50 protein-coding genes, 1 tRNA gene and 1 pseudogene (2 of these 52 only partly in view) are annotated in these 56,949 nt (G+C 63.1%); 26 read left to right on the forward strand and 26 right to left on the reverse strand.

What is annotated here, in order from left to right:
* The 3 genes from SFA35_RS17725 to SFA35_RS17735 all read left to right on the forward strand — a co-directional run.
* Positions 1 to 148 carry the end of an isochorismatase family protein gene (locus tag SFA35_RS17725; protein WP_320571834.1) on the forward strand. It extends 488 nt beyond the left edge of the window, so only the last 148 of its 636 coding nucleotides appear in the window; its start codon lies beyond the left edge, outside the window; the stop codon is at positions 146 to 148.
* A 257-nt stretch (positions 149 to 405) separates the two neighbouring features.
* The gene (locus SFA35_RS17730; protein WP_320571835.1) at positions 406 to 1,095 is read left to right on the forward strand and encodes a response regulator transcription factor; all 690 of its coding nucleotides are present in this window, start codon (positions 406 to 408) and stop codon (positions 1,093 to 1,095) included.
* Positions 1,088 to 2,992, forward strand: coding sequence for an ATP-binding protein (locus SFA35_RS17735; protein WP_320571836.1), 1,905 nt, complete (start codon positions 1,088 to 1,090; stop codon positions 2,990 to 2,992). Before SFA35_RS17730 ends, SFA35_RS17735 begins: the two co-directional genes overlap by 8 nt.
* A 33-nt stretch (positions 2,993 to 3,025) precedes the next feature.
* On the opposite strand, the gene SFA35_RS17740 is transcribed toward SFA35_RS17735, so the two are convergent.
* Together SFA35_RS17740 and SFA35_RS17745 are read right to left on the reverse strand one after the other, a co-directional pair.
* Positions 3,026 to 4,186 (reverse strand): acyltransferase, encoded by a 1,161-nt coding sequence (locus SFA35_RS17740; RefSeq protein WP_320571837.1) that lies wholly within the window; start codon positions 4,184 to 4,186, stop codon positions 3,026 to 3,028.
* Between the two features lie 328 nt (positions 4,187 to 4,514).
* Positions 4,515 to 4,643, reverse strand: a pseudogene (locus SFA35_RS17745) (site-specific integrase); the annotation flags it as partial.
* Between the two features lie 103 nt (positions 4,644 to 4,746).
* On the opposite strand from SFA35_RS17745, the gene dusA reads away from it, so the two are divergent.
* Both dusA and tal read left to right on the forward strand, forming a co-directional pair.
* A complete protein-coding gene (gene dusA, locus SFA35_RS17750) occupies positions 4,747 to 5,760 on the forward strand; it encodes a tRNA dihydrouridine(20/20a) synthase DusA (RefSeq protein ID WP_320571838.1) in 1,014 nt (337 codons plus the stop codon).
* A gap of 189 nt (positions 5,761 to 5,949) precedes the next feature.
* On the forward strand, positions 5,950 to 6,879 hold the full coding sequence (gene tal, locus SFA35_RS17755; RefSeq protein ID WP_320571839.1) for a transaldolase: 930 nt from the start codon (positions 5,950 to 5,952) through the stop codon (positions 6,877 to 6,879).
* Between the two features lie 81 nt (positions 6,880 to 6,960).
* Here tal and rssC read toward each other — a convergent pair whose 3' ends face one another.
* Positions 6,961 to 7,443, reverse strand: a complete 483-nt coding sequence (rssC, locus tag SFA35_RS17760; protein ID WP_320571840.1) for an anti-sigma factor antagonist RssC — start codon at positions 7,441 to 7,443, stop codon at positions 6,961 to 6,963.
* Entirely contained in the window at positions 7,440 to 8,627 is a 1,188-nt protein-coding gene (gene rssB / locus SFA35_RS17765; RefSeq protein ID WP_320579095.1) for a two-component system response regulator RssB, read from the reverse strand. The genes rssC and rssB overlap by 4 nt, the downstream gene beginning before the upstream one ends.
* 263 nt (positions 8,628 to 8,890) lie before the next feature.
* On the opposite strand from rssB, the gene SFA35_RS17770 reads away from it, so the two are divergent.
* Entirely contained in the window at positions 8,891 to 9,181 is a 291-nt protein-coding gene (locus tag SFA35_RS17770; RefSeq protein ID WP_320571841.1) for a PilZ domain-containing protein, read from the forward strand.
* A 70-nt stretch (positions 9,182 to 9,251) separates the two neighbouring features.
* On the opposite strand, the gene SFA35_RS17775 is transcribed toward SFA35_RS17770, so the two are convergent.
* Positions 9,252 to 9,953 carry a VacJ family lipoprotein gene (locus SFA35_RS17775; protein WP_320571842.1) on the reverse strand — a complete coding sequence of 234 codons (702 nt, stop codon included), beginning with the start codon at positions 9,951 to 9,953 and terminating at the stop codon, positions 9,252 to 9,254.
* Between the two features lie 212 nt (positions 9,954 to 10,165).
* Here SFA35_RS17775 and SFA35_RS17780 point away from each other — a divergent pair, with 212 nt between their 5' ends.
* Together SFA35_RS17780 and SFA35_RS17785 are read left to right on the forward strand one after the other, a co-directional pair.
* Complete coding sequence (locus tag SFA35_RS17780) at positions 10,166 to 10,735, forward strand: hypothetical protein (protein ID WP_320571843.1); 570 nt, start codon at positions 10,166 to 10,168, stop codon at positions 10,733 to 10,735.
* A 122-nt stretch (positions 10,736 to 10,857) separates the two neighbouring features.
* The gene (locus SFA35_RS17785; RefSeq protein WP_320571844.1) at positions 10,858 to 11,121 is read left to right on the forward strand and encodes a DUF4404 family protein; all 264 of its coding nucleotides are present in this window, start codon (positions 10,858 to 10,860) and stop codon (positions 11,119 to 11,121) included.
* Positions 11,122 to 11,134: 13 nt separating this feature from the next.
* Here the strand turns inward: SFA35_RS17785 and queF are convergent, their stop codons facing one another.
* From queF to SFA35_RS17805, 4 genes are all read right to left on the reverse strand, one after another.
* The gene (gene queF, locus SFA35_RS17790) at positions 11,135 to 11,965 is read right to left on the reverse strand and encodes an NADPH-dependent 7-cyano-7-deazaguanine reductase QueF (protein WP_320571845.1); all 831 of its coding nucleotides are present in this window, start codon (positions 11,963 to 11,965) and stop codon (positions 11,135 to 11,137) included.
* A 122-nt stretch (positions 11,966 to 12,087) separates the two neighbouring features.
* Positions 12,088 to 13,332 carry a lipoprotein-releasing ABC transporter permease subunit gene (locus SFA35_RS17795; protein WP_320571846.1) on the reverse strand — a complete coding sequence of 415 codons (1,245 nt, stop codon included), beginning with the start codon at positions 13,330 to 13,332 and terminating at the stop codon, positions 12,088 to 12,090.
* Complete coding sequence (gene lolD / locus SFA35_RS17800; protein ID WP_320571847.1) at positions 13,332 to 14,015, reverse strand: lipoprotein-releasing ABC transporter ATP-binding protein LolD; 684 nt, start codon at positions 14,013 to 14,015, stop codon at positions 13,332 to 13,334. The genes SFA35_RS17795 and lolD overlap by 1 nt, the downstream gene beginning before the upstream one ends.
* A gap of 7 nt (positions 14,016 to 14,022) precedes the next feature.
* Positions 14,023 to 15,273 (reverse strand): lipoprotein-releasing ABC transporter permease subunit, encoded by a 1,251-nt coding sequence (locus SFA35_RS17805; protein ID WP_320571848.1) that lies wholly within the window; start codon positions 15,271 to 15,273, stop codon positions 14,023 to 14,025.
* A gap of 95 nt (positions 15,274 to 15,368) precedes the next feature.
* On the opposite strand from SFA35_RS17805, the gene SFA35_RS17810 reads away from it, so the two are divergent.
* Complete coding sequence (locus SFA35_RS17810; RefSeq protein WP_320571849.1) at positions 15,369 to 15,953, forward strand: PilZ domain-containing protein; 585 nt, start codon at positions 15,369 to 15,371, stop codon at positions 15,951 to 15,953.
* Positions 15,954 to 16,008: 55 nt separating this feature from the next.
* Positions 16,009 to 16,731: a glycerophosphodiester phosphodiesterase gene (locus tag SFA35_RS17815; protein WP_320571850.1), complete on the forward strand. Its 723-nt coding sequence runs from the start codon at positions 16,009 to 16,011 to the stop codon at positions 16,729 to 16,731.
* A gap of 42 nt (positions 16,732 to 16,773) precedes the next feature.
* Here the strand turns inward: SFA35_RS17815 and sthA are convergent, their stop codons facing one another.
* Complete coding sequence (sthA, locus tag SFA35_RS17820) at positions 16,774 to 18,168, reverse strand: Si-specific NAD(P)(+) transhydrogenase (protein WP_320571851.1); 1,395 nt, start codon at positions 18,166 to 18,168, stop codon at positions 16,774 to 16,776.
* A gap of 415 nt (positions 18,169 to 18,583) precedes the next feature.
* Between sthA and SFA35_RS17825 the strand changes: the two genes are divergently transcribed.
* The gene (locus tag SFA35_RS17825; protein WP_320571852.1) at positions 18,584 to 19,873 is read left to right on the forward strand and encodes an MFS transporter; all 1,290 of its coding nucleotides are present in this window, start codon (positions 18,584 to 18,586) and stop codon (positions 19,871 to 19,873) included.
* Positions 19,874 to 19,950: 77 nt separating this feature from the next.
* On the opposite strand, the gene SFA35_RS17830 is transcribed toward SFA35_RS17825, so the two are convergent.
* On the reverse strand, positions 19,951 to 21,399 hold the full coding sequence (locus SFA35_RS17830) for a glyceraldehyde-3-phosphate dehydrogenase (RefSeq protein ID WP_320571853.1): 1,449 nt from the start codon (positions 21,397 to 21,399) through the stop codon (positions 19,951 to 19,953).
* Positions 21,400 to 21,612: 213 nt separating this feature from the next.
* Between SFA35_RS17830 and mfd the strand changes: the two genes are divergently transcribed.
* Together mfd and SFA35_RS17840 are read left to right on the forward strand one after the other, a co-directional pair.
* Positions 21,613 to 25,065 carry a transcription-repair coupling factor gene (gene mfd / locus SFA35_RS17835; protein WP_320571854.1) on the forward strand — a complete coding sequence of 1,151 codons (3,453 nt, stop codon included), beginning with the start codon at positions 21,613 to 21,615 and terminating at the stop codon, positions 25,063 to 25,065.
* Positions 25,066 to 27,378, forward strand: coding sequence for a DEAD/DEAH box helicase (locus SFA35_RS17840; RefSeq protein ID WP_320571855.1), 2,313 nt, complete (start codon positions 25,066 to 25,068; stop codon positions 27,376 to 27,378).
* A gap of 35 nt (positions 27,379 to 27,413) precedes the next feature.
* Here the strand turns inward: SFA35_RS17840 and nagZ are convergent, their stop codons facing one another.
* Complete coding sequence (gene nagZ / locus SFA35_RS17845; protein ID WP_320579097.1) at positions 27,414 to 28,412, reverse strand: beta-N-acetylhexosaminidase; 999 nt, start codon at positions 28,410 to 28,412, stop codon at positions 27,414 to 27,416.
* A 25-nt stretch (positions 28,413 to 28,437) separates the two neighbouring features.
* On the reverse strand, positions 28,438 to 29,148 hold the full coding sequence (locus SFA35_RS17850) for a TetR/AcrR family transcriptional regulator (RefSeq protein ID WP_320571856.1): 711 nt from the start codon (positions 29,146 to 29,148) through the stop codon (positions 28,438 to 28,440).
* 262 nt (positions 29,149 to 29,410) lie between these two features.
* Here SFA35_RS17850 and lexA point away from each other — a divergent pair, with 262 nt between their 5' ends.
* The gene (gene lexA, locus SFA35_RS17855) at positions 29,411 to 30,025 is read left to right on the forward strand and encodes a transcriptional repressor LexA (RefSeq protein WP_320571857.1); all 615 of its coding nucleotides are present in this window, start codon (positions 29,411 to 29,413) and stop codon (positions 30,023 to 30,025) included.
* An 11-nt stretch (positions 30,026 to 30,036) separates the two neighbouring features.
* Entirely contained in the window at positions 30,037 to 30,537 is a 501-nt protein-coding gene (gene sulA, locus SFA35_RS17860; RefSeq protein WP_320571858.1) for an SOS-induced cell division inhibitor SulA, read from the forward strand.
* Positions 30,538 to 30,546: 9 nt separating this feature from the next.
* On the opposite strand, the gene SFA35_RS17865 is transcribed toward sulA, so the two are convergent.
* The 7 genes from SFA35_RS17865 to SFA35_RS17895 form a co-directional block, all read right to left on the reverse strand.
* Positions 30,547 to 30,786 carry a hypothetical protein gene (locus SFA35_RS17865; protein WP_320571859.1) on the reverse strand — a complete coding sequence of 80 codons (240 nt, stop codon included), beginning with the start codon at positions 30,784 to 30,786 and terminating at the stop codon, positions 30,547 to 30,549.
* 51 nt (positions 30,787 to 30,837) lie between these two features.
* Positions 30,838 to 31,362 (reverse strand): DUF6586 family protein, encoded by a 525-nt coding sequence (locus SFA35_RS17870; protein WP_320571860.1) that lies wholly within the window; start codon positions 31,360 to 31,362, stop codon positions 30,838 to 30,840.
* Positions 31,363 to 31,471: 109 nt separating this feature from the next.
* Positions 31,472 to 34,081, reverse strand: a complete 2,610-nt coding sequence (gene topA / locus SFA35_RS17875) for a type I DNA topoisomerase (RefSeq protein WP_320571861.1) — start codon at positions 34,079 to 34,081, stop codon at positions 31,472 to 31,474.
* Positions 34,082 to 34,178: 97 nt separating this feature from the next.
* Positions 34,179 to 34,433: a DUF1653 domain-containing protein gene (locus SFA35_RS17880; protein WP_320571862.1), complete on the reverse strand. Its 255-nt coding sequence runs from the start codon at positions 34,431 to 34,433 to the stop codon at positions 34,179 to 34,181.
* A 77-nt stretch (positions 34,434 to 34,510) separates the two neighbouring features.
* On the reverse strand, positions 34,511 to 35,686 hold the full coding sequence (fadA, locus tag SFA35_RS17885; RefSeq protein ID WP_320571863.1) for an acetyl-CoA C-acyltransferase FadA: 1,176 nt from the start codon (positions 35,684 to 35,686) through the stop codon (positions 34,511 to 34,513).
* Between the two features lie 30 nt (positions 35,687 to 35,716).
* A complete protein-coding gene (gene fadB, locus SFA35_RS17890; protein WP_320571864.1) occupies positions 35,717 to 37,864 on the reverse strand; it encodes a fatty acid oxidation complex subunit alpha FadB in 2,148 nt (715 codons plus the stop codon).
* Between the two features lie 572 nt (positions 37,865 to 38,436).
* Positions 38,437 to 38,874: a hypothetical protein gene (locus SFA35_RS17895; protein ID WP_320571865.1), complete on the reverse strand. Its 438-nt coding sequence runs from the start codon at positions 38,872 to 38,874 to the stop codon at positions 38,437 to 38,439.
* 109 nt (positions 38,875 to 38,983) lie between these two features.
* Here SFA35_RS17895 and SFA35_RS17900 point away from each other — a divergent pair, with 109 nt between their 5' ends.
* A complete protein-coding gene (locus SFA35_RS17900) occupies positions 38,984 to 39,424 on the forward strand; it encodes a universal stress protein (protein WP_320571866.1) in 441 nt (146 codons plus the stop codon).
* Positions 39,425 to 39,469: 45 nt separating this feature from the next.
* On the opposite strand, the gene SFA35_RS17905 is transcribed toward SFA35_RS17900, so the two are convergent.
* Positions 39,470 to 41,386 carry an ATP-binding cassette domain-containing protein gene (locus SFA35_RS17905; protein WP_320571867.1) on the reverse strand — a complete coding sequence of 639 codons (1,917 nt, stop codon included), beginning with the start codon at positions 41,384 to 41,386 and terminating at the stop codon, positions 39,470 to 39,472.
* Positions 41,387 to 41,608: 222 nt separating this feature from the next.
* Between SFA35_RS17905 and SFA35_RS17910 the strand changes: the two genes are divergently transcribed.
* Positions 41,609 to 43,537 carry a transglycosylase SLT domain-containing protein gene (locus SFA35_RS17910; protein ID WP_320571868.1) on the forward strand — a complete coding sequence of 643 codons (1,929 nt, stop codon included), beginning with the start codon at positions 41,609 to 41,611 and terminating at the stop codon, positions 43,535 to 43,537.
* Positions 43,538 to 43,552: 15 nt separating this feature from the next.
* On the opposite strand, the gene SFA35_RS17915 is transcribed toward SFA35_RS17910, so the two are convergent.
* The 3 genes from SFA35_RS17915 to yegS all read right to left on the reverse strand — a co-directional run bounded on the left by SFA35_RS17915 (position 43,553) and on the right by yegS (position 46,395).
* On the reverse strand, positions 43,553 to 44,353 hold the full coding sequence (locus SFA35_RS17915) for an MOSC domain-containing protein (RefSeq protein ID WP_320571869.1): 801 nt from the start codon (positions 44,351 to 44,353) through the stop codon (positions 43,553 to 43,555).
* 83 nt (positions 44,354 to 44,436) lie between these two features.
* Positions 44,437 to 45,363 carry a chemotaxis protein gene (locus SFA35_RS17920; RefSeq protein WP_320571870.1) on the reverse strand — a complete coding sequence of 309 codons (927 nt, stop codon included), beginning with the start codon at positions 45,361 to 45,363 and terminating at the stop codon, positions 44,437 to 44,439.
* Positions 45,364 to 45,483: 120 nt separating this feature from the next.
* Entirely contained in the window at positions 45,484 to 46,395 is a 912-nt protein-coding gene (gene yegS, locus SFA35_RS17925) for a lipid kinase YegS (RefSeq protein ID WP_320571871.1), read from the reverse strand.
* A 417-nt stretch (positions 46,396 to 46,812) separates the two neighbouring features.
* Between yegS and SFA35_RS17930 the strand changes: the two genes are divergently transcribed.
* Complete coding sequence (locus SFA35_RS17930; RefSeq protein WP_320571872.1) at positions 46,813 to 48,309, forward strand: mannose-1-phosphate guanylyltransferase/mannose-6-phosphate isomerase; 1,497 nt, start codon at positions 46,813 to 46,815, stop codon at positions 48,307 to 48,309.
* A 122-nt stretch (positions 48,310 to 48,431) separates the two neighbouring features.
* Here the strand turns inward: SFA35_RS17930 and glp are convergent, their stop codons facing one another.
* Positions 48,432 to 49,619, reverse strand: coding sequence for a gephyrin-like molybdotransferase Glp (gene glp / locus SFA35_RS17935; RefSeq protein ID WP_320579099.1), 1,188 nt, complete (start codon positions 49,617 to 49,619; stop codon positions 48,432 to 48,434).
* A 22-nt stretch (positions 49,620 to 49,641) separates the two neighbouring features.
* Positions 49,642 to 50,181, reverse strand: coding sequence for a molybdenum cofactor biosynthesis protein B (moaB, locus tag SFA35_RS17940; protein ID WP_320571873.1), 540 nt, complete (start codon positions 50,179 to 50,181; stop codon positions 49,642 to 49,644).
* A 107-nt stretch (positions 50,182 to 50,288) separates the two neighbouring features.
* On the opposite strand from moaB, the gene mobA reads away from it, so the two are divergent.
* The 8 genes from mobA to SFA35_RS17980 all read left to right on the forward strand — a co-directional run.
* On the forward strand, positions 50,289 to 50,891 hold the full coding sequence (mobA, locus tag SFA35_RS17945; protein ID WP_320571874.1) for a molybdenum cofactor guanylyltransferase MobA: 603 nt from the start codon (positions 50,289 to 50,291) through the stop codon (positions 50,889 to 50,891).
* 81 nt (positions 50,892 to 50,972) lie between these two features.
* Positions 50,973 to 51,194, forward strand: coding sequence for a YgdI/YgdR family lipoprotein (locus SFA35_RS17950; protein WP_320571875.1), 222 nt, complete (start codon positions 50,973 to 50,975; stop codon positions 51,192 to 51,194).
* An 82-nt stretch (positions 51,195 to 51,276) separates the two neighbouring features.
* Positions 51,277 to 51,353: transfer RNA gene (locus SFA35_RS17955), tRNA-Pro, on the forward strand.
* A 117-nt stretch (positions 51,354 to 51,470) separates the two neighbouring features.
* Positions 51,471 to 52,067, forward strand: coding sequence for a chemotaxis protein CheB (locus SFA35_RS17960; protein WP_320571876.1), 597 nt, complete (start codon positions 51,471 to 51,473; stop codon positions 52,065 to 52,067).
* 30 nt (positions 52,068 to 52,097) lie between these two features.
* The gene (locus tag SFA35_RS17965; RefSeq protein WP_320571877.1) at positions 52,098 to 52,949 is read left to right on the forward strand and encodes an alpha/beta hydrolase; all 852 of its coding nucleotides are present in this window, start codon (positions 52,098 to 52,100) and stop codon (positions 52,947 to 52,949) included.
* Positions 52,933 to 54,135: a PAS domain-containing sensor histidine kinase gene (locus SFA35_RS17970; protein WP_320579101.1), complete on the forward strand. Its 1,203-nt coding sequence runs from the start codon at positions 52,933 to 52,935 to the stop codon at positions 54,133 to 54,135. The genes SFA35_RS17965 and SFA35_RS17970 overlap by 17 nt, the downstream gene beginning before the upstream one ends.
* A 116-nt stretch (positions 54,136 to 54,251) precedes the next feature.
* Positions 54,252 to 55,277 carry a transporter gene (locus SFA35_RS17975; RefSeq protein WP_320571878.1) on the forward strand — a complete coding sequence of 342 codons (1,026 nt, stop codon included), beginning with the start codon at positions 54,252 to 54,254 and terminating at the stop codon, positions 55,275 to 55,277.
* A 97-nt stretch (positions 55,278 to 55,374) separates the two neighbouring features.
* Positions 55,375 to 56,949: the 5' portion of an inorganic phosphate transporter gene (locus tag SFA35_RS17980; protein WP_320571879.1), read on the forward strand. It continues 33 nt past the right edge of the window; 1,575 of the gene's 1,608 nt are visible here — the first part of the coding sequence; the start codon lies at positions 55,375 to 55,377; its stop codon lies off the right edge, out of view.

Consider the following 56,949-nt stretch of genomic DNA (forward strand, 5'->3'; position numbering starts at 1 on the left):
GGCCAAGGCGGGGTTCGAGGTGATAGTGGTGAGAGAAGCCTGCAAGGCGATTTCGCAGCCCACGGCGGCGGCGGCCACCCAGGCGATGAGCGCGGCCGGTGTGCGGATCGTCGAGACGCTCGAGCAACTGGTGCCGGCGGCGCACTGACGTAGTCGGTCATGGACGTCGCCCGCCACGCGCGCGCCATGGCTTAGTGCCTTCATTCAGGCTAAGATTTCCCCGCGCTTGCCAAGGCTCTTCACCCGGCCGGGGCCCTCTGCAGTTCCGGTGCACTCCCCCCTCTTGCGGTAAGACCATGAATCAGTCCCCTGGCGCGGATACCGACCACGCTGTACTCCTCGACCTGCTGGCCGAGCCTTTGCGGGCCCCCGGCGAATGCACCCGCCTGCGCAGCGAGACAAATGATGCCTGACGCACCGATCCGCATCGCCCTGGTGGAAGACGACGTGGCTTTTCAGGAGGCCCTGCGTGACTCGGTCGCGGCCGAAGCCGATATGCAACTGGTCGACATCGCAAGCACTCGAGCGCAGGGCCTGCGGATGCTCGAACAACCTGCAGCTGACGTACTGCTGGTGGACCTTGGGCTGCCGGATGGCTCGGGCATCGACGTCATCGTGGCCGCCCAGCAGCGCTGGCCGACCTGCGCCGTGATGGTCAGTACCGCCTTTGGTGACGAGATGCACGTGATGTGCTCGCTGGAGGCGGGTGCCTTGGGCTACCTGCTCAAGGACAGCAGCGCAGCCAGCATCGCCGCCGAAATCCGCAGCCTGCATCGCGGCGGCAGCCCTATCAGCCCGCTGATTGCCCGGCAGATCCTGGTACGGTTCCGCGCCGTGGACCGCCCCTGCACGCCGACGCCAGCATCTTGCGCCCAGACCCTTTCGAGTACCCCGCGAGCAAGCTTGTCAGCCCGCGAACAGGAAGTGCTCGAGTACATCACCAAGGGCTTCACTGCCGAGGAGATCGCCGGGCTGATGGCGGTGTCGCGCCACACTGTGCTGACCTTCGTGCGCCGGGTGTACAAGAAGCTTGAAGTGCACTCCAAGACCGAGGCCATCTTCGAAGCGCGCAACCAGGGCCTACTGGGTGCCTAGGCGCTGGCGGCTGGCGTTGCTGCTGGTCCTGCAGCTCTGCTGCATGCTCGCCCACGCCGCCCCATCGCTGCACCTGACCAGCGCCGAAGTATCGAGTACGCCCACCCAGGGCTACGATGCGCCGCCCTATGAGATCAGCGACGCGCAATTGCCCGAGCACTGGCAATCGGTGACCCTGCCGCACGCCCTGACCCGCTCACTGGTGCGCGGGATCGACGACGGCGACCCTGCCCGCCCACCCACCACTCTCAGTTGGTACCGGGTGCGAGTGCCTGAACAACCCGGCACACGCCAGCTGCACTACCTGTACATCCCGCGCTGGAAAACCGACGGCGAACTGGCGGTATACGGCGACGGCAGGCTGCTGTACCTGTCCCAGGGCGGGGTGAACTGGAACGGCTGGAACATCCCGCTATGGATACCGCTGGACGCCACCCGCAACGCCCACACGCCCAGCGAAATCGTCCTGCGCATCCAGCGCCCACGCGACTCGGGCGGCGGCATCTCCTCTTTATGGCTGCAAACCAGTGAGAGCGCCAACTGGCGCTACCGGGTGCGCAACCTGTTGCAGGTACAGCTACCGTACACCAGCAGCGCGGCCTTTCTGGCGGTCGGCCTGTTTGCCCTGTTCGTATGGGCTCGTTTGCGCCAGGACCGCGCCTATCTGCTGTTTTTCATCATCTCGGTTGCCTCGTTCCTGCGCACCCTGCACTACCACGTCGGCCAGATCAAACTGCCGATACCGGAAGACTGCTTCACCTGGCTGACCATCAACTCGCTGTTCTGGACCGCGCTGGCCACGCACTTCTTTCTCAACTACCTGCACCGGCGCCCGCGAGCCTGGCTGAACCATTGTGTCAGCCTGATCACTGTCGCCGTGGGGGTGTTGACCGCGCCAGGTATCAATGGCTTGCTCGACGCCTATGCCCTGGCGCCGCTGGTGTATATCGCGCTGATACTCATGGGCTCGGTGATCGCCGCTTTCGGCTGGGTGCAATCGCGCCGGGTACGGTCGCGCGATGGCCTGCTGGTCAGCGGCTGGGCCGTGGTCGGCATGCTGCTGGGTGTCCACGACTGGCTGCTGCAGAACAATTACGTGAGCATCGAAAGTATCTACCTGGGTCCTTACAGCAATATCGGCGCCTTCCTGATCTTCATGCACATCCTCTACCGGCGCTACGTGCGCGCCAACGAAAGCGTGCGCGAGATCAACGCCCAGCTGGTGACCCGCCTGAAGGAGCGTGAAGAGGAACTGGAAATCAGCTATCAACGCCTGCGCGAGATCGAGCACCGGCAGACCTTGAGCAATGAACGCCAGCGCATGATGCAGGACATGCACGACGGCATGGGCTCGTCGCTGTTGACCGCCCTGCTGCAGGCGGAAAAAGGCCAGATGAACAGTGCGATGCTGGCAGACGTGCTCAAGACCTGCATCGATGACTTGAAGCTGACCATCGACTCCCTGGAGCCGGTGCAAGCGGACCTGTTGCTGCTGCTGGCGACTTTGCGCTTTCGCCTGGCGCCGCGCCTGGAGAGCGCCGGGATTCGCCTGCACTGGGAGATAAAGAACATTCCGGCGCTGGAGTGGCTGGACCCCCGCAACGGGCTGCACATCCTGCGGATTCTGCAGGAGGCCTTCGCCAACATCATCAAGCATACCCAGGCCACGCAGATCCGCGTGACCACCACCCATGACCAGACCCATGTCCGGGTCGAGGTCACCGACGATGGCCATGGGTTTGCGGTGCAGGACGTGACCGCCGGCAAAGGCAAAGGCCTGGCCAATCAGCTTCGCCGGGCAGCCTCCATCGGCGCCCGGATACACTGGGCATCTACCGGCGAAGGCACCTGCCTGACGCTCATCCTGCCAATCAAGCCTGAAGGCGTGACAGGCTGACTCCCAGCCACCTTTTCAAGCGGCGCAGAGAGACTACCCGAGGCTCGCGCCCCCCGGCATGACAGGCGCCAGGCGTGCCTTGCGCAGCCGCTTGCCCAAGGCGATCCCGGGCATCTCGATGTAGCGGTATGACAGGTTCGCCAGCGCGATCGTCAGCAGCATCGGCACCAGCACCAGCACCGTATTGATCAGCACACTGCCCGTGTCGATGTAGCGGAACTGAGTACCGGTGGCCGCCTCGACCTGGTCGGTCAGCAGTTGAATGCCGCTGTGACTGCTGTAGATGCCCAATGCCAGTGGTGTCACGAACAGGACGGCGGCGTGCACCATGTAGATTGAAAATGACAGGGTGCCCAGCCTGGTGAACAGCGGCTTGCACATCAGCGCCGAGACCTCGCCTGCCTCGAACGAAAACAGTACGACCGTCAGGCAGAACAGCCCTACCAGGATCGCCTCGCGGTGCTCGGTGGCGTAACTCATCACACAGAAAATGGTAACCAGGGCCAACACCTCGAGCGCGGTCGCCAGGGGCCTGTCCAGCTGCACATCCTTGATCTTTTCATAAAGGGTGTAGACCAGCTGGCCGGCGAAGAAGCAGCTCAGGCCCCGCAGCGAATATTCGGTCATCTGCCACTGCGACTGATTCTGCAGGGCGGCAAAGGCGATCAGCGCGATGGCGGCGCCGATGAGCCTGGCCTGGCCTGGCAACCAGAAGGTGATCGCCGCGAACAGCAGGTAAAGGTAGAACTCGACGCTGATCGACCACGACGGATAGTTGAAAGACATCGGGTTGAAACCCGCCCACCAGGATTGCAGCAGGAACAGGTTGGGAACGATTTCGGACGGTGCACGCGCCCCGCTGAACGCTGCACTGGTAAAGGCGATCCCGTGGCGCTCGGCCATCAGCTTCATGAACTCCAGGCCGATGAACACCGCCAGCATCACCAGATGCAGCGGATACAGGCGAAAGATTCGGCTGACGATGAAACCGTGCAACTGCTCGACGGACTTGAGACGGTTGGCGTACGTCAGCGCCAGCACGAAACCGCTGAGGATGAAGAAGAACTCCACGAACCGATCGGCCGCTCGAAAAAAATGGGCCTCAGTGAAGGTGCAGAGCGCGTGGGAGTGGTAGACCATTAAGGCGATGGCGCAGAGGCCACGAAAGCTGTCGAGCACGCGAAGTCGTTGCATGATTGGCATCCTTGTCAATGTTCGGGAGGGTTCAACGGCAGGAGATGAGGCTTTGCCCGCGACGCAGGCTGGCTGGCTGTGAATGCCGCCAGCTCCCTGGCCCCGAAGTCTTCAAGAACGCTCCTTGCGGCCTGGCAATGGCGCATATTAGCGGGGCGACTGCTGGTTTCCAATAAAGTTCAAAAATATTTTTTCAACAGGCGTGTTGGCTGGGAAGATTATGCCGTGTGGAAGGCACAGCTTTTGCGCGTAGCTAGGCGGGCAGGACGAAAAGGGTTGTTTTGCAGGATGGCGAAGAAACTACGGTCTCACGCTTCTTCACTCATTCTTGGGCGGCTCGTTTGCGTACGAACGACTGACTCTCTTGGTAGACTTGCACGCTATCCCGCTTGATGCGGATCTGGGCCATGTAGCGGACTGTGCCGTCACCACGTTTTCTTGTTCGAATAGTAGCCATGCGATGGTGGTGAATCTCGATTCCGAAGTGGTTAAATTTACCACCTGCTCCGAGAAAACAGCCCAAAAACTCCGAAAAAACCGCCGTAAACGCGTAGAGTAAAATGGTACAGAATATTGCCTCAAACCCGCATTCCATAAGGCCTGAGCCGTCCCGGCGCTTCAGTGTTGCGCCCATGATGGACTGGACCGATCGTCATTGCCGCTTCTTCCTGCGCATCCTCTCGCGCCATGCCCTGCTCTACACCGAGATGGTCACCACCGGCGCGCTGATCCACGGCGACAACAGCCAGCGCTTCCTGCGTTACGACGAAGCGGAGCACCCGATCGCCCTGCAACTGGGCGGCAGTACGCCGGCCGATCTGGCGGTCTGCGCGCGCATGGCCCAGCAGCATGGTTACGATGAGGTCAACCTCAACGTCGGTTGCCCCAGCGACCGGGTGCAGAACAACATGATCGGCGCTTGCCTGATGGCGCACCCGGCGCTGGTGGCCGACTGCGTCAAGGCCATGCGCGACGCCGTGTCGATTCCGGTCACGGTCAAGCATCGTATCGGCATCAACGGCCGCGACAGCTACGCCCAGCTGTGTGACTTCGTCGGCCAGGTGGCCGAGGCCGGCTGCCGCAGCTTCACCGTGCATGCGCGCATCGCCATTCTCGAAGGGCTGTCGCCCAAGGAGAATCGCGATATTCCGCCACTGCGCTATGACGTGGCCGCGCAGTTGAAGAAGCATTTCGCGCAGCTGGAGATCAACCTCAATGGCGGCATCAAGACGCTCGAAGAGTGTCACGACCACCTGCAGACCTTTGACGGCGTGATGCTCGGCCGCGAGGCGTACCACAACCCCTATGTGCTGGCCGAAGTCGACACCCAGCTGTTCGGCGCCAGCACTCCGGTGATCAGCCGCAGCGAGGCGCTGGCGCGGATGCGACCCTACATCGCCGCGCACATTGCCGAGGGCGGCAACATGCACCATGTCACCCGGCACATGCTCGGGCTGGGCAGCGGTTTCCCGGGGGCGCGCAGGTTCCGCCAGCTACTCTCGGTGGACATCCACAAGCATCCCGAACCGCTGGCCCTGCTGGACCAGGCAGGCGCCCTGCTCGAAGGCCGCTGAGGCCCGCCTCGCCTTGTGCTGAAAGGATGAAGCTTGCGCCTGCCGGGGAACCTGCGGGCGCACCACCACTCGAATGGTTAGCCCAATCCATTCCCCCGGCAGTTCCCCGGCAATTGTGCGCCATGTCTCACTTGAGCGGCGTGCACGGCTGGAGTAATGTCATCCATCCGCACAGGACAGAGCACGCTCATGACTTCGAAGCTGGAACAACTCAAGCAATTCACCACGGTGGTGGCCGACACTGGCGACCTCGAAGCAATCACCAGGCTCAAACCCTACGACGCGACCACCAACCCTTCCCTGCTGCTCAAGGCCTCGTCCATCGAAAGCTACGCCTCGCACCTGAACGACTCGGTGCTGGACGTCAAAGGCGATCTGGGTCTGGCCGCCGACCGTTTCGCGGTCGCCGTCGGTGGTGGCATCCTCAAGGTGATCCCGGGGCGCATCTCCACCGAAGTGGACGCCCGCCTGTCGTTCGACGAAAACGCTTTGCTGGGCAAGGCCCACCAGATAATCGACCTGTACGACAAGGCCGGCATCAGCCGTGACCGCGTCCTCATCAAGCTGGCCTCGACCTGGGAAGGCATCCGCGCCGCCGAAAAGCTGGAGAAGGAAGGCATCCAGTGCAACCTGACCCTGCTGTTCTCCTTTGCCCAGGCCCAGGCCTGCGCTGATGCCGGGGTGTTCCTTATTTCGCCGTTCGTAGGCCGCATCTACGACTGGTACAAGAAGTCCACCGGCCAGGAATACACCGGCGCCGAAGACCCGGGCGTGCAGTCGGTCACCCGCATCTACAATTACTACAAGGCCAACGACTACAAGACCGTGGTCATGGGCGCCAGCTTCCGCAACATCAGCCAGATTGAAGAGCTGGCCGGTTGCGACCGCCTGACCATCAGCCCTGAGCTGCTGCAAAAGCTCTCGGACGACCAGGGCGAGCTGCCGCAGAAGCTCAAGCCAGGCAACCCGGGCGAGCCGCGACAGACCCTCAACGAAGCGCAGTTCCGCTGGGCTTCGAACGAAGACGCCATGGCCACCGACAAACTGGCCGAGGGTATTCGCCAGTTCGCGCGCGACCAGGAAAAGCTCGAAGCGGTGCTGGCCGCGAAGGTCAAGTAAGCTTCGCCAGCCACTAAAAAGGGCGGCTCCCATTACGGGAGCCGCCCTTTTTTTATCGCCTGGCGCAAGCCTGTGGCCGGCTCAGCTGCGCTCCAGCGCGTTGACCAGGTCGTGGAAAGCGTCACGGTTGGAGTCGTTCAGCCCCATGAGGATCTTGTGCGCCTCCAGCACCTTGGCCTTGACGATGTCTTCGTTCTGATCCTGCGATGGCAGGTCGGTCAGGCACTCGGGGCACGGAATCGGCCGGTCGACGATATTGAATACCTGGTCGAAGCCCATCGAAGACAGCAGGCGTGTGATGTCCTCGTGAGTGGTCACGACGGTAGGCAGCAGTCCAACCTTTTGCCGCGACAGGATCGACAACTTGGCCAGCAGGCCCAGTGTGGTGCTGTCGATGCTGCGCGTTTCAGTGAGATCGATCACGATCGCCGAAAAATTCAGGGCAGTGAAGATCTTTTCAATCGTTGCATCCAACGCCGAACACAGGGTCAGGCGAACTTCGCCGACGAACTTCAGAACGAAGGTACCGCTCTGTTCGGCGAACTGGATTCTACCAGTACTCATTCAAGGTTCCTGCTCAGCACCATGAGGGCGATATCATCCGGCATCTCCCCTAGCGTGGCCAATCCAAACTTGCGGCGCAAGCCATCCAGGCTGCCACCGGCAGCATCGACTATTTCAGGCAATGCTGCTTCTTTGTCTTTCAACGTTTCGCCTGGGAGAAGGTCCAGGATGCCATCGGAAAACAACGTCAGGCTGAAGGCTTCAGGCAAGTCGATCACCAGGTCAGTATAGGTCGCTTCATTGAAGAGCCCCACCGGCAAACCTCGCCCTTGCAGATAACTCACACCGTCATTGGGTGTGTATAACACGGGTAACGGCAGGTGACCGCCAATACTGTAGGTCAGTTTACCCGTTGATTCGTCGATCACGCCGCCAACCATGGTGACATGCTTGCCCAGCTTTGTGTTGATCAACCCGCGGTTGATATGTCCCAGCACGTCGGAGGGCTTGAATTGCGGGACGTTGGCACCGCGCCGCGACTCGAACATCAGACGTGTGGTCATGAATTTGAGCAGCACGGTCACAAACGCAGAAGAAGCACCGTGGCCGGAAACGTCTGCCAGGTAGAACGCGACGCGATGATCGTCAACTCGGAAGTAGTCGACGAAGTCACCCGACAGATACAGCGACGGAATGATCTGGTGTTCGAAATGCAGCCCCGAGGTGCTCCAGGGGCTCTCTGGCAGCATGTTCATCTGCACCTGGCGCCCAGCTGTCTGGTCTTCCTGCAACAGGTGCAGGCTGGCCTCGAGCTCGCGGTTGGCGGTTTCCAGCTTCTGGCGATAACGCTGGTTTTCCAGCATCAGCCGCGAACGGTCCAGCGCGCGGCGCACCGAGTGTTCGAGTACGGCCAGATCTTCGAGCGGCTTGATCAGGTAGTCGGCAGCCCCCAGGCGCAACGCTTCGACGGCATCGTTCATGACACCGGCACCTGACAGCACGATTACCGGCATCTGCGGGGAACGTTCTGTCACCAAACGGATCAATTCGAGACCGCCCACTTGTGGCATGCGCAAATCGCAGATCACGAGGTCGGGTTGTTGCTGCTCGAATACCTCAAGTCCCTGCGAGCCGTTGTTGGCCTGCAGGACATTGAAACCGCTGTCTTCCAGGTAGGCCGCAAGACTTGCGCGCACTACGTCGTCGTCATCGATTATCAGCAGCGTGGCACTGGGTTTCTGCATGTGGGCAAACGGCGCCAGGAATTGGGTGGCGTAGGCGACAGTTTCGCTTACTGGATTCACTTCTAGCCACTCCTGCCTTTTGCCAGCCGGTAGCGAGTACGCGGTACGCAAGATAGTGGAGTTGCCCTATAAGGCGCAGACGGTACTCCCATCCGCCTGGCGTTTCAAGCACAGGCCGATGGTCGCTTTACGTCTTTACACGGCAAATCGCCGAGAGTTATAAAAACCTTTTGTACCCAGATCAAAATACAGGATGCAAACCGATGACCCTACACCACCGCGACCACGACGAAAAACGCGACTTCATTCGCATGACCGTCGATGCAAAGGTAACCCTGACGGTAGACGGGCATCCTATCGCCGCCACGTGCCGCGATCTGTCCAGCACCGGCTTCCAGCTGGACGCCCCGACCAGCCTGACTGCAGGCGACATAGTCGAAGTCTATGTGCCCTCCCACAACCCGAACCTGGACGGCCTGAAGGCCAAGGCCAAGGTCATCTGGACCAAGACCAGCGACACTGGAGGACAATTGCTGGGCCTGATCAACCTGTGATCCGGTGTTATGCAAAAATTTGATACAAAAAAAGGCGACCTTAAGGTCGCCTTTTCATTTCGCTGAAAAATCAGAAATCGTCGACGACCTTGCCGTCCTTCACCTTGAACTCGCGGTTCTGCAGGAACGCGTTGCGGATGAAGTTGTAGCGATCGCCGTTGACCAGCTTCTCGGCTGACAGCAGGCTGGCACGGGTGTCGATCAGGTCGACGCCCAGCATCACGTTGCGCGCAGACATGTCGTCCATGTACGGGTAAGGCTTGGCGTAGGCGTCCGGCACCTTGCCGAACGCGTCACGCACTGTGCTCGGGCCGAAGAACGGCAGCACGACGTAAGGGCCACTTGGCGTGCCCCAGTAGCCGAGAGTCTGGCCGAAGTCTTCGTCGTTGCGTTGCAGGCCCATGCGGGTGCCGACGTCGATGAAGCCGAGCAGGCCGAACGTAGTGTTGAAGATCAACCGCGTGGTGTCGATGCCAGCGGCACGTGGCTTGGCCTGCAGGACGTCGTTGACCAGGTTGCCTACATCGCCGATGTTCTGGAAGAAATTGTGTACGCCGTCCTGAACGAACTGCGGGGTGATCTTCTGATAACCCTGGGCGACTGGCTTGAGGGTGTAGGTGTCGAGGGTATCGTTGAAGCGGAAGATCGCCCGGTTGACGCCCTCCCACGGGTCACTGTCAGCCGCCTGGGCGGCAAACGGTACCAGCACGGCGCTGGCGAACAGACAGGCCCGAGCCAGTCGATCGAGCGAACCTGCTCCGAACACGCGCATAAACATACTCCCTGGATGATGGACGGGCTGTTGCCCGAGTCAGGCCGTGGCCCGACAAAGTGATTGAGTATAAAGCCATGCAAACTGTTTAGGCAGCCAAGTATTTGCTTGCCACCCAACTGATTGTTTCCCGCCCCTTCGGCCGTCATCGCGCCGTCACATGAATGTCACGCCAGCGACTTATGCTCAGCGGTCACCCAGGGAATGTCGACATGCCTGAAACTTGCGTCGTACCGCCATTGACCGCCGTTCTGTTCGGCCTGAGCGACTGCCTCGTGGACAGCCAGGGCCAGCTGACCGCAGGGGCTGGACAGGGCTTGGAGCATCTGCACGAGCAAAAGGTGCCCTGTGTATGGCTTGATCAATTGCAAGCGGGTCTGGTCGAGCAGCGCACAGCGCGGCTGCCAGACTGGCTGGCAGGCTGCAACGCCGCCCCCGAACAGCCGCGCTGGCCTTCTGCGCAGGCCTGTTGGCGTGCCTTGCTGGTGGTGGGTGCCGCGCGCCTGGACGGCTGCCTGTTGGTCAGCGGCGACCGCCTGCTCCTGCAATCGGCACTGGCGGCTGGGCTATGGACGGTTGGGCTGGCCTCAAACGGCGCGCGTGAAGGGCTGTCCGATAGCCAATGGCTGGCCCTCGACCCGCACGCCCGTGACCTCAAGCGTGGCAAAGCCACCATGGCGCTGTTCGAACTGGGCGTGCATTCGGTCATCGACCACCTGGAAGAACTCGGCAGCTGCCTGCAGGACGTCGGCCAGCGCCGGCTGAAGGGCGAAAAACCCTGATACAACCTTGCCGGCAAGACCGCAGGGGTTAGCCTACCCTTGATGCATGAGGTCATGGCAAAAGGATCTTTGCCGACCCTGCGTGGTCAATGGCTGTGATCATTAATGAAAGGGAGATCGTCATGCCTGCCGCCGAACTGCAAAGTCAACTGAACGAAGTGCGCGAGCAGCTCGATCAGAACCCGCCCCTCTCCGAACAAGAGCGTGCCGACCTGCATGAACTCATGGTGCAGATCGAGGAGCGCATCAAGCTCGAGGCCGCCGTCGGCGACAACGACATCAACACCGGCATCAACCTGGCGGTCGAGCGCTTCGAGGCCAGCCATCCGAGCCTGGCGATGAGCCTGCGCAACATCATGCAGACCCTGGGCAGCATCGGCATCTGAAGCGCGCCACCCTTTACTGCCGCACCAGGCGCGCGTTGGCCGGCGCCAGCGCCTCGGTGCTGCGATAAGGGTTGATGTCCAGCCCACCTCGGCGCACGTAACGTGCGAACACTGTCAGCGTCTCAGGCTTGAGCAGGCGTTGCAGGTCCATGAAGATCCGCTCCACGCACTGTTCGTGGAAGTCCGAATGCTGGCGGAAGCTCACCAGGTACTCCAGCAGGCTGGCGTGATCCAGCGCCGCGCCACGGTAATGCACTCCGACACTGCCCCAGTCCGGCTGGCTGGTCACTGGGCAGTTGGATTTGAGCAGATGGCTGTGCACGCTCTCCTCCACCACCCGCGATTCGTCGCAGCGCAGTAGTTCAGGACGCGGCCGCTCGTAGCCGGTCACTTGAATATCCAGATCGTCGATACACACGCCCGGCATCGCCGTCAGGCCCTCGGCCTGCACCTCGTCGAGGCTGCGCACACGCACGCCCACCGGCTTGCCGGCAGCAGCGCCAAGGTCCTTGGCCAAGCAGGCGACCAGCTCGGCAGTGCTGGCGAATGGCGTCTGGTTCAACGAGTTGAGGTACAGCTTGAACGACTTGGACTCGATAATGTTCGGCGAGTCTGCCGGGATGCTGAACTCGCCAATGGCCACTACCGGCTTGCCGGAAGGCAGCAGCCAGGACAGCTCGAAGCAGTTCCAGTAATCCACGCCCTGGTAGGGCAGGGTCTCGGCGGTCAGTCCCAGCTCGGCCCATTTGGTGGAGCGCGGAATCGGGAACAACAAGGACGGGGTGTAGGTGGCAATGTATTCGCTGGCTTTGCCCAACGGTGAATGTTCGGCTGCGGGGTGCATGAGGGAAACCTGACTGAGTGAACAGCCGGGAGTTTATCGGGTTTGGGGGGCACGTGTGAACCTGCGGGTCGGATCAGCCGTGCGACCGCTCGGGGGCTGCGCAAGCCCCCGAGCGGTCGAGATCAGGAATAACGCAAAGCGTGCGCCGGCTCGATCTGCGCCGCGCGCCAGGCGGGGTAGATGGTCGCCAGAAAGCTCATGATCAACCCGGCACTGCAGATCAGCAACACATCCTGCCATTGCAGTTGCGACGGCAGATTGCTGATGAAATACACGTCCGAGGTAAAGATGTGCTGCCCGGTGACGCGTTCGACCCAGCCGACCATGGCGCTGACGTTGAGCGCCGCGATCACCCCCAGGACGCCACCGACCAGGGTGCCGACCACGCCGATCACCGTGCCCTGGACCATGAAGATGGTCATGATCTGCCGCGGCGTGGCGCCAATGGTGCGCAGGATGGCGATGTCGGCGCCCTTGTCGTTCACCACCATGATCAGGGTGGCAATGATGTTGAAGGCCGCCACCGCGACGATCATCAGCAGCAGCAGGCCGATCATGGTCTTTTCCATCTTCATGGCGCTGAACAGGCTGCCCTGGGTATGGGTCCAGTCATCCGCCCGGTACTGGTCGCCCAGCCCGGCGACAATGGCAGCGGACACCTGCGGCGCGGCGTACAGATCCTTGAGCTTGAGCCGCACGCTTTGCACCTGGTTGGGCGCCCAATGTTGCATCTGCGCGGCGTCGGCCATGTGGATCAGGGCCATGGAACTGTCCAGTTCGGCCCCCACCTTGAACACGCCCACTACGTTGAGGCGCTGCATGCGCGGGGTGATGCCGCCGGGCGCTGAGCTGAGTTCGGGCACAATCAGGGTCAACTTGTCACCGATCGACAGGCCGAAACGGCGCGCAGTGATGTCGCCGATCACCACGCCGAATTCGCCAGGTTGCAGGTTCTGCAGTTTGCCCTGGGTGATGTGGTCAGCCACGATCGACACCTTGGCTTCCTGAGCCGGGTCGACGCCGCTGATCTGGATTGGCTGCATGGCGCCCTTGTAGGAGAGCATGCCGTCCATTTCGGTAAACGGCACCGCCGCCACCACTGCGGGGTTCTTCAGCGCCGCTGCAGCCACCGGCTGCCAGTCGTCCAGCGGCTTGACGCCGGCAATAGTGGCATGGGGCACCATGCCCAGCACCCGCGAGCTCATCTCGCGCTGAAACCCGTTCATCACCGACAACACCACGATCATCGCCAGGACGCCTAGGCCCAGGCCGATCATCGACGTCATCGAAATGAACGAGATGAAATGGTTGCGACGCTTGGCGCGGGTGTAGCGCGCGCCAATGAAGATAGCCAGAGGACGGAACATCAGAGCGGCACCAGTTGGCCATCTTCCAGGCGCAGCACGCGGTCCATCTGCCGAGCCAGGTTGAGGTCGTGAGTCACCACCAGAAAGGCGGTGCGCAGGGAGGTGCTCAGTTCCAGCATCAAGTCCTGGATGCCCTGGGCAGTGTGATGGTCGAGGTTGCCGGTAGGCTCGTCGAGCATCACCAGCCCAGGCCGGTTGACCAAGGCGCGGGCGATTGCCACGCGCTGACGTTCGCCACCGGACAGCTCCGCCGGCTTGTGCTGCAGGCGATGCCCCAGCCCTACCCGCTCCAGCAACGCCGTGGCCCGCTGACGCGCCTCGGGAATCGCGGTCTTGCCGATCAACAGCGGCATGCACACGTTCTCCAGCGCGGTGAATTCCGGCAGCAGGTGGTGAAACTGGTAGACGAAGCCCAGCGAGCGATTGCGCAGCAGGCCGCGCGCCTTCTCGTTGAGCGCCGACAGCTCTTCGCCGGCCAGCCAGACACTGCCCTGGCTGGGGGTGTCAAGACCGCCCAGCAGGTTGAGCAGGGTGCTCTTGCCGGAACCGGAATTGCCAACGATGGCGACCCGCTCACCGGCATGCAGTTCGAGCTGCAGATTGGCCAACACCACGACCGACTCCGGGCCTTCCTCGTAGGACTTGCCCAGGTTGCGGCAACTCAAGACTGCTTGTTCGTTCATGCCCGACTCACTCATAACGTAGCGCCTCTGCAGGCTGGGTGCGCGCCGCGCGCCAGGCCGGATACAGGGTTGCAAGAAAACTCAGGACCAAAGCCGCGCCGCAGACCATGTAAACGTCGTCGGCCTGCAATTGCGACGGCAGGTAGTCGATGAAATAGACGTCGGCGCTGAGAAACTTGTGGCCGATGATTTTTTCCAGCGCCGCGATCGCCGCGCTGACGTTCAGCGCCGCGAGAATGCCCAGTGCCGCGCCGATGGCAGTACCGACCACGCCGATCACCGTGCCCTGGACCATGAAGATGCGCATGATCTGCCCCGGGGTGGAGCCAAGGGTGCGCAGGATGGCGATGTCGCCGCGCTTGTCGTTGACCACCATCACCAGGGTGGAAATGATGTTGAACGCGGCCACCGCGACAATCAGCAACAGCAGCAGGCCGATCATGGATTTTTCCATGCCGATGGCCTGGTACAGGTTGCCGTGGCTGCGGGTCCAGTCGCGGGCATAGTAATCATGGTCACCAAGCTTCTGCGCCAACTGCCAGGCGATGCGCGGCGCCTGGAACAAATCGTCGAACTTCAGGCGGATGCCCTGCACCTGACCCGGCTTCCAACGGTGCAGGCGGCCCATGTCCTCAAGGTTGGTGAGGCCGACGAAGCCGTCGATTTCACCGGCGCCCACATGAAAGGTGCCGACCACGGTAAAGCGCTTCATGCGTGGGAACATACCGGCCGGGGTCACGGTGACTTCCGGGGCGACGAAGGTGACTTTATCGCCCACGCCGACACCCAGCCGGGTCGCCGCGCGGTCGCCGATCAGAATGCCGAACTCGCCGGCCCTGAGGTCGTCGAGCTTGCCCTGCTGAATGAAGTTGTCGATGATCGAGACGTTGCGTTCCTGCGCCGGGTCGACACCATTGAGCAGAATCTTCTGCACCTTGCCGTCGTTGGTCAGCAGGCCCTGCATCTGGGTGAAGGGCGCCACGGCCAGCACTTGCGGGTTCTGTCGCACTTTTTGCGCGAGCGCCGACCAGTCATCGATGGGTTGCGGCGATTCGATGGTGGCATGGGGCACCATGCCGAGAACGCGAGTGCGCATCTCGTGGTCAAACCCATTCATGACCGAGAGAACCACGATCATGACGATCACGCCCAGAGCGAGCCCGATCATCGATGTCAGGGAAATGAAGGACACAAAATGATTACGACGTTTGGCGCGGGTATAACGCGCACCGATGAAGACGAAGAGAGGTCTGAACATGTAGGGGCTTGTTCGGATGAAAGAGGGAACGTCCTTGTGGCGGGGCTCTACCAGCAGCTTTACACTCAGACCACCGCCGCTACCATGGGTTCGCCATGTCGACACTAGATGAAGAAGAGCGTCGCGAATACTACCGTATCGACGACCGTATCGCACTGGAAATCCGCGTGCTTGGCGACGCCGAAGCCGGCGAGACCGATTTATTGCAAGATGCTTCGCCGCTGTTCAATCTGCTCAGCGAGCTGCACTTGAGCGAGTTCGAATCCCAGCACCTGCTGCGCCAGGTCAGTGAAACCGATCGCACACTGGTCAACTTTCTCAAGGCGCAGAACAAACGCATCGATCTGCTCAGCCAGCTGGTGGCGCAGACGCTGACCTCGCGGATCGGCGAGCCGCAGCCGGTGACCCTGTCCGAGGGCGGCATCACCTTCCGCCAACGCCAGCCACTGGCGCCGCAGACTCCCTTGTCGATCAAGATGGCACTGATGCCACAGGCTCTGGGCTTGCTGTTGCGCGCCCGGGTTGTACATTGCTATGACAGCGATGGCGAGTGCGAAATCGGTACCGAATTTGTCGCGATGTCCGATGCCCAGCGTCAGTTGCTGGCGCGTTACATCCTGCAAAAACAACAGCTGGAACGCCGCCTGGCGCGCGACCAGTCAGAGCTGCCGGTGCCGTGATCACGGCGCCGGGCTTGCTCGCCCCCTTCTCCCAGCCTTTTATCAAGGACACGATGTGACCCTAATCTACGGCCATCGCGGCGCCAAGGGCCAAGCCCCGGAAAACACCCTGACCAGCTTCCAGGAATGCCTCAAGCACGGCGTGCGCCGATGCGAACTGGACCTGCACCTGTCCAGCGACAACCAGTTGATGGTGATCCACGACCCCACGCTCAAACGCACCACCGACCGGCGCGGCAAGGTGTCCGAGCACAGCGCCGCCGAACTGGTCACCTACGACGCGCGCCGAGGCGGCCCCGGCTGGGTGCAGCCCTGCCCCATCCCGCGCCTGGACGAACTGTTCACCCATTGCGATTTCGATCACTGGCAACTGGAAGTCAAGGTCGCTTCACGCACCCGCGCTGCGACCACGGTGCTGGCGATTCGCGAGCTGGCTCAGGAGCACGGCCTGCTGGACAAGGTCACCATCACCTCCAGCTCGCGGGAGGTGCTGCGCGCCGCCGCCGAGTTGACCCCCGACTTGTCACGGGGCTTGGTCGCCGAATACGCCTGGCTCGACCCGCTGAAGGTCGCGCAGAATTATGGTTGCGAGATACTCGCGCTGAACTGGACCCTGTGCACCCCCGAGCGCCTGGAAAAGGCTCAGCGCCAAGGGCTGCATGTGTCAGTGTGGACGGTCAACGAGCCGGCGCTGATGCGCAGGCTCGCCGACTTCGGCGTCGACAGCCTGATTACAGACTTTCCCGGTTTGGCCAGCGCCACCCTTGGGAATTACTGAAATCGGTCTCCCCGGCCGGCTCAGGCCACCGGCCGGAGCCGCTCAAAAAAGCCGGTTGAGGCCGTCGTAGGCCGCTACCCGATAGGCCTCGGCCATGGTCGGGTAGTTGAACGTGGTGTTGACAAAGTACTTGATGGTGTTGAGCTCGCCCGGTTGGTTCATGATCGCCTGGCCGATGTGAACGATCTCCGATGCCTGGTCGCCGAAACAGTGCACACCCAGCACCTGCAGGGTCTCGCGATGGAAGAGAATCTTCAGCATGCCCACCGGTTCCCCGGAAATCTGCGCCCGTGCCATGCCCTTGAAGAAGGCCTTGCCGACTTCGTAAGGCACCTTGGCCTGGGTCAGGTCATGCTCGTTCTGGCCGATCGAGCTGATTTCAGGAATGGTGTAGATGCCGGTTGGCACGTCATTGACGAAGCGCCAGCTGCCATTGTCCACCACGCTGCCGGCGGCCGAGCGGCCCTGATCATAGGCGGCGCTGGCCAGGCTCGGCCAACCGATCACATCACCAGCGCCGTAGATGGTCGAGACGCTGGTGCGGTAACTTTCATCGACGTCGATCTGGCCGCGGCTGTTGACCTTGATGCCAATGTTTTCCAGGCCCAGGCGGTCGGTGTTGCCGGTACGGCCGTTGCACCAGAGCAAGGCGTCGGCCTTGATCTTCTTGCCCGACTTGAGGTGCAGCACCACTCCGTGGTCGCTGGGCTCGACCCGCTCGTATTCTTCGTTGTGCCGCACCATCACATGGTTGTTGCTGAAGTGATAGCTCAGGCCCTGGGAGATTTCTGCGTCGAGGAAGCTCAGCAGCTGCTCGCGGTTGTCGACCAGTTCGACCATGACCCCCAGGCCGCTGAAGATCGATGCGTATTCGCAGCCAATTACCCCGGCGCCATAGATGATGAGCTTGCGTGGCGTGTGGCTGATGCTGAGGATGGTGTCGCTGTCGTAGATACGTGGGTGGTGGAAATCGATGTCGGCCGGGCGATAGGGCCGCGAGCCGGTGGCGATGATGATCTGCTTGGCCACCAGTTTTTCCACGGCGCCATTGCTGCACACCACTTCGATGGTCTGCTCGTCGGCAAAGCTGCCGGTGCCGAAGAACACGTCGACGCGGTTGCGCGCATAGTAGGCAGTGCGTGATGCGACTTGCTTGCTGATCACCCGCTCGGCACTCTTGAGCACGTCAGGAAAGGAAAACCAGCGCGGCTCGCCAATGGCGCGGAACATCGGGTTGGTGTTGAACTGAATGATCTGCTTGACCGAGTGGCGCAATGCCTTGGACGGGATGGTGCCCAGGTGAGTGCAGTTGCCGCCGACCTGCTGGCGCGCATCGACCATCGCCACCTTGCGGCCTGCCTTGGCCGCGTTCATCGAGGCCCCCTCACCCGCTGGACCGGAACCCAATACCACGACATCGTAGTTGTAGACAGCCATGCGTACTCCTTCAGATCAGGCCGAAAAACCACTCTGGTTTCTCTGGCTCACACGCCGCTGGGCGGCCGCGAAAAATCGGTGTGCAGTCTATACACGCAAGATTGCGGCGAACATTACCCCTTGGTCGCGTCTCAAGCAATTTGCCACGCGGAATATTTACCGGCGCGTGGGAGCAAATATGCAGACGAGAATCATTTCAGCAACCCGACATCGAATTTACCGGCGCGTAGGCTGGCTATTTGCCCAGCAATCATCATTCCGGCGGCTTTTGGGTTGATCTCCTTGATGATTTACACATACTGTTACATATCTGCCTGCGGGTGGTGCGCACATGGAAAGGCGTCTGGAAAGCATAGTCCAGACCGTTACAACCATGGATCTCCTTATAAGACTGTATAAAAGTGAGTGCAATTTCATGGCCTCGACCAAAGGCAAAGGCGGCGCGATCTTTCGCGTGGTCAGTGGCAACTTCCTGGAAATGTTCGACTTCATGGTCTATGGCTTCTACGCCACGGCCATCGCCAAAGCCTACTTTCCTTCGGACAGCGCATTCGCATCGCTGATGCTTTCGCTGGCGACCTTCGGCGCCGGGTTCCTCATGCGCCCGCTGGGCGCGATCTTCCTGGGCGCCTACATCGACCGGCACGGCCGCCGTCAGGGCCTGATCGTGACGCTGATGATGATGGCTGCGGGCACCGTGCTGATCGCCTGCGTCCCCGGCTACGCCACATTGGGCGTCGCGGCGCCGTTGCTGGTGCTGCTGGGTCGCCTGATGCAGGGTTTTTCGGCGGGCGTGGAGCTGGGCGGCGTGTCCGTGTACCTGGCGGAAATTTCCACCCCAGGGCGCAAAGGCTTCTTCGTCAGCTGGCAGTCGGCTAGCCAACAGGCCGCAGTGGTGTTTGCCGGCCTGCTGGGCGTCGGCCTGAACCATTACCTGACGCCTGAAGCCATGAGCGACTGGGGCTGGCGCGTTCCCTTCCTGGTCGGCTGTGCCATCGTACCGGCGATTTTCATGATTCGTCGCTCGCTGGAAGAGACCCCGGAGTTCGAAGCACGCAAGCATCGCCCGACCTTGGGCGAAGTGATGGCTTCGATTCGCAAGAATTTCGGCCTGGTGCTGGCCGGCATGGCACTGGTGGTCATGACCACCGTGTCGTTCTACCTGATCACCGCCTACACCCCGACCTTCGGCAAGGCCGAGCTGCACCTGTCCGACATCGATACCCTGATTGTCACCGTGTGCATCGGCTTGTCGAACTTCTTCTGGCTGCCGGTCATGGGTACCGTCTCCGACAAGATCGGACGCAAGCCACTGCTGCTCGGTGCCACCATTCTCGCCATCCTCACCGCCTACCCGGCGCTGTCGTGGCTGGTAGCCGAGCCCAGCTTCGAGCGCCTGCTGCTGGTAGAGCTGTGGTTGTCTTTCCTGTACGGCTCCTATAACGGGGCGATGGTTGTGGCGCTGACCGAGATCATGCCGGCCGACGTGCGCACCACCGGGTTCTCGCTGGCCTACAGCCTGGCCACTGCCACCTTTGGCGGCTTCACCCCAGCTGCCTGCACCTACCTGATCCATGCGCTGGACAACAAGGCCGCCCCCGGCATCTGGCTGAGCGGCGCGGCGATCCTGGGTCTGGTCGCCACCTTGGTGCTGTTCAAGGGCAACCGTCACGAGCTGCAGACGGCGAAAGCGGCGCGGGCTTAAGGGAAAGCGCTGAATCACAGCACAAAAAAAGGCGGGGGCTTGTAAAAGCCCCCGCCTTTTTTACATCGAGCTAAGGCTTACTTGGGAAACGACGGCGGGTTGACCCCGGCCATGTCTTCCATCACGCGGACCACCTGGCAGCTGTAACCGAACTCGTTGTCGTACCACACGTACAGCACGACACGGTTGTCGTTGCAGATGGTGGCCTCGGCATCGACCACGCCGGCGTAGCGCGAGCCGACGAAGTCGGTCGATACCACTTCCTGCGAAGCGACGAAGTCGATCTGGCGCGAAAGGTCGGAATGCAGCGCCATGTAGCGCAGGTATTCGTTCATCTCTTCGCGGCTGCTGGCCTTCTCGAGGTTCAGGTTGAGGATGGCCATGGAGACGTTCGGCGTTGGCACCCGGATGGCGTTGCCGGTCAGCTTGCCGGCCAGTTCCGGCAACGCCTTGGCGGCAGCGGTAGCCGCGCCGGTTTCGGTGATGACCATGTTCAGCGCGGCCGAACGGCCACGGCGATCGCCCTTGTGGAAGTTGTCGATCAGGTTCTGGTCGTTGGTGTACGAGTGCACGGTTTCGACGTGACCGTTGACGATGCCGAACTTGTCGTTCACGGCCTTGAGCACCGGCACGATGGCGTTGGTGGTGCAGGACGCGGCCGAGATGATCTTGTCATCGGCGTTGATCTGGTCGTGGTTGATGCCGTGCACGATGTTCTTCAGCTTGCCCTTGCCTGGCGCCGTCAGCACCACGCGGGCCACGCCCGGGCACTGCAGGTGCTGGCCCAGGCCCTCGGCATCGCGCCACACACCGGTGTTGTCGACCAGCAGGGCATTCTGGATGCCGTACTGGGTGTAATCGACTTCGGTAGGGTTCTTGGCGTAGATGACCTGGATCAGGTTGCCGTTGACCGTCAGGGTGTTGGCTTCTTCATCGACATGGATGATGCCGTCGAACGAGCCGTGCACCGAGTCGCGACGCAACAGGCTGGCGCGCTTGGCCAGGTCGTTGGTCGCGCCCTTGCGCACGACGATCGCGCGCAGGCGCAGGCCGTCGCCGCCACCGGCCTTCTCGATGAGGATGCGCGCCAGCAAGCGGCCGATGCGGCCGAAACCGTAGAGGACCACATCGGTACCCTTGCGGGCACTGTGGTCGTGCTGGCCAACCACGTCGGCCAGCTCTTCACGGACGAACTCTTCGGCGCTGCGCCCGGCACCGCTTTCCTTGAACTTGACCGCCAGCTTGCCCATGTCCACGGAAGCCGCGCCGAGCTTGAGCTCGCTCATGGCCTTGAGCAGTGGATAGGTCTCGTGAACCGACAACTCGCTTTCGTCAGCCTGCCGATGGCGGGCGAAACGGTGCGCCTTGAGGATCTCGATGACCGAACGGTTGATCAAGCTGCGGCCGTAGATGGAGGTCACGACGTTGTTGTTGCGATAAAGCTGACCAATAAGCGGGATCATCGCCTCGGCAAGCGCTTCACGATCAATCCATTCACCAAGACACTGTTCGGGCTTCTGATTCACGGGGGGACCTTCCACATGTAGGAGCTGAAAAAAGGGGCTACATTATGACTTCAACCGCTTCCAGGGAGCAACGTGCGCCTGTCGTCACGGCGTAATTGACCCGCCATTCAAAGTTCAGTTTCGTTTTGCCTCGCAAGAACCTCGCGGTGCCCGGTACAATCTGCCGCTTAAGTCGCAACCCTCTATGTTGCTGCCAAAGGAGCTCAACCTCCCGTGCCCGTTCTGCGTCTACCGCTTCTTCCTGCCAGTGCAGGCAAACAATCCTGGGGCAACCTGCCCGGCGCGGCGCTCAGCCTGGCCATCAGCGAGGCCGCCAGCGCTGCGAAACGCTTCACGCTGCTGCTCACCGCCGACAGCCAGAGCGCCGATCGCCTTGAACAGGAGCTGCGTTTCTTCGCGCCCGAGCTGCCCGTGCTGCATTTTCCCGACTGGGAGACCCTGCCGTACGACCTGTTCTCGCCTCACCAGGACATCATTTCCCAGCGCATCGCCGCGCTGTACCGCCTGCCGGAGCTGGTCCACGGCATTTTGGTAGTGCCTATCACCACAGCCCTACATCGCCTGGCGCCGACCAGTTTTCTGCTGGGCAGCAGCCTGGTGCTGGACGTAGGCCAGCGCCTGGATGTCGAGCAGATGCGCACGCGCCTGGAGGCCAGCGGCTACCGCTACGTCGATACGGTCTACGAGCACGGCGAATTCACCGTGCGCGGCGCCTTGATCGACCTGTACCCGATGGGCAGCAAGCTGCCCTACCGCATCGACCTGTTCGATGACGAGATCGAGACGCTGCGCACCTTCGACCCGGAGAACCAGCGCTCGATCGACAAGGTCGACTCGGTACGGCTGTTGCCTGCCCGTGAGTTCCCGTTGCAGAAAGAAGCGCTGACCCGCTTCAAGACACGCTTTCGCGAGCGCTTCGACGTCGATTTCCGCCGCAGCACCATCTTCCAGGACCTGAGCAGCGGCATCACCCCGGCCGGAATCGAGTACTACCTGCCGCTGTTCTTCGAAGAGACCTCGACGCTGTTCGACTACCTGCCCCAGGACACTCAGGTGTTTTCCCTGCCGGGCATCGAACAGGCTGCGCAGAACTTCTGGAACGACGTGCGGGCACGCTACGAGGAGCGTCGCGGCGACCTGTCGCGCCCCTTGCTGCCACCGGCCGAGCTGTTCATGCCGGTGGAAGACTGCTTCGCCCGGCTCAAGAGCTGGCCACGGGTGGTCGCCAGCCAGGACGACGTCGGCACCGGCGTGGGTCGCGAACGCTTTGCCGGGCGCCCGCTGCCGGACCTGGCCATCCAGGCCAAGGCCAGCCAGCCGCTGGCCGCGCTGTCGGGTTTTCTCGACGAATTTGCCGGACGCGTGCTGTTCACTGCCGAATCCGCCGGGCGCCGCGAGGTGCTGCTGGAATTGCTCGAACGCCTGAAACTGCGCCCGCGCACCGTCGACAACTGGCAGGAGTTCGCCCGTGGCAGCGACCGCCTGGCGATCACCATCGCGCCGCTGGACGAAGGCCTGGTGCTGGACGACCCGGCCATTGCGCTGATCGCCGAGAGCCCACTGTTCGGCCAGCGCGTGATGCAGCGCCGGCGCCGGGAAAAACGCAGCGACGCCAGCAACGATGCGGTGATCAAGAACCTCACCGAGCTGCGCGAAGGCGCCCCGGTGGTGCATATCGACCATGGCGTGGGCCGCTACCTGGGCCTGGCCACCCTGGAAATCGAAGGCCAGGCCGCCGAATTCCTCACCCTCGAATACGCCGAGAACGCCAAGCTCTATGTGCCGGTGGCCAACCTGCACCTCATCGCCCGCTACACCGGCAGCGATGACGCCCTGGCGCCGCTGCACCGGCTGGGCTCCGAAGCCTGGCAGAAAGCCAAGCGCAAGGCCGCCGAACAGGTCCGCGACGTCGCCGCCGAACTGCTCGACATCTACGCCCGACGCGCGGCGCGCGAGGGCTATGCCTTCGCCGACCCGAGCCTGGACTACGAGACGTTCAGCGCCGGCTTCGCCTTCGAAGAGACCCCGGACCAGCAGACCGCCATCGACGCCGTGCGCAAGGACATGCTCGCGCCCAAGCCGATGGACCGCCTGGTGTGCGGCGACGTCGGCTTCGGCAAGACCGAGGTGGCCATGCGCGCGGCGTTCATCGCGGTGCATGGCGGCCGCCAGGTGGCGATCCTGGTGCCCACCACCCTGCTCGCCCAGCAACACTACAACAGCTTTCGCGACCGCTTCGCCGACTGGCCGGTGCGAGTCGAGGTGATGAGCCGCTTCAAGTCGACCAAGGACATCAACACCGCAGTCCAGGAGCTGGCCGAAGGCAAGATCGACATCGTCATCGGTACCCACAAACTGCTGCAGGACGACGTCAAGATCAAGAACCTGGGCCTGGTCATCATCGACGAGGAGCATCGCTTCGGCGTGCGCCAGAAGGAGCAACTGAAGGCGCTGCGCAGCGAAATCGACATCCTTACCCTGACCGCCACGCCGATACCGCGCACCTTGAACATGGCGGTGGCCGGCATGCGCGACCTGTCGATCATCGCCACGCCTCCGGCGCGGCGCCTGTCGGTGCGCACCTTCGTCATGGAGCAGAACAAGAGCACGGTCAAGGAAGCGCTGCTGCGCGAGCTGCTGCGTGGCGGCCAGGTGTACTACCTGCACAACGACGTCAAAACCATCGAGAAATGCGCCGCAGACCTGGCCGAACTGGTGCCGGAGGCGCGCATCGGCATCGGCCACGGGCAGATGCGCGAACGCGAACTCGAACAGGTGATGAGCGACTTCTACCACAAGCGCTTCAACGTGCTGATCGCCTCGACCATCATCGAGACCGGCATCGACGTGCCCAGCGCCAACACCATCATCATCGAGCGCGCCGACAAGTTCGGCCTGGCGCAGTTGCACCAGCTGCGCGGCCGGGTCGGACGCAGCCACCACCAGGCCTATGCCTACCTGCTCACGCCGCCGCGCAAGCAGATCACCGGTGACGCGGAGAAACGCCTGGAGGCGATCGCCGCCACCCAGGACCTTGGTGCCGGCTTCGTGCTGGCCACCAACGACCTGGAAATCCGCGGCGCCGGCGAGCTGCTCGGCGAAGGCCAGAGCGGGCAGATCCAGGCGGTCGGCTTTACCCTGTATATGGAAATGCTCGAACGCGCGGTCAAGTCGATCCGCAAGGGCGAGCAGCCCAACCTCGACCAGCCGCTGGGCGGTGGTCCGGAGATCAACCTGCGGTTGCCGGCACTGATCCCCGAGGACTACCTGCCCGACGTGCATGCGCGGCTGATTCTCTACAAGCGCATCGCCTCGGCAGTGGACGAAGACGGCCTCAAGGACCTGCAAGTGGAGATGATCGACCGCTTCGGCCTGCTCCCCGAGCCGACCAAGAACCTGGTGCGCATCACGCTGCTCAAGCTGCAGGCGGAAAAACTCGGCATCAGCAAGGTCGACGGCGGCCCGCAGGGCGGCCGCATCGAGTTCACCAGCGATACGCCGGTGGACCCGTTGACGCTGATCAAGTTGATCCAGAGCCAACCCAAGCGCTACAAGTTCGAAGGAGCGACGTTGTTCAAATTCATGGTGCCGATGGAACGCGCCGACGAGCGTTTCAACACGATCGAGGCACTGTTCGAGCGTCTCACTCCCAAAGCCGGCGCGTAGATGCCAGAGCGTTCGATCGACGACCCGCTGCCCCGACCACGCCTGTGGCTGGGCAGCGTCGAATTCAGTGCCTTCGAGCCGCGCAACGGGCGCATGCAACGGCATATGCAGCACCGCGCGGCGTTGGCCTTTGGCTATGGCGGGGCCTACGTGTCGAGCGCCCGCAGCGCGGTCTACGCGCAGCATCATGACGATGCTGGCCTGCGCATCCAGCGCCAGCCGGCGGCGGAAAAAGCCCTGCGCGACACCTTGCAGAATCTTGGCTTCAAGGTCGCCACGCGGCAGAGCAAGGCCCTGCCGGAAAGCGCCGGCGACATCTTCGAGCTGCCCAGCGAGGGCGCCTGGCTGCGCTTCATTCTCAATGACCTGCCCGGCCTGCGCGACCAGGGCTGGGAGATCGAGTACTCCGAGGAGTTCGCCTTCGACCTCACGCCGGTGGACGACTGGTACGCGGTGGTCGACGAATCGCCGAGCCGTGACTGGTTCGACCTGGAGCTGGGTATCGTGGTCAACGGCGAACGCCTGAGCCTTCTGCCGATCCTGCTCAATCTGCTGCGCAGTCATCCCGAGCTGCTCAACCCGGCGCAACTGGCCAAGCGCCGTGACGACGAGCAGATCCTCGTGCCGATTCTCGGCGCGCCCAACGGCAGCCGTCCACGGCCGGTTCAGGTCGCCCTGCCCTATGGCCGCCTCAAGCCGGTGCTGGCGACCCTGGGCGACTTCTACCTGCGCGAGGAGCCGAGCGAGACCCGCCTGCGCCTGCCAACCCCGGACGCCAGCCGCCTGCACGACCTGCAGCAGCTGTCACTGAGCTGGGAAGGCGGCGAGCGCCTGCGCCATCTCGCTGAACGCCTGCGCGGCATCCGCAGCAGTGCGGCGCAGCCCCCGGCCGGGTTGCAGGCGACCTTGCGCGGCTATCAGCTCGAAGGCCTGAGCTGGATGCAGGCCCTCAGAGAACTCGAGGTCGGCGGTATTCTGGCCGACGACATGGGCTTGGGCAAAACCTTGCAGACGCTGGCCCACGTGCTCAGCGAAAAAGAAGCCGGGCGCCTCGACCGGCCGGCCATGGTGGTCATGCCCACCAGCCTGATTCCCAACTGGCAGGACGAGGCGGCACGCTTCGCACCGTCGCTGCGCGTGCTGTCATTGCACGGTGCCGGGCGCAAACGCTGGTTCGATCGCCTCGGCGACTACGACTTGCTGCTGACCACCTACGCCCTGCTGCCCAAGGACCTGGACGTGCTCGCCCGGCAGCCGCTGCACCTGCTGATCCTCGACGAAGCGCAGTACATCAAGACCCCAGGCAGCAAGGCAGCCCAGGCAGCGCGGCAGCTGCAGGCGCGGCAACGCCTGTGCCTGAGCGGCACGCCACTGGAAAATCACCTGGGCGAGCTGTGGTCGCTGTTTCACTTCCTGCTGCCGGGCTGGCTGGGCGACGCCAAGGCCTTCAGTCAGGCCTACCGGGTGCCGATCGAGCGCCACGGCAGCGAGATTCGGCTGCAACATCTGAATTCGCGCATCAAGCCGTTCCTGCTGCGCCGTACCAAGGAGCAGGTGGCGACCGAACTGCCGGCCAAGACCGAGATCACCCACTGGGTGGAGCTCAACGACGCCCAGCGCGACGTCTACGAGACCGTGCGCCTGGCGATGGACAAGAAGGTTCGCGCCGAGATCAACCGCAAGGGCATGGCGCGCAGCCAGATCATCATCCTCGAGGCGCTGCTCAAGCTGCGTCAGGTCTGCTGCGATCTGCGCTTGGTCAACGATGTGACGCCGCCGAGCAAAGGCAGCAGTTCGGGCAAGCTCGACAGCCTGATGGAGATGCTCGAGGAGTTGCTCGCCGAGGGCCGGCGCATTCTGCTGTTTTCCCAGTTCACCTCGATGCTGAGCCTGATCGAACAGCAGTTGCAGCTGCGCCAGGTGCCCTACGCCCTGCTCACCGGCGCCACGCGCAATCGCCGCGGGCCGGTCGAGGACTTCCAGCAGGGCAAGCTGCAGATCTTCCTGATCAGCCTCAAGGCCGGCGGCGTGGGCCTGAACCTCACGGCGGCCGACACGGTGATCCACTACGACCCCTGGTGGAACCCGGCCGCCGAGCACCAGGCCACCGACCGCGCCTACCGCATCGGCCAGGAGAAACCGGTGTTCGTCTACAAGCTGATCACCCGCGGTACCGTCGAAGAAAAGATCCAGCACCTGCAGCACGAGAAATCGGCGCTGGCCTCAGGCGTGCTGGACGGCCGCCAGCCGGGCGACTGGAAGCTGATGCCGGATGACATCGAGGCGTTGCTCGAGCCGCTGCCCAAAGGTTAGGCAAGGCTGATGCGGGCTCGGCCCACCTCTCACGCTCAGTCGACCAACCCGGCCCCGCGCAACGCCCCCAATGCCTGCAGCCAGCGCGGATCCTGCTTGTAATCCTCGCCCGCCACCACGCGCCCGCGCATTTTGGCGATACGCGGCGATGGCTTGACCTTCAGCCGCTGGGCTGCGGTCAGCGCCAGCTCGGCGGCTGCCCGGTCATTGCACACCAGGCCCATGTCGCAGCCTGCGGTCAGCGCTGCCTCGATGCGGCTGGCGGCATCGCCTACCACGTGGGCGCCGGCCATGGACAGGTCGTCGCTGAAGATCACGCCGTCGAACCCCAGCTCGCCGCGCAGAATCTCCTGCAGCCACTTGCGCGAGAAACCCGCCGGCTGCGCGTCCACTTCGGGGTAGATGACATGGGCCGGCATCACCGCTGCCAACTGGCCGCTCAAGCGCGCGAAGGGCACCAGGTCCAGCGCACGAATCTGTTCCAGGCTGCGCTCGTCCACCGGGATGGCCACGTGGGAATCGGCCTCGGCCCAGCCATGCCCCGGGAAATGCTTGCCACAGGCCGCCATGCCGGCCGCGTTCATGCCCTTGATGAACGCCCCGGCCAGGGCAGTGGCACGCAGCGGATCGCCCTCGAAGGCCCGCGTGCCTACTACCGCGCTGCGCTGATGGTCGAGATCCAGCACCGGGGCGAAGCTCAGGTCCAGGCCAACCGCCAGCACCTCGGTCGCCATCAGCCACCCGCACTGTTCGGCCAGCGACTCGGCGTTGGCGCAAGCGGCCAGCGAACGCATCGCCGGCAGGCGCACGAAGCCTTGGCGCAGCCGTTGTACGCGGCCGCCCTCCTGGTCGACGGCGAGGATCAAATCAGGTCGGATCGCGCGGATGGCGGCAGTCAGCTCGCGCACCTGGCGCGGGGACTCGATGTTGCGGGCAAAGACGATCAGGCCGGCCACTTCGGGCTGGCGCAATAGCTGGCGGTCTTCGGCGGTCAGCCAGGTTCCGGCCACGTCCACCATAAGGGAGCCTTGCAAAATGGAACTCATGTCAAATCTATCCTTAGGCCTTGGCAGCCGCCGGCACAGTGGATTTACTGCGCGGACGCAACTGCGCCGAGGCCATGAGCGGGTCGGTCACCCCGGAATCGGCACGCATGCCGGCGGCGAGGAAAGGCACCATCAGGCGCATCACTTGTTCGATGGAAGTATTCACGCCGAAATCGGTCTCGGCAATGGCGCGCAATGCCTTGATACCCGACATGCTGAAGGCCGCTGCGCCGAGCATGAAATGCACGCGCCAGAACAGTTCCAGAGGGGGAATGCGCGGCGCGGCCTCGTTCACCAGCAACATGTAGCGACGGAAAACCTTGCCGTACATGTCTTCCAGGTAGCGCCGCAGGTGGCCTTGGCTCTGGCTGAACGCCAGGCCCAACAGACGCATGAAGATGGACAGGTCATTGCCGCTGCGCGGTTGCACCACCATGGCCTGTTCGACGAGGATTTCCAGCAGCTCCTCCAGGCTGGCCTTGTGCTCGGGCCTGGCGCTGCGCCGCTCCAGCTCGCGGTCCAGGCTGATGCAGAAGGGCCCGAGGAAACGCGAGAACACCGCCTGGATCAGCGCCTTCTTGGAACCGAAATGGTAATTGACGGCCGCCAGGTTGACGCCCGCCTTGCTGGTAATGAGGCGCAAGGACGTTTCCGCGAAGCCTTTCTCCGCGAACAGCTGTTCGGCGGCATCGAGGATGCGTTCAACGGTTTCCGACTGGGCCATGGCAACTCCGCCTGACAAACACTTGTTTGAAACATACGTTTCAAAGCATTACATTGTCAAGCCTCGCAAGGCGAGAAGTGGCCGGCGGGTCACGCATTTAACCACATCTCCTGCGACACCTGGCCATCTCATGGCGAGCCCCGCAGCCTGCGCAGCACCCCGCCGGCACGAGAAGAATGCCGATTGAGGCAAACCCGGCATTGCCAAGCGCAACGCACTGTATATAATCCCAGTCACTGTATAAAAAGACAGAGCGCCCACCATGCTTAAACTGACGCCACGCCAAGCCGAGATCCTCGCTTTCATCAAGCGCTGCCTCGAAGACAACGGTTTTCCGCCCACCCGCGCGGAAATCGCCCAGAAGCTGGGGTTCAAATCGCCGAACGCCGCCGAGGAACACCTCAAGGCCCTGGCACGCAAGGGCGCCATCGAGATGACGCCTGGTGCCTCGCGCGGTATCCGCATCCCCGGTTTTGACCCCAAGGCGGTCGCCGAGGACAACGGCCTGCCGGTCATTGGCCGGGTGGCTGCGGGCGCCCCCATCCTCGCCGAGCAGCACATCGAGGAATCGTGCAACATCAACCCCGCCTTCTTTCATCCTCGCGCGGACTACCTGCTCAAGGTGCACGGCATGAGCATGAAGGATGTCGGCATCATGGACGGCGACCTGCTGGCCGTTCACACCACTCGCGAAGCACGCAACGGCCAGATCGTGGTTGCGCGCATCGGCGACGAAGTCACGGTCAAGCGCTTCAAGCGCGACGGCAGCAAGGTGTGGCTGCTGGCCGAAAATCCCGAGTTCGCACCCATCGAAGTCAATCTCAAGGACCAGGAACTGGTCATCGAAGGCTTGAGTGTCGGCGTCATCCGTCGGTAAGGAGAGGCAGCATGCATTTTCCCGCGTACCCACAGTCCCAGCAAAACGGCCAACTGTCGCTGTTCGAAGCGTTCATGGTGCAGCCAGCGCAACCGTTCCAGGTCAAGGATTCGCCAGCGCCCTGGGGCGTTGATGAAGAGCGGGAAAGCCAGCCGGCCTATTTCAGCGAGATGTCACTGCGCGGGGCTGCAGGCAACTGCCTGAGCCTGCTGGCGCCGATGCTGCGGGAGTTGAGCGAGGAGCTGGATGCGCGCTGGCTGACCCTGATCGCCCCGCCTGCCAGCCTGACCCAGGCCTGGCTGCGCGACGCCGGGCTGAACCGCGAGCGCATTCTGCTGCTGCGCACCCGCGGTACCCAGAGCGCCTTGCAACTGGCTTGCGAAGCCCTGAAGCTGGGGCGCAGTCATACGGTGGTGAGCTGGGTCAACCCGCTCAACGCCAGCAGCCGCCAGCAACTCACCACGGCAGCTCGGCTGGGCGCGGCGCAGAGCCTGAACATTCGCCTGGGCTGACGGCGAACCTCAGTGCAGAACGCGCGGCCCGTCCTCGGGCTCGGCGTTCAACTCGCCTTCGGCCATCTTGCCAGCCATCTGCACGCCGACGCTGAGCATGGCTTTGGCCACCTCGACATGCTGACCATTCAAGAACACCTTGGCGTCCTCGGAGAAATTCAGGGTCACCAGAGAGCCTTCGTCGTCGGCACGGCGCAGTTCGATGCGGCCGTCAGGCAACTCGACAATCTCAAGAAAAGACGTAGGCATAAGGAAATGAGTCTCCGTGAAAGGCCAGTATTGTAACAGCCACTGAACCGATCAGCACTCACTCAAACCTTCGCGAAAGCGGATGGCCAAGCCTTTGAGGTTTTGCCGCCAGCTTTCCAGCTCCTCGCGGGTCAACTCCGGCTCAGCCACCTGCTCATCGAGGCTGACGACCTGGATGACCGCCACCCGCACATCACCCTTGTCCACCTTGGGTGCCTGTGGCGGTAGAAACAAGGCCGCGTATTCACTCAGCAAACGAGCCAGCCAGGTCTCGCGGCTCTGCGCCAGCTCGACCAGCTCGGCCAGTTCGGGAATGGCCAGGCCGTGCTGAGCTTGCGCGCTCAGCAACGCCTCGGCACGCGGCGCAGCAGCTTGTGGCAGGCGGTAGTAACCGGCTATTTCATGGCAGAGACCCAGCAGCGCACCATACAGGTGGAACAGCGCCGATTCACGGTCAGCCTGAGCCAGAGCAGAGGTATTGATCGCCTGGCCGCTCTCGGCGCGCCCCAAGGATTGCAGAGCCAGGCCGGCGAAATAGATCTTCTGGTTGGTGCGGGTGTAGAGCTCGTGAGCCATGGAAATCTCCTTGGGTGCTTCAGCTGCTGAGGTGGCAACGCGCTATAGGACCCGGCTCGCTCGGGAATAGCGCGTCGCACGCGTCCCGAGCAGGCGCGGTCCTGCAGTATCAGCGCTTGTCTTCAACCTTCCAGACGCTGCCGTCGAAGAATGCCTTCCAGCCGGTCGGCTTGCCCTCGACCTCGGTCTGCACATATTGCTCCTTGGTCTTGCGGCTGTAACGAATCACCGCCGGACGGCCTTCGGGGTCTTTCTTCGGCGCATCGAACAGGAAGTGGTACTTCGGATCGATTTCGTCTTTGTGCGGAATGATTTCCAGCACCAGCGGCGCACGGGTCTCGCGGTTCTTCGGGAACTGGCTGGCGGCGAGGAACAGGCCGGATGCGCCATCACGCAGCACATAGGTGTCGTTGACCTTCTCGCACTTGAGCTCGGGCATCTTCACCGCGTCCATCTTCGGCGGCGCCGCCTCGCCGCTCTTGAGCAGCTTGCGGGTGTTCTTGCATTCGGCGTTGGTGCAGCCGAAGAACTTGCCGAAACGGCCGGTCTTGAGTTGCATCTCGCTGCCGCACTTGTCGCACTGCAGGCTCGGGCCTTCATAGCCCTTGATGCGGTAGCTGCCCTCTTCGATCTCGTAGCCCGGGCAATCAGGGTTGTTGCCGCAGATGTGCAGCTTGCGCTTTTCATCCAGCAGGTAGGCGTCCATGGCCGTGGCGCAGATCGGGCAACGGTGCTTGCCGCGCAACACGCGGGACTCGGACTCGCCCTCGTCGTCGGCGGCGATCTCGTCGCCCGGAATCAGGTTGATGGTTTCCTTGCAACGCTCCTTGGGCGGCAGGCTGTAGCCTGAGCAACCGAGGAACACCCCCGTGGAGGCCGTGCGGATCATCATGTGACGGCCACACACCGGGCAGGCGATGTCGGTCGGCGTCGGCTGGTTGGCACGCATGCCGCTATCGGGAGCACCTGCAACGTCGAGCTTGGTCTTGAAATCGCCGTAGAACTCGTCCAGCACGTTCTTCCAGTCACGCTCGCCCTGGGCCACGTCGTCGAGGTTCTCTTCCATGCCGGCGGTGAAGCCGTAGTCCATCAGGTTGGCGAAACTCTCGGACAGGCGCTCGGTGACGATGTCGCCCATCTTTTCGGAGTAGAAGCGCCGGTTGTGCAGCGCGACGTAGCCGCGGTCCTGGATGGTGGAGATGATCGCGGCGTAGGTCGACGGGCGACCAATACCGCGTTTTTCCATTTCCTTGACCAGGCTGGCTTCGGAATAGCGTGCCGGCGGCTTGGTGAAATGCTGCGTGGGGTCGAGCTGGATAAGCTTGAGGACTTCGCCTTGGGCCATTTCCGGCAGCACGTCATCGTCGCCCGGCTTGGTCACCTGGGGCAGGACGCGGGTGTAGCCGTCGAACTTGAGGATACGGCCCTTGGCACGCAGCTCGAATTCACCAGCCGCCACGCTGACAGTGGTCGACAGGTATTGCGCAGGCGGCATCTGGCAGGCCAGGAACTGGCGCCAGATCAGCTCATACAGACGCTCGGCGTCGCGTTCCATGCCGGTCAGCTGGCTCGGGTGAGTGTTGACGTCGGACGGACGGATCGCTTCGTGCGCCTCCTGAGCCCCTTCCTTGCTGCCGTACACCATGGGTGCGGCCGGTAGGTACTGCTTGCCGAACTCCTGCTCGATGTAGGCGCGCGCAGCCTCCACGGCGTCGGCCGAGAGGTTGGTGGAGTCGGTACGCATGTAGGTGATGTAGCCGGCTTCGTACAAGCGCTGAGCCATCATCATGGTCTTCTTCACGCCGAAGCCCAGCCGGTTGCTGCCGGCCTGCTGCAGGGTCGAGGTGATGAACGGTGCCGACGGCTTGCTGCTGGTCGGCTTGTCTTCGCGCTTGATGATGCTGTAGCTGGAAGCCTTGAGCTTTTCCAGGGCCGCCATGGCGTGCGCTTCGTTGAGCGGCTTGAACGCCTCGCCTTTTTCGCGCGCCACTTCGAAGCGCACCTTGGCGTTCTTGGCGGTACCGAGGTCGGCGTGAATCTCCCAGTATTCCTCGGGGTTGAAGGCACGAATCTCGCGCTCGCGCTCCACCACCAGCTTCACCGCCACCGATTGCACACGGCCGGCCGAGAGGCCGCGGGCGATTTTCTGCCAGAGCAGCGGGGAGACCATGTAACCCACCACGCGATCGAGGAAGCGTCGCGCCTGCTGGGCGTTGACGCGGTCGATGTCGAGTTCGCCAGGCCGCGAAAACGCCTCCTGGATGGCCTTCTTGGTGATTTCGTTGAACACCACTCGCTTGTAGCGGCTGTCATCGCCACCGATGGCTTCGCGCAGGTGCCAGGCAATGGCTTCCCCCTCGCGGTCCAAGTCGGTTGCGAGATAGATGGTGTCGGCATCCTTGGCCAGGCGGCGCAACTCCTCGATGACCTTTTCCTTGCCGGGCAGGATCTCGTACTTGGCCTTCCAGCCATGCTCGGGGTCCACACCCATGCGCGCCACCAGTTGCTTGGTGGCTTTTTCCTTGGCGGTCAGCACCGGGCCCTCGGCGGCAGTCTTGCTGCGCTTGGCGGCAGGCTCCTTGCTCGCGCTGGCCGAACCGCTGGTGGGCAGGTCTCGGATATGGCCGATACTCGACTTCACCACGTATTGGTTGCCCAGATACTTGTTGATGGTCTTGGCCTTAGCCGGGGATTCCACAATGACCAGCGATTTGCCCATGGATCGGAATATTCCTGAATACTTGAAAAGAAAGGCGGTCGCCTGCTACCTACGAACCGATAGAGGGACCGCTATATATAGTGGCAACGCAGGGAAGTCAAACCGGGTGTGGACCCTGCGCAGGGGAAAACAGGCTGGCTTCGGCCTGAACCAAAGCAAAGCGCGGTACCTGCTCGCCGTCAACCTCGACTGATTCGAGGAACATGTTCAGCGGCCGTACCCACATGCCGTAATCGCCATAGAGCGCCTGGTAGAACACGACCCACTCTTCGGTCTCGGAGTGCTGCGCGACACTGTACACACGATACTCAGGTCCTTTGTAGTGGCGGTAGAGACCGGGCTGTATCTGCATGTTGCGCACCTTCGGAAAATAATCTGCAAAAAATAAAAAACCGGGGCACCAGGCCCCGGCTTCCGTACCGCGAGCGCTTAGACGCGTTCGAATACGGTGGTGATGCCCTGGCCAAGCCCTACACACATGGTGGACACGCCCAAGGTGCCGTTGTTTTGTTTCATCACGTTGAGCAACGTACCGGAAATACGCGCACCGGAGCAACCAAACGGGTGACCCAATGCGATCGCGCCGCCGTGCAGGTTAACCTTCTCATTCATCTTGTCGAGCACTTTCAAATCCTTGAGCACCGGCAGCGCCTGTGCAGCGAAGGCCTCGTTGAGCTCGATGAAATCGATGTCGGCAATGGTCAAACCCGCGCGCTTGAGCGCCTTTTGGGTGGCAGGTACCGGACCGTAACCCATGATCGCCGGGTCCACGCCGGCCACCGCCATAGAGCGGATCACCGCCAGTGGCTGGATGCCGAGATCCTGGGCACGTTGCGCCGACATCACGATCATGCACGAGGCGCCGTCGGTGATCTGCGAGGAAGTGCCCGCCGTCACGGTGCCGCCTTTGGGGTTGAAGGCCGGCTTGAGCGCCGCCAGGCTTTCCAGGGTCGTGTCCGGACGAATGGTCTCGTCGTAGTCGAACACTTTCAGGAAGCCATTCTCGTCGTAGCCCTGCATCGGGATGATCTCGTCCTTGAACTTGCCCTCCACCGTGGCCTTGTGGGCCAGTTGGTGGGAGCGCACGCCGAAGGCGTCCTGGGCTTCACGGGTGATGCCATGCATCTTGCCGAGCATTTCCGCAGTCAGGCCCATCATGCCCGAGGCCTTGGCGGCATACAGCGACATGTGCGGGTTGGGGTCGACACCGTGCATCATGCCAACGTGACCCATGTGCTCCACCCCGCCTACCACGAACACGTCGCCGTTGCCGGTCATGATCGCCTGGGCGGCGGTGTGCAGCGCGCTCATCGACGAACCGCACAGGCGGCTGACGGTCTGCCCGGCCGCAGTGTGCGGGATCTGGGTCATCAGCGAGGCCATGCGGGCGATGTTCCAGCCCTGCTCCAGGGTCTGGTTGACGCAGCCCCAGATCACGTCCTCGACCTCGTTGGGGTCGACCTTGACGTTGCGCTCGAGCAATTTGCTGATCAGGTGCGCCGACATGTCTTCGGCGCGAGTGTTGCGGTGCATGCCGCCCTTGGAACGGCCCATCGGGGTACGACCGAAGTCGACAATCACCACGTCTCTAGGATTCAGGCTCATCTTTCATTCACTCTCGTTCTTGGGGGGCGCTTAACCGAAAAAGCTCTGACCGTTGGCGGCCATTTCACGCAGCTTCGCGGTGGGGTGGTACAGCGGCCCCAGGTCGGCATAGCGGTCGGCCAGGGCGACGAATTCGGCGACACCCAGCGAGTCGATGTAGCGCAGTGCACCGCCGCGGAACGGAGGGAAACCGATGCCGTAGACCAGGCCCATGTCGGCCTCGGCAGCGGTTTCGACGATGCGGTCTTCCAGGCAGCGCACAGTTTCCAGGCACAGCGGGATCATCATCCAGTTGAGGATGTCCTCGTCGCTGACTTCGCGCTGCTCGTAGATCACCGGCTTGAGCACTTCAAGGGCGGTCGGGTCGGAGACTTTCTTCGGCTTGCCGCTCTTGTCGGTCTCGTAGGCATAGAAGCCCTTGCCGTTCTTCTGGCCCAGGCGGTTGGCGTCGTACAGGGCATCGATCGCCGAACGACGGTCGTCCTTCATGCGATCGGGGAAGCCCTCGGCCATCACGTCACGGCCGTGGTGACCGGTGTCGATGCCGACCACGTCCATCAGGTAGGCCGGGCCCATGGGCCAGCCGAACTTTTCCATGACCTTGTCGATGCGCACGAAGTCGACGCCGGCGCTGACCAGCTTGGCGAAGCCGCCGAAATACGGGAACAGCACGCGGTTGACCAGAAAGCCCGGGCAGTCGTTGACCACGATCGGGTTCTTGCCCATCTTCTTGGCGTAGGCCACGGTGGTGGCGACGGCCACTTCGCTGGACTTCTCGCCACGGATCACTTCCACCAGCGGCATCATGTGCACCGGATTGAAGAAGTGCATGCCGACGAAATTTTCCGGACGCTTGAGGGCCTTGGCCAGCAAGCTGATGGAAATGGTCGAGGTGTTGGAGGCGAGGATCGCGTCCTCCTTCACCTGGCTTTCGACTTCGGCCAGGACTGCCTGCTTGACCTTGGGATTCTCGACCACGGCTTCGACGACGATGTCGACGTGGCCGAAATCGCCATACGAAAGGGTTGGACGAATGGCGTTGAGCGCCTCGGCCATCTTCGCCGGGGTCAGGCGACCCTTCTCGACGCGCTTGCCCAGGAGCTTGGAAGCCTCGGCCAGGCCCTGCTCGATGCCCTTCTCGTTGATGTCCTTCATCAGGATCGGCGTGCCCTTGACCGCCGACTGATAGGCGATGCCGCCACCCATGATGCCGGCGCCGAGCACGGCGGCCTGCTTCACGTCACGGGCGACTTCGTCATAGGCCTTGGCCTTGCGCTTGAGCTCCTGGTCGTTGAGGAACAGGCCGATCAGGCTTTGCGCAGCGGAGGTCTTGGCCATCTTGACGAAGCCGGCGGCCTCGACTTCCAGGGCCTTGTCACGGCCGAAATTGGCGGCCTTCTGAATGGTCTTGATGGCCTCTACCGGTGCCGGGTAGTTCGGGCCGGCCTGGCCGGCGACGAAGCCCTTGGCAGTCTCGAACGCCATCATCTGCTCGATGGCATTGAGCTTGAGCTTGTCGAGCTTGGGCTGGCGCTTGGCCTTGTGGTCGAACTCGCCACTGATGGCGCGCTTGGCCAGGTCCAGGGCCGCCGCCTGGAGCTTGTCCGGGGTGACCACTGCGTCGACGGCGCCCACCTTGAGGGCGTCATCGGCAGAGTTTTCCTTGCCCGAAGCGATCCACTCGATGGCGTTGTCGGCGCCGATGATACGCGGCAGGCGCACGGTACCGCCGAAGCCTGGGTAGATGCCCAGCTTGACTTCCGGCAGGCCGACCTTGGCGCTGGTGGCCATCACTCGATAGTCGGCGGCCAGGCACATTTCCAGGCCGCCGCCCAGGGCGATGCCGTTGATGGCGGCCACAGTCGGCACCGCGAGGTCTTCGAAATCGCTGAAGATCCGGTTGGCTTCGAGGTTGCCGGCGATCAACTCGGCTTCGGGCAACTTGAAGTTGTCGACGAATTCGGTGATGTCCGCGCCGACGATGAACACGTCCTTGCCACTGCTGACGATCACGGCCTTGACCGAGGCGTCGGCCTTGATGGTGTCGATGGCCTGGCGCAGTTCGCTCAGTGTCAGGCGGTTGAACTTGTTGACGGACTCACCCTTGAGGTCGAACTTCAGCTCGACGATGCCGCTTTCAAGAGCCTTAACCGTGATGGCTTTACCTTCGTAAATCATCAACTGATCTCCACGATATGGAACCGGAATTCTTGTAGGAGCGCCTGGGGATGCCAAACGCTCAATTCATACGCCCGTTTGATTTGGCTGCGCACACCATCACGGAAAATTCCGTGCTTGTCAATTGCACCGAACAAGGACAAAAAATGACCCGGCGGTCACAGTTTTCTCGCCCCGCTCTGCACGACTTCATGACGGCTTTACGGTACTCCCGCAGCGCGAGCGGCGATAGGTTGCGCGGCGCTGATGACAGGCAGATGGCCGGCGTGAATGCGCCAGGATAAATAGCAGGCGGCTGGCAACATGAAAGTTTTGCCAACTGCACAATGCCCGGGATTTTTGCGAAAGTCGCGCGTATGATCGAACCGCGTCTACACTGCCGGTCACACCGGATCGCACTGTAGCCCACCTGATTACCGGCCTGCCTGGCCACCCCCAGCCCGACGCTTGCTATCGGGCTTTTTAATGGGCGCGATCTGGCCTGTTCGTAGTGGCAGGTTGCCGATAGGCCGTCAGGTCGGATTGCCCTTGCCGAGCATCAAGGAAGGTGGGGGGCGCCTAATCCCAGCCGTTCAGGCCAATGCCTTGAGCAGCGCATCGATGGCCTGCAGATCCTTTATTTCACCCTTCTCGCCCCAATAAAGGGTCATCATCTGCTCACCGGCCTCGACCTTGTAGACGTTGGCGGGCAATGTCGCCAGCAAGGGCTGCAGGCGCGCATCCTCACAAGGCTCACGCCATTGATTGAGCCAGGTCCCCGGGGTGGTCTGCCAGTAGCTCCAGCGGTCGGCAGCGCCTGCGCGACGCGGGCGGTGGTATTCGGCGCAAGGGCTGGGTGGCTCGCTGGGCAGCCAGTGCGGCCACTGCTGAGGCGCCAGCTGCATGGCCAGGCCCATGCGCCTGGCCTGCAGGCGCAGGTCCATCTTGCCGCTCTGGTTGCGCGAAGGCATCAACCAGGCCAGCGGACTCAAAACCAGCGCAAGGATTGACACCACGATCCAGACCGTCATATTCAGTACGCCTGCAATTTCCGGAAATAAAAGAGTCGGTTACGTGAGTTGCGCACAACCGCCGCGAATCCACCATACTTAATTATCGCAATCGTCAGGAGAGCTTCTCATGCCTTACCAACATATTCTGGTTGCCGTGGACCTGACCGAGGAGTGCGACCCGGTAATCCAGCGCGCCAGCGACCTGGCCGCCACCAACCATGCGCGGCTGTCCCTGGTGCACATCGTCGAACCCATGGCCATGGCCTTTGGTGGTGATGTGCCCATGGACCTCTCGCAACTGCAGCAGCAACAATTCGACCAGGCCAAGGAGCGCCTGGAGAAACTAATCGCCAAGTATCCGCAACTCACCCGCGAGAACAGCCACCTGACCTACGGCCAGCCGCGTCAGGAGATTCACCACCTGGCCAAGGAACAGGCCTGCGATCTGGTAGTGGTGGGCAGCCATGGTCGCCACGGCCTGGCCCTGTTGCTCGGCTCAACCGCCAACGACCTGCTGCACGGGGCCCATTGCGACACTTTGGCCGTACGCCTCAAACGCGTGGAATGACCCCGCCTCGCCGCCGAGCAAGTTGCTCGGCGGCCCGGCTGACGGTCAGGCGTCGAGTTCAGCCCAGCGCTCGACCATGACGTCCAATTCGGCCTGCAGCTTTTCCAGGCCGGCAATCACGGCCGCCGTTTCTGCGGCAGGGCGCTGGTAAAACGCCGCATCGGCCATCTGCGCCTCGACTGCGGCGATCTTCTGCTCCTGCGCTTCGATCTGCCCTGGCAGGGCTTCGAGCTCGCGCTGCAACTTGTAGCTGAGCTTTTTCTTGGCCGGTGCTTCAGAGGCAGTGGCCACGACGGCGGGCTCGGCCTTGACCACGGCGGACGCCAGGTCAGCCTTGCCAGACTTGCTCTCCGTCACACCCAGCAGTTTCGGCGAGCCGCCCTGGCGCAACCAGTCCTGATAGCCACCGACGTATTCGCGGACCTTGCCCTCGCCTTCGAACACCAGGGTACTGGTGACCACGTTGTCGAGGAAGGCCCGGTCGTGGCTGACCATCAGCACGGTGCCATTGAACGTCAGCAACACTTCTTCGAGCAGCTCGAGGGTTTCCACATCAAGGTCGTTGGTCGGTTCGTCGAGCACCAGCAGGTTGGCCGGCTTGCTGAACAGCTTGGCCAGCAACAGACGCGCGCGCTCGCCGCCCGACAGTGCCTTGACCGGCGTGCGGGCACGCTGCGGGCTGAACAGGAAGTCGCCCAGGTAGCTGAGCACGTGACGGTTCTGCCCGTCGATCTCGATGAAATCGCGGCCTTCGGCGACGTTGTCGATCACGGTCTTTTCAAGGTCCAGCTGATGGCGCAGCTGGTCGAAGTAGGCCACATCGATGCGCGTGCCCTCCTCGACCTTGCCGCTGGTCGGCTGCAGGCCGTTGAGCATCAGCTTGAGCAGCGTGGTCTTGCCGGTGCCGTTGGCGCCCAGCAGGCCGATACGGTCGCCGCGCTGCAACACCATGGAGAAGTCCTTGATCAGGAACGGGCCTCCAGGGTGGGCGAAGCTCACGTCTTCCAGCACCATGACCTGCTTGCCGGACTTGTCCGCCGTCTCCAGCTGGATGTTGGCCTTGCCGGTGCGCTCGCGACGTTCGCTGCGCTCCACGCGCAAGGCTTTCAAGGCGCGCACGCGGCCCTCGTTGCGGGTACGCCGGGCCTTGATGCCTTGGCGAATCCACACTTCTTCCTGAGCCAGGCGCTTGTCGAACAACGCGTTGGCGGTTTCTTCGGCGGCCAGTGTGGCCTCCTTGTGCACCAGGAAACTGGCGTAGTCGCCATTCCAGTCGATCAGGCCGCCGCGGTCGAGCTCGAGGATGCGCGTGGCCAGGTTCTGCAGGAAGGAGCGGTCGTGAGTGATGAACAGCACTGCCCCCTGGAAATCCTTCAAGGCGTCTTCGAGCCAGGCGATGGCGCCGATGTCCAGGTGGTTGGTCGGCTCGTCGAGCAGCAGCAGATCAGGCTCCGAAACCAGCGCCTGTGCCAGCAGTACGCGGCGCCGCCAGCCACCGGAGAGCTGCGCCAGGGTCTTGTCGGCCGGCAGCTGCAAGCGGCTCAGGGTGCTGTCGACCAGGGTCTGCAGGCGCCAGCCGTCGCGGGCCTCGAGATCCTGCTGCACGTGCATGAGCTTGTTCAGGTCTTCGTCGGTGACGATGTTCTGGCTCAGGTGGTGATATTCGGCGAGCAGGGCGCCGACGCCGTCGAGGCCCTCGGCAACCACGTCGAACACCGTCCGTTCGTCCGCCAGCGGCAGTTCCTGCGGCAATTCGCCGATCTTCAGCCCTGGGGCGCGCCACACCGAGCCGTCATCGGGCTTCTGCACGCCCTTGACCAGCTTCAACATGCTCGACTTGCCCGTGCCGTTGCGGCCAATAATGCAGACCCGCTCGCCACGGGCGATCTGCCAGGACACCTTGTCCAACAACGGCATAGCGCCGAAAGCAAGGGACACATCGCTTAACTTGAGCAGGGTCATGAGCTTCTCCAAAAACCGGGCGCGCATTCTACCTGACTTCTGCCTGGCGCGGGGGCCCGGCGGGCGGGACCTGTCGCAGGTGGTCGCGCGAGCCTCGCCCCGGCGCCAGCTTCATGACCGGTTACGCGGCGGCGCTTTCATCCGGGCTGGGCAAAAGGCTAAGCTAGGGGCCTCGAGTGCTGGCGCCGCCGGACACTGCCGTTTCATCTGCCCGGAAGTACCATGCGCAGTCGCCTGTTGAGCTTTTTGTCCTGCCTGTTTTTGTCCACCAGCGCCGTCACCACCGTCCAGGCCGGCGATCTGGCCCTGCAACGCCAGTACTACGACCAGGCCAAAAGTGCCCTGGCGCGAGGCGACAGCACCCCGTACTTCCAGTACGCGCCAATGCTCGTGGACTACCCGCTGGAGCCGTACCTGGCGTACGACGAACTGACCGCGCGGCTCAACAGCGCGCCGAACGCCGAGGTCGAGAAATTCCTCCTCGAACACGGCGACCTGCCCCAGGCCAACTTCATGAAGCTGCGCTGGCTGCGGGTGCTGGCCGACCGCGAAGACTGGGACACCTTTCTCAAGTACTACGATCCCAAACTCAACTTCACCGAACTGGACTGCCTGTACGGCCAGTATCAGCTCAGCCACAACCTGCGCAGCGAAGGCTACGCCAGCGCCGAAAAGCTCTGGCTCAACGGCAAGACCCAGCCAAGCGCCTGCGACCCGTTGTTCGCGCGCTGGGCCAGTGAGGGCCAGCTGACCGAACAGAAGCGCTGGCAACGCGCCAAGCTCGCCGTGCAGGAGCGCAACTATGGCCTGGCCAACAACATGGTCGGCGGCCTGACCACCCTGGCGCCCCAGGGCAAGCTGTTGCTCGACGTCGCGCAGAAGCCGGCCCTGCTCAGCCAGACCGGGCGCTTCCTGCCCGCCGACGAAGCCATGTCCGATGTGGTCAGCCTGGGCCTGCGGCGCCTGGCCAAGCAGGACCCCGAGCAGGCCATGCAACTGCTCGACGGCTACGCCGCCAGCATGCATTTCTCCAGCGAGGAAAAAGTCGCCATCGCCCGGGAGATCGGGCTGACCCTGGCGCGCAACTACGACCCGCGAGCGCTTGACCTGATGACCCGCTACGATCCGGATCTGCGCGATGACACCGTCACCGAGTGGCGCCTGCGCCTGCTGTTGCGCCTGGGCCGCTGGGAAGACGCCTACCAGCTGACCCGGCGCCTGCCGGAAAGCCTGGCCAGCACCAACCGCTGGCGTTACTGGCAGGCGCGCAGCCTGGAGCTGGCCGAGCCACAGAACCCGCAGGTACCCGTGCTCTATCGCACGGTGGCCAAGGAGCGCGACTTCTACGGCTTCCTCGCTGCCGATCGCAGCCAGAGCCCCTACTCGCTGGCCAACCGGCCGCTGCCCATCAGCCAGCAGCTGATGAACAAGGTACGCAACACCGCCGGCATTCGCCGCGCGCTGGAATTTCATGATCGCGGCCAGCCCGTCGACGGACGCCGCGAGTGGTATCACGCTACTCGCTTGTTCAGCCGCGACGAAATGGTCGCCCAGGCCAAGCTGGCCTACGACATGGGTTGGTATTTCCCGGCGATCCGCACCATCAGCCAGGCGCAGTACTGGGACGACCTCGACATCCGCTTTCCGATGGCCCACCGCGACACCTTGTTGCGCGAGTCGGCGGCCCGTGGCATCCACTCCAGCTGGGCGTTTGCCATCACTCGCCAGGAAAGCGCGTTCATGGACGATGCCCGCTCGGGCGTTGGCGCCATGGGCCTGATGCAGCTGATGCCGGCCACTGCCAAGGAAACCGCGCGCAAGTTCAACATCCCGCTGGCGTCACCTCAGCAGGTGCTCGACCCGGACAAGAACATCCAACTGGGCGCTGCCTACCTGAGCCAGGTGCAGAGCCAGTTCAACGGCAACCGGGTGCTGGCCTCGGCGGCCTACAATGCTGGCGCCGGGCGAGTGCGCCAATGGCTGCGCGGGGCCAACCACCTGAGCTTCGACGTCTGGGTTGAATCCATCCCGTTCGACGAGACCCGGCAGTATGTGCAGAACGTGCTGTCCTACTCGGTGATCTACGGGCAGAAATTGAATATTCCGCAGCCCGTCGTGGAATGGAACGAGCGCTTTTTCGACGATCAATAAGCGCTCCCTCGCCGGTCACTCGAGCACGGTGACCGGCATGCCGACCTCTATTTCACCGGCACCGTCGCTGATCAGGTTCTGGCCGAACATGACATTGCCGTCCTGGGTGCGGTAGGTCTTGAGGGTGGTCAGCGGTTCGCGGTCGCTGCTGCGCTGGCCGGTCTGCGGGTCTATGGTGGTCAGGATGCAGCGCGCGCAGGGCGCTGCCACACGAAATTGCACATCACCGATGCGGATACGCTTCCAGCCATCTTCGGCAAACGCCTGCGCCCCCTGAACGACCAGGTTGGGACGAAAGCGCAACATCTCCAGGGGACGCCCCACCCGCGCGGACAAGTCCTGCAAGGACGCCTCGCCGATCAGCAGCAGCGGGAAGCCGTCGGCGAACGCCACTCGATCATCGTCCCCCCCGTAGGCGCTGCCGAGCCGGCGCGCCCGTTCCGGCGGCACATGGACCAGCCGCGTCGGCTTGCCGAGAAAGCGGCTGACCCAGGCCGCCGCGACGTCGCCGGCATCCGGGACGCGCAGCGTGTCGCTCCACACGGTGACCCCGCGAAGCTCGGCGCCTGCGTCCGGCAGCTCGACGTCCAGCGTCGGCAGGCCCTGCGCGGCAAGGCGCAAGCCCCCGGCTGCGTTGTACAACGCCGACAACTGGCTCATCTGCGGCAGTGCGCGCTGGCTGAGAAAGCGGCCGCTTGCGTCGACCAGCATCCAGCGTCGGTCACCACCGAGCCCCAGCTTGTCGACGGGCGAGCGCGACAGCGACTCGGCCTTGGCGGACTTGAGGGGGAAACGGTAGAGCGCGCTGAGGTGCATGCTGATCAGCTCCTGAGAAAGGGAGCTTGCAGTTTATCGCCAAACCGGCCCCGAGAGGGTAAAGGCCGGCTGCAAACCGGGCCTTACTCGTCCAGCGCCAGGCGCTGACGCACCACATCCACCAATTTGTCGGGCTGGAACTTGGAGAGGAAGTTGTCGCAGCCGACCTTCTTCACCATCGATTCGTTGAAGCTGCCGGACAGCGAGGTGTGCAGCACTACGTACAGGCCGCGCAGACGCTGGTCGCCGCGGATCTCGGTGGTCAGTCGGTAGCCGTCCATTTCCGGCATCTCGGCGTCGGTGAACACCATCAGCAGCTTCTCGGTCATGTCCACGCCGCTGTCGGCCCAGGCCTTGAGCATGTTCAGGGCCTTGAGGCCGTCGCTGGCAATGTGCAGTTTCACGCCCAGCTGCGAAAGGGTTTCACGCAACTGCGCAAGGGCCACGGTGGAGTCGTCCACCAGCAGCACCTCACGGCCCTTGGCTTTGGCCAGCAGCGGGTCTTCGAGCTTCTCGCGCGAGACTTTGGCGTTGTAGGGGACGATCTCGGCGAGAACCTTTTCCACATCGATGATTTCCACCAGCTGGTCTTCGACCTTGCTGATCGCCGTCAGGTAGTGCTGGCGCCCAGCGCTGGTGGGCGGAGGCAGAATCGACTCCCAGGTCATGTTGACGATGCGATCGACGCCACCGACCAGGAATGCCTGTACCGAGCGGTTGTATTCGGTGACGATGATGGTGCTGTTGGGACCCGGCTGCAGCGGACGCATGCCGATGGCCTGGGACAGGTCGATGACCGGCAGGGTCTGCCCGCGTAGATTCACCACGCCACAAACGTAGGCGTGACGCTGGGGCATCAACGTCAGTTTGGGCAGCTGCAGGACTTCCTGCACCTTGAAAACGTTGATCGCGAACAGTTGTCGGCCTGCCAGGCGAAACATCAGAATCTCGAGGCGGTTTTCCCCCACGAGCTGCGTGCGTTGGTCCACTGTGTCGAGAATGCCAGCCATTGAATTAAGACTCCGAAGCGCCTGTTGTGGAAATGAGTATCTGCTTCGGGTTATCGGCGGCAACGGCGCAAGCTTTACCGGTATTCAAGCGCCGTGATGAATGAAATCACAAATAAGCGCCTATACCACCGGTGCGTGACCAAACAATGACGAGTGCGCCGGCAGATGCACCTTTATTGCACCGGGCAAGGCGTTGAAACGCCAACTATCGCCTTCCATGGGTTCGCCATCGAGATTGATATCCAGGCCCACCGCACTCTTGATTTCAACCCAGGGCAAACGCGCCCTGACAAAGAAGTTTTCCAACCCCAGACCGCCGGACAGCAGGCCGCCCAAGGTGCTGACCACGTCAGTGGGCGCCGGTAAAATGGCGATATCCAGCAGGCCGTCATCTACCAGCGCCTCGGGGTTAAGCACATGACCGCCACCGGCTTGGCGGCCGTTACCGATTCCCAGAGCCAGCAGGTCGCCCTGCCAGTGAAAGTCCGGCCCATGCAGTTCGGCCTGGGCGGCGCGCAGCTCGCTGAAGCGGCTCAGGCCGGTGAACAGGTAGGCAGCCCCGCCCAGCACCTTTTTCAGGTCCTCGGAGGTGTTGGCCGTGACCTGGCTGCCGAAGCCACCGGTGGCCATGTTGAGGAACAGCTGGCCGCCCACCTCGCCCAGATCCACCGGGCGCGGCGGGGTATCGAGCAACGCCAGGGCCTCGGCCGGCTCCAGCGGCACGCCGGCGGCGCGGGCGAAGTCATTGGCCGTACCCAGTGGCAACAGCACCAGGCTGGCCTGTTTGCCGGTGTCGGCCAGCGCCAGGGCCTCGGCAATGTCACGCAAGGTGCCGTCGCCACCCCCGGCGATCAACACCCTGAAGCCGGCAGCCAGCGCTTCATTGACCAGGCGCGCAGCGTCACCCGCCTCCCAGGTCAGGCGTACGGCGATGTCCCAGCCGCGTTCACGCTGGGTGTGCACGGCAGCGCGCACGTCTTCATTGAGCGCCTGCTTGCCGTGAAGGATAAAAAACGCCCTGCGATCCGTCATTTCTACCGCTCCAAAAGTCGACATCAACGGGCTGTGACAACGATTTGGCGGAAAAATGCGGTCACCCCGATGAACTCGTCAATTTTTTTATCCAGCGCTTATTTTCCACTCGCAATTCGTTCTCGCATGCGCTTTACTCTTGAACAACTGCTCATCGCCGGATGACGGTTCGACAACAAATCAAGTGTGATCCCACAATGCCCGCAGCCCCAGGGGTGGCGGTAGCTTTGTCACGGAAAACTTTGCGGCGTCGACTGCGCCCTGCCAACACACTGGCGGTTAGCCTACAAACTTATTTGAATTCTGCTAGTCCATTGTGCGTGCCTGCACGCAGAGATGTGCTGCCTTTGTATTTTTTACTGTCCCTTCATACCTCGCATCCACACTTGTGGCTGTGACACTTCTGAGGTTTACAGAATGAGCAAACTCATTCCCTGCATCATCGCCGGCGGCGCCGGTACCCGTTTGTGGCCTGTTTCGCGTGAAGCGATGCCCAAGCCTTTCATGCGCCTGCCAGATGGCGAGAGCCTGCTGCAGAAAACCTTTTGCCGCGCCGCGGCGCTCCCGGATGTGGAGCGCGTGGTCACGGTCACCAACCGTGAAGTGTTCTTCCGTACCGTGGACGAATACCGCCGCCTGAACCGCACCAACGCCGAGCTCGACTTCATCCTCGAGCCGTTCGGCCGCAACACTGCGCCGGCCATCGCCATGGCCGCCCTGCACGTGGGTGCCCTGTATGGTCAGGACGCACAGCTGCTGGTACTGCCGGCTGACCACCTGATCAAGGACATCGACGCCTTCGAAGATGCCGTCAGCGCCGCGCGCAAGAAAGCCGACGAAGGCTGGCTGGTGACCTTCGGCCTGGTGCCGACCGCGCCGGAAACCGGTTTTGGCTACATCGAGAAAGGCGAATCCCTGGGTGGCGACAGCTACAAGGTCGCTCGCTTCGTCGAGAAGCCAAATGCCGCAACCGCCGAACAATACGTGGCAGGCGGCCTGCACCTGTGGAACGCCGGCATGTTCTGCATGCGCGTCGACGCCGTGCTGCGTGAACTGCGCGAACACGCCCCTGACGTCCTGGCCGCTGCCGAAGCCTGCCTGGCCAAGAGCCACAGCAAGGACGGCGGTCGCGAAGTGCAGCTGGAGCTGGACGGCGACACCTTCAAGCTGGCGCCGGATATCTCCGTCGACTACGCCCTGATGGAGCGCTCCTCCAAGGTGGCTGTCGTGCCTTGCTCGCTGGACTGGAGCGACATCGGCTCGTGGCAGGCCGTGCGCACCCTGTTCCCGTACGATGCCAACGGCAACCAGACCAACGGCGAAACCGTTCTGCACGACGTGACCAACTGCTACATCGACTCGCCACGCCGCATCGTCGGTGGTGTCGGCCTGAAAAACCTGATCGTCATCGACACGCCGGATGCCCTGCTGATCGCCGACGGCTCGCGTACCCAGGACGTCGGCCTGCTTGCCAAGCAGCTCAAGCGCCAGGGCCACGATTCGTATCGGCTGCACCGCACCGTGACTCGCCCATGGGGTACCTACACCATTCTCGAGGAAGGCAAGCGCTTCAAGATCAAGCGCATCATGGTCAAGCCTAACGGCACCCTGTCGCTGCAGATGCACCACCACCGCAGCGAACACTGGATCATCGTCAGCGGCATGGCCAAGGTCACCAATGGCGAGAGCGAGTTCCTGCTCGACACCAACGAGTCGACCTTCATCAAGCCGGGCCGTGTGCACCGTCTGGTCAACCCGGGCGTGGTCGATCTGGTAATGATCGAAGTACAGAGCGGCGAGTACCTGGGCGAAGACGACATCGTGCGCTTCACCGACATCTACGGTCGCGCCCCGGAGGCCGCCAAGGCGCTGCCGGACAGCGTCACCAAGATCGTCGAGAAAGCCACTGTCTAATTCGATAATGGCGCAGTGAAAAAAGCCCGGGCATCTTCAGATGTCCGGGCTTTTTTGTGGCCGCCGATAGCAGTCAGGAGCCAGCCGGCCTGACCGGGTGTTGGGGAAGAAACGCAGGCGCCCTACATCAACACTTCGCTGAACGCAATGAAGTTCACTCGATCACCCACCGCCACTGTCGTCCCCTCCAGCACCTCCACCAGACCATCGGCCCAGGCCGCGCTCAGCAGCACACCGGAACTCTGGTTCGGGTAGATCACCGCCTGCCCGTTCTCCAGGCGACCGCGCAGGTATTCGCGGCGGTTGCCAGGCTTGGGCCAGGTGAAACCGGCGGGCACGCCGACCTGCAGCGGCTGCACCTGGCGCACGCCCAGACGGCGCAACAGATACGGGCGCGCCAGCAGGCCGAAGGTCACCAGGGTCGACGCCGGGTTGCCCGGCAGGCCGATCACCGGCACCCCTCTGAAGTGGCCGAAGGTCAGTGGCTTGCCAGGCTTGATCGCCAGCTTCCACAACGCCAGCTCGCCCTCTTCGCGCAAGGCCACGCCGAGGAAGTCCGCCTCGCCCACCGAAACACCACCGGTGGACAGAATCAGATCGACGTCTCCCAGCCCCGCCAACTGCGTGCGAGTTCGCGCCAGGTCGTCCGGCAGGATGCCGGCATCGACCACCTCACAGCCCAGGCGCTCCAGCCAACTGCACAGGACCCGCCGGTTGCTGTTGTAGATCTGCCCGGGGCCCAACGGCTGGCCCGGCTCCACCAGTTCGTCGCCGGTGGACAGCACCGCTACCCGCGGGCGCCGCACCACCTTGATCTCGGCCAGCCCGAGCGAGGCGACCAGACCCAATTCGATCGGGCCCAGCCGCGTGCCGGCGGCGAGTACCCGGTCGCCCACGCGCATTTCCTGGCCCTTGGGACGAACGTTGTCACCCACGGTCATGGGCTCGCGAAAGATCACCCGGCCATCGGCCAGTACCTCGACGTTCTCCTGCATCTCGACGCAATCGGCGCCCTCCGGCAGTGGTGCGCCGGTGAAGATGCGCGCACAACTGCCTGCGGCCAACGCGGCCGGCGCCTGTCCGGCCTGGATGCGCTGGGTGACGGGTAAAGGCTCGCCGCGCCAGTCGGCCAGGCGCAAGGCGTAACCGTCCATGGCGCTGTTGGACCACGGCGGCAGGTCGAGCGTGGCGGCCAGGTCTTCGGCGAGCACGCGGCCTTGGCTGGCGCCCAGTGGCAAGGATTCGCGCTCGCTGATAGGCGTAGCGTCGGCCATCTGCAGCAAGCGCTCAAGGGCCTGTTCCACCGGCATCAGCGGCTGCGCCGCCGGCAACTCAGCCACGGCTTTCGCAGGGCTCGGCCTGCTTGAGGTGGACGACGAAGTTGCACGGCCGATGGCGCGAGTCCAGCTGTTCGGCGAGGATACCGTCCCAACCCGTGCGACAGGCATTGGTGGAGCCCGGCAGGCAGCACACTAGGGTACCGTTGGCCAGGCCCGCCAGGGCGCGGGACTGCACGGTGGAAGTGCCGATATCGCCCACCGAAATCTGCCGGAACAACTCGCCGAAGCCATCCACCTGCTTGTCCAGCAGGCAGGCCACGGCTTCCGGCGTGCTGTCTCGACCGGTGAAGCCGGTGCCGCCGGTGATCAGCACCACCTGCACCTGATCCTCGGCAATCCAGGTGGCAACCTGGGCACGGATGCGATAAAGGTCGTCCTTGAGCAGGACCCGGGCGGCGAGCAGGTGACCGGCTTCGGTGAGGCGGTCGACGAACAGCTGGCCCGAAGTATCGGTGTCCAGCGAGCGAGTATCACTGACAGTCAGCACCGCAATATTGAGCGGCACGAAAGGTACATCAGCCTTGGGTTTCATCAGGCTCTTCCAGTTGTTTGAATGGATGCCCGATGTTATATCACAGCGGTCGTTTCGGCGGCGCCGTCTGCCGCTAGCGGCCCCTCAACCTGCCGACGAGTTCGACCATGCCCAACGCCCGCGCCCTGCCCGCCTGCTCCATTCTGCTCCTGGCCGGCGGTCGCGGCCAACGCATGGGCGGTCAGGACAAAGGCCTGCTGAGCTGGCAGGGCCGCCCCCTGATCGCCCACCTGCATGACAAGGTGCGCGGCCTGACCGACGACCTGATCATTTCCTGCAACCGCAACCAGGACGTCTATCAGAACTACGCGGACCGCCTGGTGACGGATGACCAGACGGATTTTCCCGGGCCCATGGCCGGCATTCGCGCCGGGCTCGACGCTGCCCGCCACGCCTGCATGCTGGTGCTTCCGTGTGACGTGCCCAACATCGACCAGGCGCTGCTGCAGGCCATGCGCGAATGCGCCGCCATCGCGCCCGAGCGCCCGCTGATGCTGCGCGAGGGCGAGCACTGGCAGCCGCTGCTGTGCGTCATCCCGACCCGCCACCGCAGCGCCTTCGAGCAGGCCTGGGCGGCCGGCGAGCGCAGCCCGGGACGAGTCATGCGCAGCCTGCAGGCGCAGGAGCTGGCCTGCCCGCTCGACGATCCACGGCTGGCCAACCTCAATACCCCGGAACTGTTGCAGGCCGTGCAGTCGATCGAGCGATAGGCTGCGCAGTGTGGAACTTGCCGACACCCTGCCGCGTCCTAGCACTGTAGCCACAGCCTTTTCATCTGGAGTAAGACAAAAATGACTCAAAGGACTCTTCCCGCGCTGGTCCTGGCCGCTGCGTTGGCCGCATTGGCCGGCTGCGCTTCGCCCACGGTAATCACCCTGAACGACGGGCGCGAGATCCAGGCCGTCGACACGCCGAAATTCGACGAAGACACCGGCTTCTACGAGTTCAAGCAGCTCGACGGCAAGGTGACTCGTGTCAACAAGGACCAGGTGCGCACCGTCAAGGAGCTGTAACCGGCGGTTTCATTTCGGCAGGCTCCAGCGAATCGAAGAGGGGGCTTGCCGAGCCGAGATTTTCGCGGCATATTTTTCCCATCGGAGTGTAGCGCAGCCAGGTAGCGCGTCTCGTTCGGGACGAGAAGGCCGCAGGTTCGAATCCTGTCTCTCCGACCAAATTCAGCACAGCAGCCCCTTGGTTACCCTTTCTGCCGTGCCCCCGTCCGTGCGCCCGGCGCGTCCTTGGCCTGGCATGCAGGTCCAGCGGAACGACCCCGATCAAGGAAGACCTTCATGCAGGCGCGCCTCGCCAGCTCTGCGCACAAGATCATCGTCATCGGCGCTTCTTCCGGCGGCGAGCAGGCCGTGCAGCAGATACTGCAAGCGCTGCCGGGAGACCTCGACGCCAGCGTGTTGATTGCCTTGCATCCCGGTTGCAGCATGCATACCGCCTGGCACGACATTGGCGCTCTGCCGACCCGCTATGCCGAACACGGCGACGCTATTCTCCCCGGCCATGTCTATATCGCCCCGGCCCTGCGCCACCTGGAAGTCGGCCCCGACCTGCTGCTCAAGCTGGCCGACCCCACGCCGGGCCTGCGCCCGATCCCCTGGGCCGACCGGCTGTTCCTCACTGCCGTCAGCGCGTTCGGCAAGCGAGTGATCGGCGTGGTCCTCACCGGCCACGACAGCGACGGCTCCCAGGGCATGAAAGCCATCCATGACGCCGGCGGCCTGGGCATCGTTCAGGAGCCCAGTGACGCGGCCAACCCGAGCATGCCGCTGAGCAGCCTGCGTATCGATCATCCGGCCTACTGCCTGCCGCTGCGTGAAATCGCCGAGGTGCTAAGCGAACTGGCAGGCCAGACGCCTGATTCGATGATAATCTGAGACCCGAGAACCAGCGGTCGGAGCCCCCGGATGTCCGTGCAGCAACGTAACAATGTCAACCTGATGGGCGCCAACCTGATGGGCGCCAACTCACCGGCTGCCAACGACAAGCCGACCCTGGTATTCGCCCATGGTTTCGGTTGCGACCAGAACATGTGGCGCTTCGTGGTGCCGGCCTTTGCCGCCGACTATCGCATCCTGATGTTCGACCTGGTGGGCGCCGGCCTGTCGGACGCCAGCGCCTACGACCGGGTGAAGTACGCCTCTCTGCAGGGTTACGCCTGTGACCTGCTGGAAATCCTCGATGAGTACGTGGAAGGCCCGGCAATCTTCGTCGGCCACTCGGTGGCGGCCATTATCGGCTTGCTGGCCGACCTGCAAGCTCCGGAACGCTTCGCCGCTCATGTGATGATCGGCGCTTCACCCTGCTACCTCAATCAACCGGGCTACGTCGGCGGCTTCGAGGCCGACGACATCCAGTCGCTGCTGCAAACCCTGGAGAGCAACTACCTGGGTTGGTCGAGCACCGTCGCGCCGATGCTGATGGGCGCGCCCGACCGCCCGGAGCTGGGCGCCGAACTGGCCATGAGTTTCAGCCGTACCGACCCGCAAATAGCCAAACATTTCGCTGCCGTCACCTACACCTGCGATCACCGGGCCGACGTCGCCCGGGTCACGACCCCCGTACTGATCCTGCAATGCAGCGACGACATGGTGGTGCCGCAGGAGGTTGGCCGCTATCTGCAAGCCAACATGGCCAATGCAACCTTGCGGGTCATCGACAACATCGGCCACTTGCCCCACGTCAGTTCGCCGAACACCTGCATCCAGGCGATCAGCGAGTACCTGCCCACCCTGCTGCGCCCTGCCCATGCGGATTGAGCCCCTGCCGGCGCTGGACGCCGACCTGCTCTGGCAGCAGGCCGCCTGCGGCCTACTGGTGACCGACGACGCGGGCGTCATCACCCGCGCCAACAGCACGTTCGCGCGCTGGCTGGGTTATGACCAGGAACAACTGCTGGGGCGCCCGCTCCATACCCTGCTGACCATGGCCGGGCGGATCTTCCACCAGACCCACTGGGCGCCGTTGCTGCACGTCCAGGGCTCGATCTCCGAGGTCAAGCTGGAGCTGCTGCACAGTGCCGGGCAGCGTATCCCGATGATGCTCAACGCCATCCGCCGCCAGCATCACGGGGTGATGATCCAGGAATTGTCGCTGTTCGTGGCCGAAGATCGGCACCGATACGAGCGTGAACTGATCAACGCCCGCCTGTTGGCCGAGGAGCGCCTGGAACACCAGTTGATGATCGAGCAGGTGCTCAACGAAACCCAGCAGGAACTGCGCGAGGCCCACGCCCAGGCCGAACGTCGTGCAGAGCTCGCCGAGCGCATGGTCGGCATCGTCAGCCACGACCTGCGCAACCCGCTGTCGGCGATCAGGATGGCGGCCGACCTGTTGCAGCGCAACGAAACCGACGAGCGTCAGGCGCTGGAGCGCCACGCGCGTATGGTCAGCCATATCGGCAACTCGGTGGACCGCGCCCAGCGGTTGATCACCGATCTGCTTGACTTCACCTTGATCCAGGTCGGCCGTGGGCTGCCGGTGACGCTCGCGCCGCTGGACCTGCATGAGCTGGTGGCGAACACAGTCGAAGAGCTGCGCCTGACTTTCCCTGGCCGCGAGCTGCACCATGAGCGCCACGGCGCCGGGGGCTTTCTCGGCGATGCCGACCGGCTCTACCAGTTGCTCGGCAACCTGGTGGCCAACGCCATGGCCTATGGCGACAGCAACGGCACGGTCACCGTGAGCACACGTTTCGACCCGCACAGCGTGATCCTCTCGGTGCACAACGTGGGTGAGCCCCTGCCGGAGCAGGCCCAGGTGCACCTGTTCGAGCCCATGACGCGCGGCCATCAGGACGACGGCCGGCACAATCTAGGCCTGGGCCTGTTCATCGTGCGCGAGATTGCACGCGCCCATCAGGGCGACGTGGCGGTCATCTCCACCGCCGACATGGGCACGACCTTTGTCGTGCGCTGCCCGCGGTCGCCAGAACACGGCGGGTAATCCGCTCTCGCCTCGGCTGATATAACAAATCGATGACATATTCATGAACGCTGTCATGGCTCGGTCAAAATCGCTTGTCATAATTTGTGACAACTTCACTGAAGCAGCGAGCAACCATGAGCAATGCCATCATCAAGGGGCAGCAAGATGCCGACATGTTCGGCCTGGTCTGCGGATTCCATTTCAGTGAGGGCCACAGCGCCCGTGAGGTCGACTCAGCCGCTCTGCTGCAGGTGCTGAGCGAGCGCGAACTGGCGCGCGGCAAGGAATTCCTCTGGCTGCACCTGAACCTGGCGCATGCTGGCTGCGAACGATGGATGCGCTCGCACCTTGAACTGCCCGACGAGTTCTACGAAGCGCTGCACGAAGGCTCGCGTTCGACTCGCATCGAACACGTCGATGACGCGCTGCTGGCGGTGGTCAACGACGTGGTGTTCAGCTTCGGCATGGCCTCCTCCGACGTCTCGACACTGTGGCTGTGCGCCACCGAGCGGGTGTTGGTCAGTGCAAGGCTGCAGCCGCTGCACTCGGTAGACAAGCTGCGCCTGTCGGTGCGCCGCGGCGAGGAGTTCGACACGCCCATGGCTTTGCTGGTGCATCTGTTCCGCGACCAGGCCGAAGTGCTGGAGCAGATCGTGCGCAAGACCACGATGAGCGTCGACGGTATCGAAGACCAGCTGCTGTCCTTGCGCCTGTCCGACAACCGCGCGGACCTGGGCAGCATGCGTCGGGTGCTGGTCCGCCTGCAGCGCCTGCTGGCATTGGAGCCCGGTTCGCTGCTGCGCCTGCTCAACCGTCCTCCGCGCTGGCTGCGCGACGACGACTTGCAGGCATTGCGCCAGGCCACCGAGGAGTTCGCCTTGGTGATCAACGACATCACTGCCCTGGGCGAGCGCATCAAACTGCTACAGGAAGAAATCGCCGCCACGCTTAATGAGCAGAGCAGCCGCACGCTGTTCACCCTCACCGTGGTGACCGTGCTGGCGCTGCCGATCAACATCATCGCCGGCTTTTTCGGCATGAACGTCGGCGGCGTGCCACTCTCCAGCGACCCCAATGGCTTCTGGATTCTGGTCGCCCTGGTCGCTACCTTCACCCTCTTGGTGGGCCGCTGGGCATTTAAAAAACGTTCTGATTATTAAGCACTTACAACCGCCGCCAAGCCACGTCGGCGACACGACGCAATCTTGTCACATTTTGTAGTGATTATTCTTGCACCTTCACTGCAGGATTGCGTCCATGGCTACCCCCTCACTTACGCAAACCGCGGGATCCGTCGGCACCGAGAAATTTGGTGGCAAGCCCGGTCGATCCAGCCTCATGTTGTTTCTGCTGTTGCTGTTCGCGGGCCTGGGCTACTGCGCCTGGAGCCTGGTGTCCGACGTCGACGACATGGGTACCGTGGTCACCACCTGGACACCCTTCGTCCTGCTGGGCATCGCCCTGCTGATCGCCCTGGGTTTCGAGTTCGTCAACGGTTTCCATGACACCGCCAACGCCGTCGCCACGGTCATCTACACCAACTCCCTGCCTGCCTCGTTCGCGGTGGTCTGGTCCGGCTTCTTCAACTTCCTCGGCGTGCTGCTCTCCAGCGGCGCGGTGGCCTTCGGCATCATCGCCCTGCTGCCGGTGGAACTGATTCTGCAGGTGGGTTCCTCGGCGGGCTTCGCGATGATTTTCGCGCTGCTGATTTCCGCCATCATCTGGAACCTCGGTACCTGGTGGCTGGGCCTGCCGGCCTCCTCTTCGCACACCCTGATCGGCTCGATCATCGGCGTCGGCGTGGCCAACGCCCTGATGCATGGCCGCGACGGCACCAGCGGCGTCGATTGGAGCCAGGCGCTGAAAATCGGCTATTCGCTGCTGCTGTCGCCCGCCATCGGCTTCGTCTGCGCCGCCGTGCTGTTGCTGCTGATGCGCGCGCTGATCAAGAACCGCTCGCTGTACAAGGCGCCGGAAGGTGACGCACCACCCCCGATCTGGATTCGCGGCCTGCTGATCCTGACCTGCACCGGCGTGTCCTTTGCCCACGGTTCCAACGACGGCCAGAAGGGCATGGGCCTGATCATGCTGATTCTGGTCGGCACCCTGCCGATGGCCTATGCCCTGAACCGCACCATGCCTGCCGAGCAGTCGCTGCAGTTCGCCGCCGTGGCCCAGGTAACCCAGCAGGCACTGGTCAAGGCCGCACCACAGCCGGCCCCGGCGAACCCGCGGCAGACGCTGTCGGAGTACATCCGCAGCAAGCAGCCCAGCGCCGAACTGGTCCCGGCGCTGGCGGCGATTGCCGGCAACATCGGCGACGAAGTCCAGGGTTACGGTTCGCTGGCCCAGGTTCCGGCCGCCGCCGTGGGCAACGTGCGCAACGACATGTACCTGACCAGCGAGACCATCCGCCTGATGCAGAAAGACAAGGTCGGCGGTTTCGACGCCGACACCCAAGGCAAGGTCAACCTGTTCAAGCAGCAGATCGACAGTGCCACGCGCTTCATCCCGTTGTGGGTGAAGATCGCCGTGGCCATCGCCCTGGGCCTGGGCACCATGGTCGGCTGGAAGCGCATCGTGGTGACGGTCGGCGAGAAGATCGGCAAGACCCACCTGACCTACGCCCAGGGCGCCAGCGCCGAACTGGTGGCGATGGTCACCATCGGCGCGGCCGACATGTACGGCTTGCCGGTGTCCACCACCCATGTGCTGTCATCCGGTGTGGCCGGCGCCATGGTCGCCAACGGCTCGGGCCTGCAGATGCGCACCCTGCGCAACCTGGCCATGGCCTGGGTGCTGACCCTGCCGGTGGCCGTGTTGATGTCGGGC

The organism is Pseudomonas sp. HR96, assembly GCF_034059295.1.
Lineage (GTDB): Bacteria > Pseudomonadota > Gammaproteobacteria > Pseudomonadales > Pseudomonadaceae > Aquipseudomonas.

Excerpts from the sequence above, each read along its gene's own strand:
- SFA35_RS17730 (WP_320571835.1), top strand. The coding sequence starts at position 406 with ATGCCTGACGCACCGATCCGCATCGCCCTGGTGGAAGACGACGTGGCT.
- SFA35_RS17740 (WP_320571837.1), bottom strand. The coding sequence starts at position 4,186 with ATGCAACGACTTCGCGTGCTCGACAGCTTTCGTGGCCTCTGCGCCATC.
- dusA (WP_320571838.1), top strand. The coding sequence starts at position 4,747 with ATGGTACAGAATATTGCCTCAAACCCGCATTCCATAAGGCCTGAGCCG.
- tal (WP_320571839.1), top strand. The coding sequence starts at position 5,950 with ATGACTTCGAAGCTGGAACAACTCAAGCAATTCACCACGGTGGTGGCC.
- rssC (WP_320571840.1), bottom strand. The coding sequence starts at position 7,443 with ATGAGTACTGGTAGAATCCAGTTCGCCGAACAGAGCGGTACCTTCGTT.
- rssB (WP_320579095.1), bottom strand. The coding sequence starts at position 8,627 with ATGCAGAAACCCAGTGCCACGCTGCTGATAATCGATGACGACGACGTA.
- SFA35_RS17770 (WP_320571841.1), top strand. The coding sequence starts at position 8,891 with ATGACCCTACACCACCGCGACCACGACGAAAAACGCGACTTCATTCGC.
- SFA35_RS17775 (WP_320571842.1), bottom strand. The coding sequence starts at position 9,953 with ATGCGCGTGTTCGGAGCAGGTTCGCTCGATCGACTGGCTCGGGCCTGT.
- SFA35_RS17780 (WP_320571843.1), top strand. The coding sequence starts at position 10,166 with ATGCCTGAAACTTGCGTCGTACCGCCATTGACCGCCGTTCTGTTCGGC.
- SFA35_RS17785 (WP_320571844.1), top strand. The coding sequence starts at position 10,858 with ATGCCTGCCGCCGAACTGCAAAGTCAACTGAACGAAGTGCGCGAGCAG.
- queF (WP_320571845.1), bottom strand. The coding sequence starts at position 11,965 with ATGCACCCCGCAGCCGAACATTCACCGTTGGGCAAAGCCAGCGAATAC.
- SFA35_RS17795 (WP_320571846.1), bottom strand. The coding sequence starts at position 13,332 with ATGTTCCGTCCTCTGGCTATCTTCATTGGCGCGCGCTACACCCGCGCC.
- lolD (WP_320571847.1), bottom strand. The coding sequence starts at position 14,015 with ATGAACGAACAAGCAGTCTTGAGTTGCCGCAACCTGGGCAAGTCCTAC.
- SFA35_RS17805 (WP_320571848.1), bottom strand. The coding sequence starts at position 15,273 with ATGTTCAGACCTCTCTTCGTCTTCATCGGTGCGCGTTATACCCGCGCC.
- SFA35_RS17810 (WP_320571849.1), top strand. The coding sequence starts at position 15,369 with ATGTCGACACTAGATGAAGAAGAGCGTCGCGAATACTACCGTATCGAC.
- sthA (WP_320571851.1), bottom strand. The coding sequence starts at position 18,168 with ATGGCTGTCTACAACTACGATGTCGTGGTATTGGGTTCCGGTCCAGCG.
- SFA35_RS17825 (WP_320571852.1), top strand. The coding sequence starts at position 18,584 with ATGGCCTCGACCAAAGGCAAAGGCGGCGCGATCTTTCGCGTGGTCAGT.
- SFA35_RS17840 (WP_320571855.1), top strand. The coding sequence starts at position 25,066 with ATGCCAGAGCGTTCGATCGACGACCCGCTGCCCCGACCACGCCTGTGG.
- SFA35_RS17850 (WP_320571856.1), bottom strand. The coding sequence starts at position 29,148 with ATGGCCCAGTCGGAAACCGTTGAACGCATCCTCGATGCCGCCGAACAG.
- lexA (WP_320571857.1), top strand. The coding sequence starts at position 29,411 with ATGCTTAAACTGACGCCACGCCAAGCCGAGATCCTCGCTTTCATCAAG.
- sulA (WP_320571858.1), top strand. The coding sequence starts at position 30,037 with ATGCATTTTCCCGCGTACCCACAGTCCCAGCAAAACGGCCAACTGTCG.
- SFA35_RS17865 (WP_320571859.1), bottom strand. The coding sequence starts at position 30,786 with ATGCCTACGTCTTTTCTTGAGATTGTCGAGTTGCCTGACGGCCGCATC.
- SFA35_RS17870 (WP_320571860.1), bottom strand. The coding sequence starts at position 31,362 with ATGGCTCACGAGCTCTACACCCGCACCAACCAGAAGATCTATTTCGCC.
- topA (WP_320571861.1), bottom strand. The coding sequence starts at position 34,081 with ATGGGCAAATCGCTGGTCATTGTGGAATCCCCGGCTAAGGCCAAGACC.
- SFA35_RS17880 (WP_320571862.1), bottom strand. The coding sequence starts at position 34,433 with ATGCAGATACAGCCCGGTCTCTACCGCCACTACAAAGGACCTGAGTAT.
- fadA (WP_320571863.1), bottom strand. The coding sequence starts at position 35,686 with ATGAGCCTGAATCCTAGAGACGTGGTGATTGTCGACTTCGGTCGTACC.
- fadB (WP_320571864.1), bottom strand. The coding sequence starts at position 37,864 with ATGATTTACGAAGGTAAAGCCATCACGGTTAAGGCTCTTGAAAGCGGC.
- SFA35_RS17895 (WP_320571865.1), bottom strand. The coding sequence starts at position 38,874 with ATGACGGTCTGGATCGTGGTGTCAATCCTTGCGCTGGTTTTGAGTCCG.
- SFA35_RS17900 (WP_320571866.1), top strand. The coding sequence starts at position 38,984 with ATGCCTTACCAACATATTCTGGTTGCCGTGGACCTGACCGAGGAGTGC.
- SFA35_RS17905 (WP_320571867.1), bottom strand. The coding sequence starts at position 41,386 with ATGACCCTGCTCAAGTTAAGCGATGTGTCCCTTGCTTTCGGCGCTATG.
- SFA35_RS17910 (WP_320571868.1), top strand. The coding sequence starts at position 41,609 with ATGCGCAGTCGCCTGTTGAGCTTTTTGTCCTGCCTGTTTTTGTCCACC.
- SFA35_RS17915 (WP_320571869.1), bottom strand. The coding sequence starts at position 44,353 with ATGCACCTCAGCGCGCTCTACCGTTTCCCCCTCAAGTCCGCCAAGGCC.
- SFA35_RS17920 (WP_320571870.1), bottom strand. The coding sequence starts at position 45,363 with ATGGCTGGCATTCTCGACACAGTGGACCAACGCACGCAGCTCGTGGGG.
- yegS (WP_320571871.1), bottom strand. The coding sequence starts at position 46,395 with ATGACGGATCGCAGGGCGTTTTTTATCCTTCACGGCAAGCAGGCGCTC.
- SFA35_RS17930 (WP_320571872.1), top strand. The coding sequence starts at position 46,813 with ATGAGCAAACTCATTCCCTGCATCATCGCCGGCGGCGCCGGTACCCGT.
- glp (WP_320579099.1), bottom strand. The coding sequence starts at position 49,619 with ATGCCGGTGGAACAGGCCCTTGAGCGCTTGCTGCAGATGGCCGACGCT.
- moaB (WP_320571873.1), bottom strand. The coding sequence starts at position 50,181 with ATGAAACCCAAGGCTGATGTACCTTTCGTGCCGCTCAATATTGCGGTG.
- mobA (WP_320571874.1), top strand. The coding sequence starts at position 50,289 with ATGCCCAACGCCCGCGCCCTGCCCGCCTGCTCCATTCTGCTCCTGGCC.
- SFA35_RS17950 (WP_320571875.1), top strand. The coding sequence starts at position 50,973 with ATGACTCAAAGGACTCTTCCCGCGCTGGTCCTGGCCGCTGCGTTGGCC.
- SFA35_RS17960 (WP_320571876.1), top strand. The coding sequence starts at position 51,471 with ATGCAGGCGCGCCTCGCCAGCTCTGCGCACAAGATCATCGTCATCGGC.
- SFA35_RS17965 (WP_320571877.1), top strand. The coding sequence starts at position 52,098 with ATGTCCGTGCAGCAACGTAACAATGTCAACCTGATGGGCGCCAACCTG.
- SFA35_RS17975 (WP_320571878.1), top strand. The coding sequence starts at position 54,252 with ATGAGCAATGCCATCATCAAGGGGCAGCAAGATGCCGACATGTTCGGC.